This is a genomic window from Amycolatopsis sp. NPDC058278 (genome assembly GCF_042881395.1).
Taxonomy (GTDB): domain Bacteria; phylum Actinomycetota; class Actinomycetes; order Mycobacteriales; family Pseudonocardiaceae; genus Amycolatopsis.
In genome coordinates this window covers 118,732-165,965 of the sequence record NZ_JBHVXZ010000005.1, presented here as the reverse complement: position 1 = coordinate 165,965, position 47,234 = coordinate 118,732, and the positions used below count along the sequence as shown (strand labels likewise).

44 protein-coding genes are annotated in these 47,234 nt (G+C 72.6%); 24 read left to right on the top strand and 20 right to left on the bottom strand.

The window, feature by feature from the left end:
- Positions 1–21 precede the first annotated feature (21 nt).
- The 3 genes from trpD to ACFVYA_RS04305 form a co-directional block, all read right to left on the bottom strand.
- A complete protein-coding gene (gene trpD, locus ACFVYA_RS04315) occupies positions 22–1,056 on the bottom strand; it encodes an anthranilate phosphoribosyltransferase (RefSeq protein WP_387042249.1) in 1,035 nt (344 codons plus the stop codon).
- A 5-nt stretch (positions 1,057–1,061) separates the two neighbouring features.
- Entirely contained in the window at positions 1,062–1,472 is a 411-nt protein-coding gene (locus ACFVYA_RS04310) for a hypothetical protein (RefSeq protein WP_285993724.1), read from the bottom strand.
- A gap of 64 nt (positions 1,473–1,536) precedes the next feature.
- Complete coding sequence (locus ACFVYA_RS04305) at positions 1,537–1,950, bottom strand: hypothetical protein (RefSeq protein WP_387042246.1); 414 nt, start codon at positions 1,948–1,950, stop codon at positions 1,537–1,539.
- 95 nt (positions 1,951–2,045) lie between these two features.
- Here ACFVYA_RS04305 and ACFVYA_RS04300 point away from each other — a divergent pair, with 95 nt between their 5' ends.
- From ACFVYA_RS04300 to ACFVYA_RS04285, 4 genes are all read left to right on the top strand, one after another.
- Positions 2,046–2,669: a heme-copper oxidase subunit III gene (locus ACFVYA_RS04300; RefSeq protein ID WP_360275291.1), complete on the top strand. Its 624-nt coding sequence runs from the start codon at positions 2,046–2,048 to the stop codon at positions 2,667–2,669.
- Between the two features lie 63 nt (positions 2,670–2,732).
- The gene (locus ACFVYA_RS04295; RefSeq protein ID WP_191316686.1) at positions 2,733–3,551 is read left to right on the top strand and encodes a c-type cytochrome; all 819 of its coding nucleotides are present in this window, start codon (positions 2,733–2,735) and stop codon (positions 3,549–3,551) included.
- Positions 3,548–4,714 (top strand): ubiquinol-cytochrome c reductase iron-sulfur subunit, encoded by a 1,167-nt coding sequence (locus ACFVYA_RS04290; protein ID WP_285989459.1) that lies wholly within the window; start codon positions 3,548–3,550, stop codon positions 4,712–4,714. The genes ACFVYA_RS04295 and ACFVYA_RS04290 overlap by 4 nt, the downstream gene beginning before the upstream one ends.
- The gene (locus ACFVYA_RS04285) at positions 4,711–6,393 is read left to right on the top strand and encodes a cytochrome bc complex cytochrome b subunit (protein WP_387042241.1); all 1,683 of its coding nucleotides are present in this window, start codon (positions 4,711–4,713) and stop codon (positions 6,391–6,393) included. Before ACFVYA_RS04290 ends, ACFVYA_RS04285 begins: the two co-directional genes overlap by 4 nt.
- 69 nt (positions 6,394–6,462) lie before the next feature.
- On the opposite strand, the gene ACFVYA_RS04280 is transcribed toward ACFVYA_RS04285, so the two are convergent.
- Together ACFVYA_RS04280 and ACFVYA_RS04275 are read right to left on the bottom strand one after the other, a co-directional pair.
- On the bottom strand, positions 6,463–6,744 hold the full coding sequence (locus tag ACFVYA_RS04280; protein WP_387042237.1) for an Lrp/AsnC family transcriptional regulator: 282 nt from the start codon (positions 6,742–6,744) through the stop codon (positions 6,463–6,465).
- Between the two features lie 299 nt (positions 6,745–7,043).
- Positions 7,044–8,747 (bottom strand): DEDD exonuclease domain-containing protein, encoded by a 1,704-nt coding sequence (locus ACFVYA_RS04275; protein ID WP_285989462.1) that lies wholly within the window; start codon positions 8,745–8,747, stop codon positions 7,044–7,046.
- Between the two features lie 97 nt (positions 8,748–8,844).
- Here ACFVYA_RS04275 and ACFVYA_RS04270 point away from each other — a divergent pair, with 97 nt between their 5' ends.
- From ACFVYA_RS04270 to ACFVYA_RS04255, 4 genes are all read left to right on the top strand, one after another.
- A complete protein-coding gene (locus ACFVYA_RS04270; protein ID WP_285989463.1) occupies positions 8,845–10,242 on the top strand; it encodes an NYN domain-containing protein in 1,398 nt (465 codons plus the stop codon).
- 66 nt (positions 10,243–10,308) lie between these two features.
- Positions 10,309–10,566 carry a hypothetical protein gene (locus ACFVYA_RS04265; RefSeq protein ID WP_013224087.1) on the top strand — a complete coding sequence of 86 codons (258 nt, stop codon included), beginning with the start codon at positions 10,309–10,311 and terminating at the stop codon, positions 10,564–10,566.
- A 443-nt stretch (positions 10,567–11,009) separates the two neighbouring features.
- Positions 11,010–12,065: a C40 family peptidase gene (locus ACFVYA_RS04260; RefSeq protein WP_387042232.1), complete on the top strand. Its 1,056-nt coding sequence runs from the start codon at positions 11,010–11,012 to the stop codon at positions 12,063–12,065.
- Between the two features lie 77 nt (positions 12,066–12,142).
- The gene (locus ACFVYA_RS04255) at positions 12,143–13,300 is read left to right on the top strand and encodes a glycosyltransferase family 4 protein (RefSeq protein ID WP_387042229.1); all 1,158 of its coding nucleotides are present in this window, start codon (positions 12,143–12,145) and stop codon (positions 13,298–13,300) included.
- Here ACFVYA_RS04255 and ACFVYA_RS04250 read toward each other — a convergent pair.
- Positions 13,297–13,911 carry a uridine kinase gene (locus ACFVYA_RS04250; RefSeq protein ID WP_285989466.1) on the bottom strand — a complete coding sequence of 205 codons (615 nt, stop codon included), beginning with the start codon at positions 13,909–13,911 and terminating at the stop codon, positions 13,297–13,299. The genes ACFVYA_RS04255 and ACFVYA_RS04250 overlap by 4 nt on opposite strands.
- Before the next feature lie 64 nt (positions 13,912–13,975).
- Here ACFVYA_RS04250 and ACFVYA_RS04245 point away from each other — a divergent pair, with 64 nt between their 5' ends.
- The 10 genes from ACFVYA_RS04245 (at position 13,976) to ACFVYA_RS04200 (ending at position 26,111) form a co-directional block, all read left to right on the top strand.
- Positions 13,976–14,389 (top strand): SRPBCC domain-containing protein, encoded by a 414-nt coding sequence (locus ACFVYA_RS04245; protein ID WP_285989467.1) that lies wholly within the window; start codon positions 13,976–13,978, stop codon positions 14,387–14,389.
- A 23-nt stretch (positions 14,390–14,412) separates the two neighbouring features.
- The gene (locus tag ACFVYA_RS04240; protein ID WP_387042225.1) at positions 14,413–15,624 is read left to right on the top strand and encodes a cytochrome P450; all 1,212 of its coding nucleotides are present in this window, start codon (positions 14,413–14,415) and stop codon (positions 15,622–15,624) included.
- 59 nt (positions 15,625–15,683) lie between these two features.
- Positions 15,684–16,964: an adenosylmethionine--8-amino-7-oxononanoate transaminase gene (locus ACFVYA_RS04235; protein WP_387042223.1), complete on the top strand. Its 1,281-nt coding sequence runs from the start codon at positions 15,684–15,686 to the stop codon at positions 16,962–16,964.
- Positions 16,965–17,171: 207 nt separating this feature from the next.
- On the top strand, positions 17,172–19,403 hold the full coding sequence (locus ACFVYA_RS04230; protein WP_387042220.1) for a bifunctional SulP family inorganic anion transporter/carbonic anhydrase: 2,232 nt from the start codon (positions 17,172–17,174) through the stop codon (positions 19,401–19,403).
- Between the two features lie 326 nt (positions 19,404–19,729).
- Complete coding sequence (locus tag ACFVYA_RS04225; RefSeq protein WP_387042217.1) at positions 19,730–21,913, top strand: SulP family inorganic anion transporter; 2,184 nt, start codon at positions 19,730–19,732, stop codon at positions 21,911–21,913.
- A 271-nt stretch (positions 21,914–22,184) separates the two neighbouring features.
- On the top strand, positions 22,185–22,904 hold the full coding sequence (gene bioD / locus ACFVYA_RS04220) for a dethiobiotin synthase (RefSeq protein WP_285993725.1): 720 nt from the start codon (positions 22,185–22,187) through the stop codon (positions 22,902–22,904).
- Between the two features lie 165 nt (positions 22,905–23,069).
- Positions 23,070–24,059 (top strand): biotin synthase BioB, encoded by a 990-nt coding sequence (gene bioB / locus ACFVYA_RS04215; protein ID WP_387042266.1) that lies wholly within the window; start codon positions 23,070–23,072, stop codon positions 24,057–24,059.
- Positions 24,046–24,252, top strand: a complete 207-nt coding sequence (locus tag ACFVYA_RS04210; RefSeq protein ID WP_387042214.1) for a hypothetical protein — start codon at positions 24,046–24,048, stop codon at positions 24,250–24,252. The genes bioB and ACFVYA_RS04210 overlap by 14 nt, the downstream gene beginning before the upstream one ends.
- A 167-nt stretch (positions 24,253–24,419) precedes the next feature.
- Complete coding sequence (locus tag ACFVYA_RS04205) at positions 24,420–25,016, top strand: DUF2567 domain-containing protein (protein ID WP_387042211.1); 597 nt, start codon at positions 24,420–24,422, stop codon at positions 25,014–25,016.
- A gap of 48 nt (positions 25,017–25,064) precedes the next feature.
- Positions 25,065–26,111, top strand: a complete 1,047-nt coding sequence (locus ACFVYA_RS04200) for a M48 family metallopeptidase (protein ID WP_387042208.1) — start codon at positions 25,065–25,067, stop codon at positions 26,109–26,111.
- 1 nt (position 26,112) lies between these two features.
- On the opposite strand, the gene ACFVYA_RS04195 is transcribed toward ACFVYA_RS04200, so the two are convergent.
- Positions 26,113–26,829, bottom strand: coding sequence for an LON peptidase substrate-binding domain-containing protein (locus ACFVYA_RS04195; RefSeq protein ID WP_387042205.1), 717 nt, complete (start codon positions 26,827–26,829; stop codon positions 26,113–26,115).
- A 40-nt stretch (positions 26,830–26,869) separates the two neighbouring features.
- The gene (locus tag ACFVYA_RS04190; protein WP_285989476.1) at positions 26,870–27,502 is read right to left on the bottom strand and encodes an NUDIX domain-containing protein; all 633 of its coding nucleotides are present in this window, start codon (positions 27,500–27,502) and stop codon (positions 26,870–26,872) included.
- A 112-nt stretch (positions 27,503–27,614) separates the two neighbouring features.
- On the opposite strand from ACFVYA_RS04190, the gene nadA reads away from it, so the two are divergent.
- From nadA to ACFVYA_RS04170, 4 genes are all read left to right on the top strand, one after another.
- Positions 27,615–28,625, top strand: a complete 1,011-nt coding sequence (nadA, locus tag ACFVYA_RS04185) for a quinolinate synthase NadA (protein WP_013224102.1) — start codon at positions 27,615–27,617, stop codon at positions 28,623–28,625.
- On the top strand, positions 28,622–30,265 hold the full coding sequence (locus ACFVYA_RS04180; RefSeq protein WP_285989478.1) for an L-aspartate oxidase: 1,644 nt from the start codon (positions 28,622–28,624) through the stop codon (positions 30,263–30,265). Before nadA ends, ACFVYA_RS04180 begins: the two co-directional genes overlap by 4 nt.
- Positions 30,262–31,155 (top strand): carboxylating nicotinate-nucleotide diphosphorylase, encoded by an 894-nt coding sequence (nadC, locus tag ACFVYA_RS04175; protein WP_387042200.1) that lies wholly within the window; start codon positions 30,262–30,264, stop codon positions 31,153–31,155. Before ACFVYA_RS04180 ends, nadC begins: the two co-directional genes overlap by 4 nt.
- 88 nt (positions 31,156–31,243) lie before the next feature.
- Positions 31,244–32,380: a S8 family serine peptidase gene (locus tag ACFVYA_RS04170; RefSeq protein ID WP_387042263.1), complete on the top strand. Its 1,137-nt coding sequence runs from the start codon at positions 31,244–31,246 to the stop codon at positions 32,378–32,380.
- Between the two features lie 21 nt (positions 32,381–32,401).
- On the opposite strand, the gene ACFVYA_RS04165 is transcribed toward ACFVYA_RS04170, so the two are convergent.
- The 9 genes from ACFVYA_RS04165 to ACFVYA_RS04125 form a co-directional block, all read right to left on the bottom strand.
- Positions 32,402–33,790: a trehalose-6-phosphate synthase gene (locus ACFVYA_RS04165; protein WP_387042198.1), complete on the bottom strand. Its 1,389-nt coding sequence runs from the start codon at positions 33,788–33,790 to the stop codon at positions 32,402–32,404.
- Positions 33,787–35,037: an MFS transporter gene (locus ACFVYA_RS04160; RefSeq protein WP_285989481.1), complete on the bottom strand. Its 1,251-nt coding sequence runs from the start codon at positions 35,035–35,037 to the stop codon at positions 33,787–33,789. Before ACFVYA_RS04160 ends, ACFVYA_RS04165 begins: the two co-directional genes overlap by 4 nt.
- Before the next feature lie 27 nt (positions 35,038–35,064).
- On the bottom strand, positions 35,065–35,829 hold the full coding sequence (locus ACFVYA_RS04155; protein ID WP_387042196.1) for a HisA/HisF-related TIM barrel protein: 765 nt from the start codon (positions 35,827–35,829) through the stop codon (positions 35,065–35,067).
- A 196-nt stretch (positions 35,830–36,025) separates the two neighbouring features.
- A complete protein-coding gene (locus ACFVYA_RS04150; RefSeq protein WP_387042193.1) occupies positions 36,026–36,376 on the bottom strand; it encodes a hypothetical protein in 351 nt (116 codons plus the stop codon).
- A complete protein-coding gene (locus tag ACFVYA_RS04145) occupies positions 36,373–37,644 on the bottom strand; it encodes an alpha/beta hydrolase (RefSeq protein WP_387042191.1) in 1,272 nt (423 codons plus the stop codon). Before ACFVYA_RS04145 ends, ACFVYA_RS04150 begins: the two co-directional genes overlap by 4 nt.
- On the bottom strand, positions 37,644–38,954 hold the full coding sequence (locus ACFVYA_RS04140; protein WP_285989485.1) for a WXG100 family type VII secretion target: 1,311 nt from the start codon (positions 38,952–38,954) through the stop codon (positions 37,644–37,646). Before ACFVYA_RS04140 ends, ACFVYA_RS04145 begins: the two co-directional genes overlap by 1 nt.
- Positions 38,951–39,337 (bottom strand): hypothetical protein, encoded by a 387-nt coding sequence (locus ACFVYA_RS04135; RefSeq protein ID WP_285989486.1) that lies wholly within the window; start codon positions 39,335–39,337, stop codon positions 38,951–38,953. The genes ACFVYA_RS04140 and ACFVYA_RS04135 overlap by 4 nt, the downstream gene beginning before the upstream one ends.
- 105 nt (positions 39,338–39,442) lie before the next feature.
- Entirely contained in the window at positions 39,443–39,745 is a 303-nt protein-coding gene (locus tag ACFVYA_RS04130) for a hypothetical protein (protein ID WP_003057455.1), read from the bottom strand.
- A gap of 18 nt (positions 39,746–39,763) precedes the next feature.
- Positions 39,764–40,108 (bottom strand): WXG100 family type VII secretion target, encoded by a 345-nt coding sequence (locus ACFVYA_RS04125; RefSeq protein ID WP_071831485.1) that lies wholly within the window; start codon positions 40,106–40,108, stop codon positions 39,764–39,766.
- Positions 40,109–40,325: 217 nt separating this feature from the next.
- Here ACFVYA_RS04125 and ACFVYA_RS04120 point away from each other — a divergent pair, with 217 nt between their 5' ends.
- Positions 40,326–41,318, top strand: coding sequence for a hypothetical protein (locus ACFVYA_RS04120; protein ID WP_387042186.1), 993 nt, complete (start codon positions 40,326–40,328; stop codon positions 41,316–41,318).
- A gap of 31 nt (positions 41,319–41,349) precedes the next feature.
- Positions 41,350–42,762, top strand: a complete 1,413-nt coding sequence (locus tag ACFVYA_RS04115; protein ID WP_387042183.1) for a class I adenylate-forming enzyme family protein — start codon at positions 41,350–41,352, stop codon at positions 42,760–42,762.
- A gap of 178 nt (positions 42,763–42,940) precedes the next feature.
- Here ACFVYA_RS04115 and ACFVYA_RS04110 read toward each other — a convergent pair whose 3' ends face one another.
- The 3 genes from ACFVYA_RS04110 to ACFVYA_RS04100 all read right to left on the bottom strand — a co-directional run bounded on the left by ACFVYA_RS04110 (position 42,941) and on the right by ACFVYA_RS04100 (position 47,135).
- Complete coding sequence (locus tag ACFVYA_RS04110; RefSeq protein WP_387042180.1) at positions 42,941–43,645, bottom strand: S1 family peptidase; 705 nt, start codon at positions 43,643–43,645, stop codon at positions 42,941–42,943.
- Positions 43,646–43,785: 140 nt separating this feature from the next.
- The gene (locus tag ACFVYA_RS04105) at positions 43,786–45,555 is read right to left on the bottom strand and encodes an FG-GAP-like repeat-containing protein (RefSeq protein ID WP_387042178.1); all 1,770 of its coding nucleotides are present in this window, start codon (positions 45,553–45,555) and stop codon (positions 43,786–43,788) included.
- Positions 45,556–45,584: 29 nt separating this feature from the next.
- Positions 45,585–47,135, bottom strand: a complete 1,551-nt coding sequence (locus tag ACFVYA_RS04100; RefSeq protein ID WP_387042175.1) for a tachylectin-related carbohydrate-binding protein — start codon at positions 47,133–47,135, stop codon at positions 45,585–45,587.
- Positions 47,136–47,234 lie beyond the last annotated feature (99 nt).

Genomic DNA, 47,234 nt, shown 5'->3' with positions numbered 1-47,234 from the left:
GCCCCATCACGTGAGCTGAGGTCAGCTGAAGGCGATCCAGCGGTCCAGCAGTGCGGCCGCGGCGCCCGAATCGATCGCCTCGGCCGCCCGGGTCAGGCCCGCGCGGAGATCGTCCTCCAGGGACTCCGAGAAGCCCGTGAAGGCGGTCAACGCGGCCGCCGCGTTGATCAGGACGGCGTCGCGGACCGGGCTCGGCTTGCCGCCCACCAGGTCGCGGACCACCTCGGCGTTCGCCGCCGCGTCGCCGCCGCGCAGGTCCTCCGCCGTCGCCCGGGCGATGCCCACCGAAGCCGGGTCGAAGCTGCGCTCGGTGACCTCGCCGTCCGAAACCACCCAGACGGTCGACGTCGTCGTCGTGGTGATCTCGTCGAGGCCGTCGTCGCCGCGGACCACCAGGGCGCGGGTGCCGCGGCGGGCGAACGTCTCCGCCAGCACCCGGGTCTTGTCGGCGTACGCGCAGCCGATCAGCGCGGCGCCCGGCTGGGCCGGGTTCGTCAGCGGGCCGAGCAGGTTGAACGTCGTCGGGATGCCGAGCTCGCTGCGCACCGGGCCGGCGTGGCGCAGCGCCGGGTGGAACGCCGAGGCCAGGAAGAACCCGATGCCGACCTCGGTGAGGCTGCGCTGGACGTCCTCCGGCGGCAGGCTGATCCGGACGCCGAGCGCTTCGAGGACGTCCGCCGCGCCGGACTTCGACGACGCGCTGCGGTTGCCGTGCTTGGCCACCGGCGCGCCGGCCGCCGCCGTGACGATCGTCGCCATCGTGGAGATGTTCACCGAGTTGGAGCCGTCGCCGCCGGTGCCGACGATGTCGACCGCCGGACGGTCCAGCTCGACCCGCCGGGCGTGCGCCAGCATCGTGGCCGCCATGCCGGCGATCTCCTCGGGCGTCTCGCCCTTGGCGCGCAACGCCACCGCGAACCCGGCGATCCGGGCCGGGCTCGCCGCGCCGCTCATGATCTGGTCCATCGCCCACGCCGTGTCCTCCGCGGAGAGGTCGACGCCCGCGACGAGCTGCTTGAGCAGGGGTGGCCAGGTGCGGGGGACCGGAGTGGTCACCGGGCTCAGCCGTTCACGACGGGGACCCGTCGCGCGCGCAGCACGTCGGCGACGGTCTCCGCGGCGGTCAGCGGGTCCAGCGGGTGCACCAGCACGGCGTCCGCCTGCGACCAGGTGGCCAGCCACCGGTCGTCCCGCCGCCGGACCGCCACCACGATGGGCGGGCAGTCGGTGATTTCGGCCTTCAGCTGGCGGCACAGGCCGATGCCGCCGGTCGGCTGGGCCTCGCCGTCGAGGATCGCCAGGTCGACGTTCCCCGCGTCCACCTCGGACAGCACGTCGGCGATCCCGGCCGCCTCGACGTAGTCCACGCGCGCCAGATCGGCGGCGGGCCGCCGGCCGACCGCGTTCACGATCGCCTCGCGCACCTCCGCCTTGTGGCTGAACACCAGGACCCGCATCGACCGCTCGCCCATGTTGGACACGCCCTCTCTCGTCACCGCACCACTCGCGCCCCGATCGTATCGGCCGAGACCGAGATCACGCGGGCGCCTCCGGCTGGAGCGCGTCCCAGCCGAGCGCGTCACCGCCCAGCCGTTGCGCCAGGCCCGCCATCCGGGACCGTTCCTGGGCGCAGTGCAGCGCGTCGAGCACCTGGACGCGCACCGCGTGCACCCGGGCGAGATCACCGGAAAGCCCCTCTTCCCGCAGCTCGTAGCCGTCCTGTGCGAGGGTCGACGCCGCCTCGGCGAGCCGGTCCGGCGGGAGCAGCAGGTGGTGCCGCAGGACGGCCGGTGCCGTGCTGACCCAGGCGGGTGAACCGGCGAGCACGGCGGAGTCCGCGACGACCGGGTCGAAGGCCTCGGCGACGATCTTCAGATCGGCCGCGTCGGCGCTCAGACCGGGCGTTTCCCGCTTCTTGACCAGGTCAAGCAGGCGGTCGAGTAAACCCATGAGTAGCTCTCACCTTCCCGGGCATCCGGTGTGATCGGTTACGCAGACGGCTCGCCGTGGACCCACCCGGCGGAGCGGCGGTGCGAGAGGACATAATGCGACGCGTGACAACGGCAGCTCCCACCATCAGTCAGCGGGTCCACTCGCTGAACCGGCCGAACATGGTCAGTGTCGGCACCATCGTGTGGCTGTCCAGCGAGCTGATGTTCTTCGCCGGACTGTTCGCGATGTTCTTCACCGTCAAGGCGCAGAACGCGACCGGCCAGTGGCCGCCGCCGCTGCACGACGAGAAGTTCGAGCTCAACGTCGGGTACGCGATCCCGTTCACGATCATTCTCGTGCTGTCCTCGCTGACCTGCCAGTTCGGCGTGTTCGCCGCCGAGCGCGGCGACGTCTACGGGCTGCGCCGCTGGTACATCATCACGTTGATCATGGGCGCGATCTTCGTCGGTGGCCAGGCCAACGAGTACCACAACCTGGTCGAAGAGGGGATGACGATCCCGTCCGGCCCGTTCGGCACGGTCTTCTACCTCGCGACCGGTTTCCACGGCCTGCACGTCATCGGCGGGCTCATCGCCTTCGTGTACCTGCTCATCCGCACGAAACTGAGCAAGTTCACGCCCGCCCAGGCCACGTCGGCGATCGTCGTGTCCTACTACTGGCACTTCGTCGACATCGTGTGGGTCGGCCTCTTCGGTGTGATCTACCTCCTTCCGTAGGTCCCGCCTCAGCCGCCACCACCTTCACCATCGGCCTGAACTGACAGCAAGGGTTGCCGCAAGATGACCACCAGCACCAAATCGTCGGAGCGCCGCTACCGCGCGCGGTCGAAGCTGCGGAGGCGGTTCGCAGGCCTGCTCGCGCTCGGCATCGCGCTGGTGGGCGCCGGCGCCCTGTACGCCGTGTTCGCCCCGGAGCCGCAGACCGCGCAGGCCCAGGGCACGCCGGCGCAGCTGCGCCTCGGCGAGCAGGTCTACAACAACACCTGCATCGCCTGCCACGGTGCGAACCTCGAGGGCGTGCAGGACCGCGGGCCGAGCCTGATCGGCATCGGCGACGCCGCGGTGTACTTCCAGACTTCTTCGGGCCGGATGCCCGCCGCGCGCCAGGAGGCGCAGATCGAGCGGAAGCCGCCGAAGCTGACCGAGGCCGAGATCGACGCGGTCGGCGCCTACATCCAGGCGCACGGCGGCGGCGTCCAGCGTCCCGCCGAGAAGGGCGAGGCCCTGCGCGGCGACGACCCGGCCCGCGGTGGCGAGCTGTTCCGCCTCAACTGCGCGTCGTGCCACAACTTCACCGGCCGCGGTGGCGCGCTGTCCGCCGGCAAGTACGCGCCGAACCTGGACCCGGCGAGCGAAGAGCAGATCTACACCGCCATGCTCACCGGCCCGCAGAACATGCCGAAGTTCTCCGACCGGCAGCTGTCGCCGGAGGAGAAGAAGGACATCGTCGCCTACGTGAAGTCGGTGTCGGACGGCAACAATGACCCGGGTGGTAACGGCCTCGGCGGGGTCGGCCCCGCTTCGGAGGGCGTCATCGCCTTTATCGTCGGGATCGCCGCGCTGATCGGCGTGACGTTGTGGATTGGATCGAAGGCATGAGTGCCGAGGGGCCGAAGCCGCCGACGGAGGCGGAGCTGGCTGAGATGGATCGTGACCAGCTGGTCAAGCTGGGTGGGGCGCTCGACGGCGTCGAGATCGTCGAGTACCCGACTCCGTGGCCGGTGGAGGGCACCCGCGCGGAGAAGCGGGCCGAGCGCCTGGTCGCGTTCTGGTTCGCCCTGTCCGCGCTGGCCGGGATCGGGTTCGTCGTTTCGCTGATCTGGTGGCCGTGGCAGTACGAGGCGCCGGACAACGAGAGCGGCCACTTCTGGTACAGCCTCTACACCCCGATGCTCGGCCTCACGCTCGGCCTGGCCATCCTCGGCCTGGGCATCGGCGTGATCCTGTACACGAAGAAGTTCGTGCCCGCCGAGGTCGCGGTGCAGCAGCGGAGCGACTCGGGCGGCGAAGGGTCGCCCGAGGTCGACCGCGCGACCATCCTCGCGCACCTGGCCGACGCCGGGACCCGCAGCACCATCGCCCGCCGGTCGCTGGTCAAGCGCACGGCGATCGCCGGTGCGGGTGCGCTCGGCCTCGCGGCCGCGGCGCTGCCCGTCGCGTCCTTCATCAAGGACCCGTGGAAGGACACCGAGACCCGCGATTCGCTGTGGCACACCGGCTGGCAGCCGAACTTCCCCGGCGAGAAGGTCTACCTGCGCCGCAACACCGGCAAGCCGGTCGAGGTCGAGCACGGCAAGGAGACCGAGATCTCCCTGGTCAAGGCCGAGGACCTCGACGCGGGCGCGATGGAGACGGTGTTCCCCTTCCGCGAGTCCGAGCGGAACGACGCGGAGGCGCTGGCCAAGGCGCTGACGCGCGTAGACAACCCGGTCATGCTGATCCGCCTGCGCCCGACCGACGCCGCCAAGGTGGTCAAGCGGGCCGGCCAGGAGGACTACAACTTCGGCGACTACTACGCGTACACGAAGATCTGCAGCCACGTCGGCTGCCCGACCTCCCTGTACGAGCAGCGGACCAACCGCATCCTGTGCCCGTGCCACCAGTCGCAGTTCGACGCGCTCCACTACGCCAAGCCGATCTTCGGCCCGGCGACCCGTCCGCTGGCCCAGCTACCGATCACGGTGGACGAAGAGGGATACTTGATCGCGCGAGGCGATTTCAACGAGGCCATCGGTCCGGCCTTTTGGGAGCGTAAGTCATGAGTTCACTCACCACGCCGACCAAGGGGTCGAGTGCCGTGGAGCGGCACCTGGGCGAGGCCGCGAACAACGCCGACCAGCGGTACCACCTGGCCAAGGGCCTGCGGCACCAGCTGAACAAGGTGTTCCCGACCCACTGGTCGTTCCTGCTGGGCGAGATCGCGCTCTACAGCTTCATCATCCTGCTGCTCACCGGTGTGTACCTGACGCTGTTCTTCGACCCCTCCATGCAGGAGGTCGTCTACCACGGCAGCTTCAAGAACATGCAGGGCCTGGAGATGTCGCAGGCGTTCCGCACGACGCTGGACATCTCGTTCGACGTCCGCGGCGGCCTGTTCATGCGGCAGCTGCACCACTGGGCCGCGCTGATCTTCGTCGCGTCCATGGCCGTCCACATGCTCCGCATCTTCTTCACCGGCGCGTTCCGGCGGCCGCGTGAGGCGAACTGGGTGATCGGCGGCCTGCTGCTGGTCCTGGGTTGCTTCGAAGGCTTCTTCGGCTATTCGCTGCCGGACGACCTGCTCTCGGGCACCGGTATCCGCGCGACGCTGTCGGGCATCGTGCTCTCGGTGCCGGTGGCCGGCACCTGGATCCACTGGGCGCTCTTCGGCGGGGAGTTCCCCGGCGACCAGATCATCCCGCGCCTGTACACGCTGCACATCCTGCTGCTGCCGGGCATCATGCTCGCGCTGGTCGGGGCGCACCTGGCGCTGGTCTGGTACCAGAAGCACACGCAGTTCCCCGGCGTGCGCCGCAAGGAGACCAACGTCGTCGGCGTCCGGATCATGCCGTACTTCGCGCTCAAGGGCGGGGCGTTCTTCACGCTGGTCATCGGCGTGCTGGCGCTGATGTCGGGCCTGTTCCAGATCAACCCGGTGTGGAACTTCGGCCCGTACAACCCGGCGCAGGTGTCGGCGGGCTCGCAGCCCGACTGGTACATGGCCTGGGCCGACGGCATGCTCCGGATCTGGCCGGCGTGGGAGGTCTACCTCGGGAACTACACGATCCCGGCGGTGTTCTTCCCCGGCGCGGTCGGCATGCCGATCCTGATCGGGCTGCTGCTGGCCTACCCGTTCCTCGAGCGGAAGCTGTCCAAGGACACCGCGCACCACAACCTGCTCCAGCGGCCCCGGGACGTCCCGGTCCGCACGGCGCTGGGCGCGATGGCGCTGGGCTTCTTCATGGTGATCGAGCTGTCGGGCTTCAACGACATCATCGCCGACCAGTTCGACATCTCCCTGAACGCGACGACGTGGGCGGGCCGCATCGGCGTGCTCCTCGTGCCGCCGGTCGCCTACTACCTGACCTACCGGCTCTGCCTGGGTCTGCAGCGGGCCGACCGCGAGGTGCTGGAGCACGGCGTCGAGACGGGCATCATCAAGCGGCTGCCGCACGGTGAGTTCATCGAGATCCACCAGCCGCTGGCCGGCGTGGACAGCCACGGGCACGCGATCCCGCTCGAGTACCAGGGCGCGTCGGTGCCGAAGAAGATGAACAAGCTGGGTTCGGCCGGTCACGCGGTGCCGGGCACGTTCTGGTCCCCGGACCCGGCCGAGGAGACCGCGGCGCTGCAGCGGGCCAACGGCAACGGTCACGGGAACGGGCACTCGATCACCCAGGGCGAACCGGGTGAGTTCGAAAGCATCGAGACGGCCGAAGCCGCCAAGCGCTCCGAGCACTAGCCCCCCAACGTCGAAGGCCCACCTCTCGCGAGGTGGGCCTTCGGTGTTTCCGGGCTTCGGCAGGCGAGCTCAGTCCTCCACACCGATCGAGAAGGCCGATTCGGTGTCGGCGCGGCTGTAGGACCGGAACGCGATGTGCGTGACGGTGTCCAGCACGCCCGGCACCTTCCCGATCCGGCCGGGGATCAGGTCGGCCAGCTCCTCGTGCGTGGACACCTTCACGGTGGCGATGAGGTCGACGTCCCCGGCGCACGAGTAGACCTCGCCGACACCGTCGATGTCGGCGATCGCCTGCGCCGCCTCCGGGATCGCGTCCGCCTCTACCTGGATCAACACGATCGCGGTGATCACCTGGGTCCTCCAAGACTCGTCTGCGGGTGTCGCCCGCGATCCTAGCTACGCCGCGGTGGTCTGGCCGGGTGCCGCGCAACTCGGCGAAGTCCGGCTTGAGGCTCGCCGTGACGGGGTCGCAGAGCAGCTCCAGCCACTCGGTGGTCGCGTCGGTGGCGTGGTGTCGTGCAGCGGCTGGCGCAGCCAGAACCGGGCCTGCTGGGGGCCGAAGAACGTCCACGCCGGCGGTCGTCGCGGCCTCTTGGAGGTTTTCGGCGCCCTCGCCCCTCGGGCACGGGGCCGGACGGTGGAGGCGGGCGTCAGCCGACGTGTTCCAGTGAGTGGGCGTTCGCGACCAGATCGAGCCAGCCCCGCCAGCCCGCGACCGCCGCCGGCTCGGCCCAGGGGCGGGTCGTGCGGACCAGCCTCACCCCCGGGCGGGCCAGCCAGCGCAGCAGCACCCCCACCTCCTCCGGGGGCGCGCCGTGGAGCGGGCCCGGGTCCGGGAGCACCGTCTCCGCCGACGCCACCAGCGCCTCCACCACCGGCATCGGCGGCACCCCGCGCCGGGCCACGCCGGCCGAGGCCAGGCGGCCGTAGCGGATCACCGACAGCTCCCAGCCGCCCGCTCCGTCCGGGGCCGCCGCGATCAGCTCGCCGATCGACGCCAGCGATGCCTGCCGGTGGGCCCGCCCCAGCGCCCGGATCAGGCCCGCCAGCTCGTCGCGGTGGCGGGCCGCCTGCTCGTAGTGCCGGCCCGCCGCCAGGTGCTCCACGTGCGCGGCCGCCGTGTGCAGGGGACCGCCGTCCCGGCCCGCGATGAGCTCCGACACCGACTCGACCGCCGGGCCGTACTCCGCCACGCTCTGCCGTCCCGCGCACGGCGCTCCGCAGCGTCCCAGCTCCGCCAGCACGCACGGGGTCCCGTTCGCCGAGCGCGGCGAGATCCGCTGCGTGCACGTGCGCAGCCCCGACGCCCCGGCCAGGGTGTCCGCGGTCGTGCGGGCGTCCGCCTGGTTGCGGAACGGGCCCAGCACCCCCGGCCGCGGCAGCCGCACCACCGACAGCCGGGGGAACGCCTCGTCGGTCAAGCCGATCCACCAGCCCTGGTGCCGGTTCTTCGACCGCCGGTTGTACGCGGGCCGGTGCGCCGCGATCAGCCGCAGCTCCCGCACCTCCGCCTCCAGCGCGTGCGCGCACACCACGTGGTCGACGCGCTCGGCCAGCGCGACCATCTCCCGGATCCGGCTCCGCCCCTCCGAACCCGTGAAGTACGTCCGCACCCGCCGCCGCAGGTCCTTCGCCGTGCCGACGTACAGGACCTCGTCCTTCGGCCCCTTGAACAGGTAGACGCCCGGCGCGGACGGCAGGTCCGCCGCCAGGTGCCGTTTCGCCCGCTGGGCGACGGTCACCTCCGGCAGGTACCCCATCAGCTCCTCGAGCGAGTGCACGCCCAGGTTGCCGACCCGCTCCAGCAGGCCGTGCAGGACGTCCACGGTGGCCCGCGCGTCGTCCAGCGCCCGGTGCGTGGGCCGCGTCCTCGCGCCGAACAGCAACGCCAGCGCCGTCAGGTTGTAGCGCCCGACCTCGTCACGCGGCACCACCCGCCGCGCCAGCCGGACCGTGCACACCACGGTCAGCTTCGGCCACACGTACCCGTGCCCCTCGCACGCCGCCCGCATGTGCGAGGTGTCGAAGCCGGAGTTGTGCGCCACCAGCACCGCACCCCCGATGAACTCGAGGAACGCCGGCAGCACCTCCTCGATCGGCGGCGCGTCGTAGACCATGGCCTGCGTGATCCCGGTCAGTGAGACGATCTGCGGCGGGATCGGCGCGCCCGGGTTCACCAGCGTCGCGAACTCGCCCAGCACCTCGCCGCCGCGCACCTTCACCGCCCCGATCTCGGTGATCCCCGACGGCCCCGGCGGAGCCCCGGTCGTCTCGAGGTCGAAGACGACGAAAGTGGTGTCCCGCAAGGGAGTTCCGAGCTCGTCGAAGGCGAGCTGAGCCTGGACCGAACGCATGGGCGGCACTGTAGGGGTGACCACCGACAGTTTCGGCGCGCAGCCGGTCCGTGTGGTGCGCGGGGCGGGATGCGGAGGCGGGGCCTACCCTGGACCAATGCACCCGCAGCCGCTCGTGCCGGAGCCGCCCGGGGACCCGGTCGGTCCCTCGGGTGTCGCGTCGCGCCCCGAGCCGGCCGAGGAGGCCGCTGACCAGGCCGGACATCCCGATCCCGCCACCTGGCCGGCGTTGCCCGAACCGGTGCGCGACCGCATCGCCGAGCTCGCCGCGGCCGCCGTCGCCAAGCTGCCCGCCACCGACGTGCCGCGCCAGCTGCGGCCCGTCGCCAAGTTCGCCCCCGCGAAGCGCGCCAAGCTCGGCGGCGCCGCCCTGCTCGCGGCCCTCGGCGACTCCTCCCAGTTCCGGACCGCCGTCATCGAGTGGCTGCGCGAGCACCGCACCGACGCCCTCGACCCCAACGCCACCGAATCCGTCGCCGCGGCGGCGGCCGCCGTCCTGCTCGGCGAGTCCGGGGCCACCGGGCGGGTCCGGCTGGTCGCCCGGAACGCCGAGGAAAACGCCCTGCGTGCCGAACGCGACGCCGCGCTCGCCCGCACCCAGCGGCTCGAGGCCGAGCTCGCCGGAGTCCGCGCCGAACTCGCCGAGGCGAAACAAGCCGCCGAGAACGCCCGGGGCGAGCGAGAGGGCGAAGTCGAGAAGCTCCTGAAGCGCCTTCGCGAACAAGGCGTCCAGTTGCGCCAGGCCAGGGACGCGGCCGAAGTGGCCGCCGCCGACGCCGAACGCGGTTCCGCCGCCCGCGACGCCGAGATCGCCGCCCTCACCGCCCAGCTCGAGCGCGAACGCCAGCGCGTCGCCGGCGAGCGCGCCCGCGCCGAGCGCGCGGTCACCGACGCCGAGATCGCCCGCCAGTCCGCGCGCGAGGCCCGGCAGGCCGACGAGGTGCGGCTCGCCCTGCTCATCGACACCATCGACGGCGCCGTCACCGGCCTCCGCCGCGAGCTCGCCCTCGGCGCGCGCGGCGCCCGCCCGGCGGACATGGTCCGCGGCGCCCGTTCCGGCACCGGCCAGGGCGGCAAGATCGCCGACGTGTCCGCCTTGGACCGCTACCTCGCACTGCCCAACGTGCACCTGATCGTCGACGGCTACAACGTCACCAAGACCGGCTACCCGGAGCTGGCCCTCGCCGACCAGCGCGACCGGCTGATCCACCAGCTGTCCGCGCTGGCCGCGCGCACCTCCGCCGAGGTCACCGTCGTGTTCGACGGCGCCGGCGTGCTGTCTGTCCCCGCCTCGGTGCCCCGCGGGGTGCGGGTGCTGTTCTCCGACCGGGGGGTGCTGGCCGACGACGTCATCCGCAACCTCGTCGCGGCCGAGCCCGCGGGCCGTCCCATGGTCGTCGCGACGTCCGACCGCGCGGTCGCGGACTCCGTGCGCGCCCGCGGCGCCCATCCCACGCCGTCATCGGTGCTGGTCAGCCGCCTCTCCCGGGTCTGATCGCCCGAAACTGTCGGTGGTGGCCCCTACCGTGTGGAGCAGCAGTTCCCACGTGAGGAGGACCGCATGACCGGCACCCCCGAGCTGTCCGAAGTGGACGTCTCGCACATCGCCGTTTCGGACATCGAGAACCTGGTGGTCGATTGCGACCGCTGCGCCGTGCGCGGCATCTCGTGCCACGACTGCGTCGTGAGCGTGCTGCTCGGCGCGCCACCCGCCGTGGTGTGGGACGCCGACGAGCGGCGCGCGGTCGACGCGCTGGCCGAGGCCGGGATGGTGCCACACCTGCGGCTGGTCGAAGAACCGATCCGGCGCACCGCCTGATTTCCACCGTTTCGTGGCGGCGCGCCGAATGGTCGGTTGAATCGGTGAACGGTCGGTAGTCGAAAAGCGCCCTTGAGAAACCCCAGCGTGTAACGCCCATCACATGTTTCTTCCCGCCCTGGTCCGATGGTGGTCAGTGGCGTCACTCAGCGTTTTTGGCGGTGAGGTGGTGGACGTGGTGGCGCTCTTTTCGTAATCTGTCCGAGATCTCGTGGCCCCCGGCCGTCTGTGGAGGCGGCGACACGGGATCGCCGCCGGACGCAGCTTTGTCGGGAAGCTGGGAACCGGAACCACCACCGCGTGCTTCACCTGTTGCGGCTCGTGCATGGCAAAAGTGCACGGCTCGGGCGCGTGGTGGCGGGACAGCGGCGAAGAGGAACTCCCCGACCTCTTCGTGCCCCGGTCCCGTCGGCGGCCGAGACGCAAAGGAGACCCGCGCGACCGTGCAGTCGCATTCCCTCAGGCGCGTGGTTTCAGGTGCCCTGGCCGCGGCCTCGGTGATCACCCTCGTCACCGTGTCCCAGCCGATGGCCACCGCCGCCCCCGTCCCCGTTCTCCAGACCCCGCCCACCGGTTCCGACGCCCTCGCCAAGTACCGCGACCTCGCGGCCCAGGCCGAGAAGCTCAACGAAGACCTGCTTTCGGCTCAGGACGACCTGAAGAAGAAGCAGGGCGAACTCGACAAGGCCACCGGCGACGTCAACGCGGCGAAGCAGCAGGCTGCCCAGGCGTCCGAGAGCCAGAAGAAGTACCAGACCGAGGTCGACAAGTTCGCCGGCGCGTCGTTCACCAGCGGTGTCCAGCTGAACAAGCTGTCGGCGCTGCTGGCGGGCACGTCCACGCAGGACTTCCTCGACCGCTCTTCGGCCCTCGAGGTCATCGCGACCGGCAAGAACGCCGCGATGGGCAACCTCACCGGTGCCGTCCAGCAGGCCACCGACGCCGCCGCCAAGGCCAGCGACGCGGCGAAGCGCGCGCAGGACGCGCGGGACACCGCAGCGAAGCTGACCCAGGACATCCAGGCCAAGCAGAAGACCCTGCAGGACCAGATCGACCAGCTCAAGGCGGCCGACAAGAACCTCAGCACGTCCGACAAGACGGCCCAGAAGGACCGCGGCGGGACACCGCCCCCCAACATCCAGGCGCCCACGGCGGCCGCGCAGGCGGCTGTGAACGCCGCGCTGAGCAAGCTCGGCAGCGCGTACGTGTACGGGGCCACCGGTCCGGTCAACTTCGACTGCTCGGGCCTGACGTCGTGGGCGTACAAGCAGGCCGGGCTGACCATCCCGCGGACCAGCCGCGAGCAGTCGACCTTCGGCACCGCGGTGCCGCGGGACCAGCTCCAGCCGGGCGACCTCGTGTTCTTCTACTCGCCGGTTTCGCACGTCGGCATGTACATCGGCGACGGCAAGATGGTGCACGCGCCCGACACCGGTGACGTCGTGAAGATCTCGCCGCTGCAGAGCCAGTACTCGGGAGCGCGCCGCCCGACGGCGTGACCCTCGATCAGCGGCACGGAGGGGCGGTACCGCACACGCGGTGCCGCCCCTCCGGTGTGGATGGCTAGCCTTTGGGCGTGCTCAAGACCCTGCTCGTGACCAACGACTTCCCGCCCCGGCCCGGGGGGATCCAGAACTACCTGAACTCCCTCGCCACCCGGCTGCCGGCGGACGACCTGGTCGTCTACGCGCCGTCGTGGGAGTCGCGGACGGGGTCGCACGAGGAGTTCGACGCCGAGGCGCCGTTCGAGGTCGTCCGGCACCCGACGTCGCTGATGCTGCCGACGCCGGACGTGCTCCGCCGGGCGAAGCAGATCATGCGGGCGCGGGACTGCGAAGCCGTCTGGTTCGGTGCCGCGGCGCCGCTCGCGCTGCTGGGCCACCCGCTGCGCCGGTCCGGGGCGAGCCGCGTCGTCGCGTCGACGCACGGCCACGAGGTCGGCTGGTCCATGCTCCCCGGTTCGCGGCAGGCGCTGCGGCGGATCGGCGACACCGCCGACGTCGTCACCTACGTCAGCCGGTACACCCGCGGCCGCTTCGCCGCGGCGTTCGGCGCGATGGCCGGGCTGGAGCTGCTGCCCTCCGGTGTCGACACCGAGGTGTTCCGGCCGGATCCGGCCGCGCGCGCGGAGATCCGCGCCCGGCACGGGCTCGGCGACCGGCCGACCGTCGTCTGCGTGTCCCGGCTGGTCCCGCGCAAGGGCCAGGACCAGCTGATCCGCGCGCTGCCGGCGATCCGCGAGCGCGTTCCGGACGCGGCGCTGCTGCTCGTCGGCGGCGGCCCGTACCGCAAGAAGCTCACCGAACTGGTCACCGAGCTGGGCCTGGAGCGCGACGTCGTGCTCACCGGATCGGTGCCGTGGGCCGAGCTGCCGGCGCACTACACCGCCGGCGACGTCTTCGCGATGCCCGCCCGCACCCGGGGCAAGGGCCTCGACGTCGAAGGGCTCGGGATCGTCTACCTGGAGGCCTCGGCGACCGGGTTGCCGGTGGTCGCCGGCAACTCCGGCGGGGCGCCCGAAGCGGTGCTCGACGAGGTCACCGGGCACGTCGTCGAAGGCCGGGATGTCGTCCAGCTGAGTGAGACCCTGGTCAGCCTGCTCGCCGACCCGGTGCGCGCGCGCCGGATGGGGCAGGCCGGCCGGGAGTGGGTGACGGCGAACTGGCGCTGGGACGTCATGGCGCGGCGGCTGGCCGGCCTGCTGGACGGCGATCCGGTGGCCGTGGTCCGTTAAGGCGTGTAGAGCGCCGGGTGCCGGGGGTCGTCGACCCGCACCACGACGTCGGCGAGCGAGCCCGGATCGACCTCTTCCTCGTAGCGCTCGTAGGCCGGGACCGCCCAGGCGTCCGGCACGCGGCGGCGCAGGGCGGCGGGGGAGAGCCACAGGTGCACGGCCAGGTCGAAGGCCAGCCCGGCGCCGAGCAGCAGTTCGCCGTCGAGGAGCACGACCCCGCCTTCGGGCAGCGGCACCCGTTCGGCGCGGGTCGCGCGGTCGCGTCCGGCGTCCCACAGCGACGGCAGGATCGCGCCGGAACCCTTCAGCGGCTCCAGGACTTCGCGGCGGAGCGCGCCGAGGTCGAGCCAATCGGTGTAGCGGGCGTCGGGGTTCGTGCGGCCGTGCTCGAAGCGCAGGGACGCGGGGCGCAGGAAGTCGCGGGCCGACACGCGCAGCGTCGCGCGGCCGCGCAGGCGCAGCGGATCGACCAGGGCGTCGGCGAGTTCCGCGGTTCCGGTGGCGCCCGCCGCGCCGTCGACGGCCACCGCGATCCGCGGCGAGGTGAGTGCGTCGATGCGGTCGGTGAGTTCTCCGGCGAGGACGGCGGGGGAGATCGGGCGGTAGCGCACGGGTTCCCATCCTCCACCCGGACCGGCCGCCGGTTTTGTCGTACCCCGGTGCGAGGATGCGGACATGACTTCTTCAGTGGGGAAGACGGCCGATGTCGGGTGGAACATCGGCGTTTCGCGCACCTTGCCGTACCCGGCCGAGGTGGTGTGGGACTTCCTGGTCAGCCGCGAGGGCGTCGCGATCTGGCTCGGCCCCGGTGTCGAGCTGCCCAGGGAAACGGGCGCGGAGTACGAAACGGCGAACGGCACGGTCGGCGAGATCCGCGGCTTCGCCGACGGCGACCGCGTGCGGCTCACGTGGCGGCCGAGCGACTGGGACCACGACTCGACCGTGCAGGTGCGGCTGAGCGGCGCGGGCGCCAAGACGACGCTGCGGTTCCACCAGGAATGGCTCGCGGGCGCGGAAGAACGTGCGGAACAGCGGGCATACTGGCAGGACGTGACCGAGCGCGTCGTGGCGGCACTGGCCGAGCGCTGACGCGGTGAGCGATGGGGGCTGACGTGACGACCGACGAAATCGTCGAGGTGGCCGAAGACTTCGCGCAGGATGCGCACCTGTTCTCGGAGCTGCTGCGCGGCGGCGGCCCGGTGCGCCGGGTGCGGCTGCCACCGCGGGGGCTGCCGTGCTACCTGGTCACCGGGTTCGCGGAGGCCCGCGCGCTGCTGGCCGATCCGCGGCTGCGCAAGCACAGCCAGGGCATCCGCGAGCTGTTCGAAGCGAAGCTGCCGCCGGAAGCCCGGATGACCGCGTTCGGGCAGGACCTCAGCCAGCACATGCTCAACTCGGACCCGCCGGACCACACGCGGCTGCGGAAGCTGGTGAACAAGGCGTTCACCGCGCGGACGGTGGCGCGGCTCCGGCCGCGGGTCGAGGAGATCACCGCGGAGCTGCTCGACGCGCTGGCCGGGCAGGAGCGGGCCGACCTGGTGGCGTCGTTCGCCGCGCCGCTGCCGATCACGGTGATCTGCGAGCTGCTCGGCGTGCGCGAGGAGGACCGCACGGAGTTCTCCGGCTGGTCCAAGACCCTGCTGAGCGCGGCGGCCCGCCCGGAAGAGATGCAGGCCGCGGCGGGGAGCATGTTCGCCTACCTGACGGACTTGATCGCCCAGAAGCGCGCCGAGCCGGCCGAAGACCTGCTGTCGGACCTCGTGCACGCGAGCGACGACGGGGATTCGCTGTCCGAGCCCGAGCTGGTGTCGATGGCGTTCCTGCTGCTGGTCGCCGGGCACGAGACCACGGTCAACCTGATCGCCAACGGCGTGCTGGCGCTGCTGCGCGAGCCGGAGCAGCTGGCCCGGCTGCGCGCGGAGCCGGCGCTGCTGCCCGGCGCGGTGGAGGAGTTCCTGCGCTTCGACGGCCCGATCCACCTGGCGACGCTGCGGTTCACGGCGGAGCCGGTGGAGGTGGGCGGGGTGACGATCCCGGAGGGCGAGTTCGTCCTGGTCTCCCTGCTGGGCGCCAACCGCGACGCGGAGCGGTACCCGGAGCCGGACAAGCTGGACATCACCCGCGCGGCCGGGGGACACCTGGCGTTCGGGCACGGGATCCACTACTGCGTGGGGGCGCCGCTGGCCCGGCTGGAGGCGGAGATCGCGCTCGGCGGGTTGCTGGAGCGGTTCCCCGGGCTGACGCTGGATGCGAAGGCGGACGAGCTGGTTTACCGGCCGAGTTCGCTGGTGCACGGGCTGGAGGCGCTGCCGGTCCGGTTGTGAGGCGGTGCGGCCCGTCCGGGCGCGGCAACCGGGCCGGGCTCGTGTCGTAGGGTCGGCGGATGGACTCCGCCGACCTGCTCGCCCTCGATGCCCAGCACGTCTGGCACCCCTACGCGCCCATGCCGGCGAAGGTGCCGTCAATGCTGGTCACCGAGGCGAGCGGCGTCCGGCTGCAGCTCGCGGACGGCCGGGAGCTCGTCGACGGCATGTCCTCGTGGTGGTCCGCCATCCACGGCTACCGGCACCCCGTCCTCGACGCCGCTCTCGCCGCTCAAGCCGGGCGGATGAGCCACGTCATGTTCGGGGGCCTCACCCACGAACCCGCCATCACCCTCGCCAAGACCCTGGCCGACCTCAGCCCCGACGGCCTCGAGCACGTCTTCCTCTGCGACTCCGGCTCGGTCTCGGTCGAAGTCGCCGTCAAGATGTGCCTGCAGTACCAGCGTTCCCGCGGCCGGACCGGGAAACAGAAGCTGCTCACCTGGCGGGGCGGCTACCACGGGGACACCTTCACGCCGATGAGCGTCTGCGACCCCGACGGCGGCATGCACTCCCTGTGGCGCGGTGTCCTGCCCGAACAGGTCTTCGTGCCCGCGCCGCCGTCCGGCTTCGACACCCCGCCCGATCAGTCCTATGTGGACCTCCTGGCCGCGGAAATCGAGCGGCACCAGGCCGAACTCGCCGCGGTGATCGTCGAACCCGTGGTGCAGGGCGCCGGCGGGATGCGGTTCCACCACCCCGCTTACCTGCGTGCCCTCAGGGAAATCACCGAAGCGCACGACGTGCTGCTGATCTTCGACGAGATCGCGACCGGCTTCGGCCGCACCGGCGCGCTGTTCGCCGCCGGGCACGCCGGTGTCACGCCCGACGTCATGTGCGTCGGCAAGGCGCTCACCGGGGGCTACCTGAGCATGGCCGCCGCCCTGTGCACCCCGGAGGTCGCCGCCGGTATCGCACGCGGCGAACTGCCCGTCCTCGCGCACGGCCCGACCTTCATGGGCAACCCGCTCGCCTCGGCCGTCGCCAACGCCTCCCTCGGCCTGCTCGCCGACGGCGGCTGGCGAACCGACGTCACCCGGCTCGAAAAAGCCCTGCTCGACGGCCTGGCCCCGGCGCGCGACCTGGCGGCCGTCACCGACGTGCGGGTGCTGGGCGGGATCGGCGTGCTGCAGCTCGACCACCCCGTCGACATGGCCGTCGCCACGGACGTCGTCACCGCGCACGGTGCCTGGCTGCGGCCGTTCCGGGACCTCGTCTACGCCATGCCGCCGTACGTTTCGACTGACGACGACCTCGCCGTGATCACCCGCGCGATGCTCGCGGTCGCGGAAAAGGCCTGAATTCAGCACATCGGGTGTGACCACCGGCACACCGAGACCCGAAGGTGCCTCACCGTCGCGCTGCGTGGCAGACCATGATCGAAACCACGCGAACGGCGGAGAGGCAAGTGTGACAAGACGGCTCCCGCCGGTCCACCCTGTGCCCGGGCGAACGCGAGAAATGCTTGCGTAGCGGACTTTTCGCGCGGTTTCGGCGATCCTGCCCCCATGATCGAGATCGTTCGTGGCGAGCACGACACCGGACCCCCGAAGCACTCCGAACACCTGGAGAACCTCAAGCACGATTTCCTCGCGTCGATAGTCGTCTTCCTCGTCGCCGTCCCCCTGTCCCTCGGCGTGGCCTTCGCCGCCGGGGCGCCGCTGCTCTCCGGCCTGATCTCCGCCGTGGTCGGCGGGCTGGTCGCGAGCCTCTTCGGCGGATCGCCGCTGCAGGTCAGCGGCCCCTCCGCCGCGCTCACCGTGGTGCTGGCCGACACGATCGCCACCCACGGCTGGCCGGTCACCTGCGCGATCACCGTCGCCGCGGGCCTGCTCCAGATCCTCTTCGGCCTCACCCGGGCCGCCCGCGCCGCGCTCGCCGTGTCCCCGGCGATCGTGCACGGCCTGCTCGCCGGCATCGGCGTCACGCTCGTGCTCGGCCAGCTGCACGTCGTCCTCGGCGGCTCGGCCCAGGGTTCCGCGCTGGCCAACGTCCTGGCGCTGCCGGGGCAGGTCGCCGCGCACCACGACCAGGCCGTGCTGATCGGCGTCGTGACCCTCGGCGTCCTGCTGGCCTGGCCGCGGCTGCCGAACGCCGTCCGCCGGGTGCCCGCGCCGCTGGCCGCCGTCGCGCTGGCCACCGGCCTTTCCCTCGCGACCGGCATGACCCTGCCGCGCGTCGACCTCCCCGGCGGGCTGCCCCCGCTGCACCTCGTGCCGCGGCTGCCGGACGGCGGCTGGAGCGGCTTCGCCGTCGCCGCGGTCACCATCGCGCTCATCGCCGGACTGGAGAGCCTGCTGTCCGCGGTCTCGGTGGACAAGCTCCGCGGCGGCCCGCGCACCGACCTCGACCGCGAACTCATCGGGCAGGGCGCGGCGAACGTCGCCGCCGGCGCGCTCGGCGGCTTCCCCGTCACCGGCGTCATCGTGCGCAGCATGACCAACTTCGAGGCCGGCGCGCGCACCCGGGCGTCGGCGATCCTGCACTGCTGCTGGATCCTGGCCGCCTGCCTGCTGCTGACCGGCGTGCTGCGGCTGATCCCGCTGGCGGCGCTGGCCGCGCTGCTGGTGTACGTCGGGACGAAGCTGGTGAACCTGCACGGGCTCAAGGAAGTGCGGCGCCACGGCGACCTGCCGGTGTACGCCGTCACCCTGGCCGGTGCGGTGGCCGTCAACCTGCTCACCGGCGTCGCGGCGGGGGTCCTGCTGGCCCTGGCGATGATGCTGCGGCGGATGATCTTCTCGGGAATTCACGTCGACCGCGACGGTGACCGTCACCGCGTGGTCATCGAAGGTGCGCTGACGTTCCTGTCCGTGCCGCGGCTGACCCGGGTGCTCGCCGAGGTGCCCCCGCACGCCGAGGTCACCCTCGAGCTGCTCGTCGACTACCTCGACCACGCCGCGTTCGACTGCCTGCGCGGCTGGCAGCAGGCGCACGCCGGGCCGGTCACGGTCGACGAGATCGGGCACCCGTGGTTCGAACGCGGCCGCTCGGGGGAGCCGACCGTGCGCCGCAGCGTCGCCGCGCGCGTCGTGCCGCGGTGGCTCGCGCCGTGGTCGGAGTGGCAGGCCGAGCACGTCGTGCTGCCCGCCCAGCGCACCGCCAGTTCCCTGCTGTGCCGCGGTGCTTCGGAGTTCCAGCGCCGCACGGCGCCGCTGCTGCGCGACACGTGGAGCGGGCTGGCACACGGCCAGCAGCCGCACACGTTGTTCATCACCTGCGGCGACGCGCGGATCGTGCCGAACCTGATCACCACCAGCGGGCCGGGTGACCTGTTCACCGTGCGGAACATCGGCAACCTCGTGCCGCCGGCCGACGGCACGGATTCGTCGGTCGGCGCGGCGATCGAGTACGCGGTCGGCGTGCTCGAGGTCGCCGAAATCGTGGTGTGCGGCCATTCCGGCTGCGGCGCGATGAAGGCGCTGCTCGGCCGGCCCCCGGCCGGGCTCGACCAGCTCGGCAGCTGGCTGCGCCACGGCGAAGCGACGCTCCGGCGCCGCAGCCGCGAGGCGCCGCTGCTGCTCGGCGGCGAGCGGCCGGCCGCCGAGGCCGACCAGCTGGCCCTGCAGAACGTGGTGCAGCAGCTGGAAATGCTGCGTGGCTACCCGGTCGTCGCGGCGGCCCTGGAGCGGGGCGCACTGCGGCTCACCGGGATGTACTTCGACGTCGGCGCCGCCCAGGTGTCCCTTTTGGACGATGCCGTGCGCGGGTTCGTCCCGGCGGGTGCGCTGGAGCACTGATCGCGGACCGAAGGCCGCTTCCGGGCACTCCCGTGCTCCGGAGGCGGCCTTCGCCGTACCCGGGGAAGCGCTTTCAGCCGGACGAGAGCCAGATCACGCTCCGCATCCGACCGGCTACCGCGGTCCCTCGGCGGGCCGCCGTCGGCGTCCGCGGCCGAGGCCGACAACCCTTATATCGTCCCGGATTCAACTGTCACGTGACAGGCTGGCCGGGTGTTACCGCCGTGTTAACGACCTGTCCGATTTATGACAAAAGGGTGAAATATCGCCAGGCGTTCACTCGATCGGGTGGAACATAGCGGACATTTCACTCGATTTCCGGTTGCATGGTGATCATGAGACCCCTCGCCGTGCTCCGACACGACCTGCCGGCCTCACTGGTCGTCTTCCTCGTAGCCGTCCCCCTGTCCCTCGGCATCGCCCTCGCTTCGGGCGCCCCGGTCGCCGCCGGGCTCGTGGCCGCCGTCGTCGGCGGCGTCGTCGCCGGCGCGCTCGGCGGCTCCGTGCTGCAAGTCAGCGGGCCCGCCGCCGGCCTGACCGTGGTCATGGCCGAAACCATCCAGACGTTCGGGTGGGCCGTCACCTGCGCGATCACCGTCGCCGCCGGTGCGTGCCAGATCCTGCTCGGGCTGAGCCGCGTCGCGCGCGCCGCGCTGGCCATCTCGCCGGCCATCGTGCACGGCATGCTGGCCGGCATCGGTGTCACGATCGTGCTCGGCCAGCTGCACGTCATCCTCGGCGGCAAGGCCCAGAGCTCGGCCGTGGAGAACGTCGCCGAGCTGCCCGCGCAGATCGTCGCCCACCACGACTCCGCCACCATCGTCGGCCTGCTCACCATCGGCCTGCTGCTGCTCTGGCCGAAGCTGCCGGCGGCGGTCCGCAAGGTGCCGGGGCCGCTCGCCGCGATCGCGGTGGCCACGGTGGTGTCGGTCGCGTTCGGGATGACGCTCCCGCGCGTCGAACTGCCCGGTGACCTGCTGAACATCCACCTCGTCCCGCAACTGCCCGACGGCGGCTGGAGCGGGTTCGCCCTCGCCGTCGTCACGATCGCGCTGATCGCCAGCGTGGAGAGCCTGCTCTCGGCGGTCGCGGTCGACCGCATGCACACCGGGCCGCGCGCCAACCTCGACCGCGAACTGGTCGGCCAGGGCGCGGCCAACATGCTCTCCGGAGCGCTGGGCGGCCTGCCCGTCACCGGCGTCATCGTCCGCAGCTCCACCAACGTCACCGCCGGGGCGAAGTCCCGGGCGTCGGCGGTGCTGCACGGCGTCTGGGTGCTGCTGTTCGTCGTCCTGCTCGCCGGGCTGATCCAGAGCATCCCCCTGGCCGCGCTGGCCGGGCTGCTCGTGCACGTCGGCGCGAAGCTGGTCAACCCCGGGCACATGAAGACCGTGCTGGCCCACGGCGACCTGCCGGTGTACCTGCTCACCCTCGCCGGTGTCGTCGTGTTCGACCTGCTCACCGGCGTGCTGGCGGGCATCGGGCTGGCGGTGGTGCTGATGCTGCGCCGGACGGTCTGGTCCGGCATTCACATCGAACGGGAAGGCGACGACTGGCGCGTCGTCGTCGAAGGCGTCCTGACGTTCCTGTCGGTGCCGCGGCTGTCGAAGGTGCTCGGGACCGTCCCGGGCGGGGTCACCGTGCGGCTGGAGCTGGTCGTCGACTACCTCGACCACGCCGCGTTCGAGAGCCTGCACACCTGGCAGCAGGCGCACGAGCGCGCCGGCGGCACGGTGGAGGTCGACGAGGTCGGCCACCCGTGGTTCGGCGAGGGCAAGGCGGGCCGCCCGACGCGGTCCCGGGTCGCCGCGAGCCGGGCGGTGCCGCGCTGGCTCGCGCCGTGGTCGGAGTGGCAGGCGGCGGAGGGGGTCGACATCCCGGCCCAGCAGACCCGCCGTGGCGCCACGGAGTTCCACCGCCGCGCGGCCCCGCTGCTGCGTGACACGCTCTCAGGACTCGCCGACGGCCAGCGGCCGCGCACCCTGTTCATCACCTGCGGCGATTCCCGGATCGTGCCGAACCTGATCACGACGAGCGGGCCGGGTGACCTGTTCACCATCCGCAACATCGGCAACCTGGTCCCGCCGGGGCAGGCGGACCCGTCGATGAACGCGTCGATCGAGTACGCGGTGGGCGTCCTCGGGGTCGAGGAGATCGTGGTGTGCGGGCACTCTTCGTGCGGGGCCATGGCGGCGCTCGCCGACGGCCCGCCCCCGGGGCCGCTGTCGGCCTGGCTGCACCACGCGGAACCGAGCGCGCACCGGCTGGGCTCGGCCACCCTCGACGGCGGAGTCCCGGACCGGGAGGGCGATCGGCTGGCCCTGCACAACGTGCTCCAGCAGCTGGAGCACCTGCGCGAGTACCCGTCGGTGGCGGCGGCCGAGTCGGCCGGGAAGCTCCAGCTGACGGGGATGTACTTCCACGTCGGCGACGCCCAGGTGTACCTGTTCGACGCGGCCGAGCGGACGTTCCGCCCGGCCGGGGCGCCGGTGGTGGTGCCGGGCGCCTGACCCGCCGGTCGTGCTGTCCGAGGTTCGAGCCGGGTCCGCTTCTCGCGGGCCCGGCTCGCTCGGCGGGTGGCCTGCGTCTCGACGGGCGGCCCGCGTGCGCGCCCGGCCGGCGTGCGGGGCCGGGGCGGGCGGTGCTCTCGCGGGGCCGTGGCCGCTCGGAGCGGCCGCTTCCACCGCGACGGCCGCCGCCCCGGCACGGGCCGCCGGGCGCCCTGACCACGGCCCGCGTGCGCGCCCGGGCCCGGAGTCACTATGTTGATGGCCCGTGACCATGCTGGTGATGACGGGGACCGGGACCGGGGTCGGCAAGACGATCACCACGGCGGCGATCGCGGCCGTGGCGGTGGCCGGGGGACAGCGGGTGGCCGTGCTGAAGCCGGCCCAGACCGGGGTGCGGCCGGATGAGCCCGGTGACCTGCAGGACGTCGTCCGCCTCGCCGGGCCGGACGTCACCACGCGCGAACTGCGCCGCTACCCGGATCCGCTGTCACCGGAGGCCGCCGCCCGGCGCAGCGGGCTGCCGGCGCTCGATCCCGGCGAAATCGCCCAGGCCGCCTCCGACCTCGACACCGCGCACGACCTCACCCTCATCGAGGGCGCCGGCGGGCTGCTCGTGCGCTTCGACCGCACCGGCGCGAGCCTCGCCGACGTCGCCTGGTCGCTCGGCTCGCTCGTGATCATCGTGGCCGAGGCCGGTCTCGGCACGCTCAACGCCACCGCGCTCACCGCCGAGGTCGCCGGCAAGCGCGGGCTGACCGTCGCCGGCGTGATCATCGGCGCGTGGCCGGCCGAACCGGACCTCGCGGCGCTGTCCAACCTCGAAGACCTGCCGGTCGCGGCGGGGGCGCCCCTGCTCGGCGTGCTGCCCGCCGACATCGGCCGGTCCTCCCGCGAGGACTTCCTGGCCGCGGCGCGGGCCGGGCTCTCGCCGTGGTTCGGCGGCGAATTCGACCCGGAGCTTTTCGCCGGTTGCGCTTCCGCCGGGAAGTGACGCGCATCGCTGTCACCTCGACGCACCTTCGTGCACGATGAGGGACGCTTTCCGCACCACCTCGATCAAGGAGCCACCGTGACCGCAGTCCCGGACACCGATGTCAGTGACAACCGGGGCTCCGCCCCGGGCCGGGGGCTCCGCCACCCGGAGCCCCCGAAGGACCTGCTCGCCCTCGCGCGCGAGCAGGTCCTCGAAAATGGCATCGGCCTCGGTGAAGAGCAGGTCCTCGACGTGCTCCGGCTGCCCGACGACCGGCTGCCCGAGCTCCTCGCCCTGGCGCACGAGGTGCGGATGCGCTGGTGCGGGCCGGAGGTCGAGGTCGAGGGCATCATCAGCCTCAAGACCGGCGGCTGCCCCGAGGACTGCCACTTCTGCTCGCAGTCCGGCCGCTTCCCGACGCCGGTGCGCTCGGCGTGGCTCGACATCCCGAACCTGGTCAAGGCCGCCCGGCAGACCGCCGAAACCGGCGCGACGGAGTTCTGCATCGTCGCCGCCGTCCGCGGGCCGGACCAGCGGCTGCTCTCACAGGTCCGCGAGGGCGTGAAGGCGATCCGCGCGGACGGGAACGACATCCAGATCGCCTGCTCCCTCGGCATGCTCACGCAGGAGCAGGTCGACGAGCTCGTCGACATGGGCGTCCACCGCTACAACCACAACCTCGAGACGGCGCGCTCGCACTTCCCGTCGGTGGTCACCACGCACACGTGGGAAGAGCGCTGGGACACCCTGCGCATGGTCGCCGACGCGGGCATGGAGGTCTGCTGCGGCGGGATCATCGGCATGGGGGAGACGGTCGAGCAGCGCGCGGAGTTCGCCGTGCAGCTGGCCGAGCTGAACCCGCACGAGGTGCCGATGAACTTCCTCATCCCGCAGCCCGGCACGCCGTACGAGCACTACGAGATCGTCGAGGGCAAGGACGCCCTGCGGACGGTCGCGGCGTTCCGGCTCGCGATGCCGCGCACGATGCTGCGCTTCGCCGGCGGCCGTGAGCTGACGCTGGGCGACCTCGGCGCGGAGCAGGGCATGCTCGGCGGGATCAACGCGATCATCGTCGGCAACTACCTGACCAACCTGGGCCGGCCGGCTTCGGCGGACCTGGAGATGCTGGACGAGCTCAAGATGCCCATCAAGGCCCTCAGTGACAGCCTCTGACGCACCCGCGTTCTGCGTCCACTGTGGACAGCAGGCGCCGGGTGGGGCGGACCACCCGGCGTGCCACAACCCCCGGACGGCGCTGGAACCGCCGCGGTACTGCACGTTCTGCGCGCGCCGCCTGGTGGTCCAGGTCAGCCCGCTCGGCTGGACGGCCCGCTGCAGCCGCCACGGCGAGACCGCGAGCGGCTGACGGCGGAGTGGGGTGACCAACCGGATCGTTCATCGAGCCGGCCGGCGCGGCGCGGTGACGGACCGGATCGTGCACCACGGCCCGCGCAGGCGACACGGCCGGCGGCTCACCGCGCCCACGCATCGACCGGTTACGCTCGGTGGCACTGATCGCAGGAGGGAGTCCGGGTGAGTGAGTTGTCGGGGCCCGCGCACCGGCCGTCGGCCGTCGCCGGCCCGTGGTCGGTGCCCGTGCTGTTCCGGGAGCGGCGGCCGCGCGTCGTCGTGAAGGGCGACCTGCTGTCCGCCGTCAGCGTGCTCGGCACCCTGAGCCTGCTGAGCTTCCCGCTCGCCTTCGCGTGGTCGCGGCTCGCGCCGCCGGAGCGGGTGCGCATCGTCGCCGCCGACGGCACCCAGGGCGCCCTGGAGCTGGAGAGCTGGCACCGCTTCGACGACCTGGCCGTCTTCGGGTTCCTCACGCTCGGGCTGGGGATCGTCGTCGGCGTCGTCGTCTGGCTGCTGCGCGAACGGCGCGGGCCGGTGGTGTTCCTCGCCGCGGTGCTCGGCGTCGCGCTCGCCGGCGCGCTCGCGATGCTGCTCGGCGTCGGCTGGGCGAACAGCCACTACGCCATCTCCAGCCCGCCCGCGCTGGGGGCGGTGATCGAGCTGGCGCCGCGCCTGGAGTCGTGGTGGGTGCTGCTGACCGGCCCGCTCGGCGTGTCGATCGCCTACAGCCTGCTGGCCACCTGGAACGGGCGCGACGACCTGGGCCGCCGCCTCGGCTGATCGCTTTCCCCTAAGGTGGTGTCCGTCACCTACAGGGGGGATCCAGCAGTGACCGAGGACATCGAGGTTTCGCGGCACAACGCCGTCCGCTTTCCCGGCATCAGCCCGCGCGCGTACGAGCACCCGGTGGACCGCGGCGCGCTCGCCACGCTGCGCGCGGTGCCCGGCTTCGCCCAGGTCGTCAAGGCCGTTTCGGGCTTCTACAACGAGCGCGGCGAGCGGCTGATGGCGCTCGCCTCGTCGATCCGCGTCGGCACGAAGCAGTACCCGGAGCTCGACCGGCTGCGCCACGAATGCGCCGAGACGCTGGACCTGCCCGCGGTGCCGAACCTGTTCGTCTTCCAGGACCCGCGGATCCGCGCGGAGGCGGTCGGGATGGACGAGCCGTTCATCCGCGTCAGCACCGGGCTCGTCGAGCTGATGAACCAGGAGTCCCTGCGGTTCGTGCTCGGCCACGAGATGGGGCACGTGCTGTCCGGGCACGCGGTCTACCGCACGATCATGGTGCGCCTGATCAGCCTGCAGCTGGCCATGTCGTGGACGCCGGTCAGCGCGCTCGGCATCCGCGCGATGATCGCGGCGCTGCGCGAGTGGTTCCGCAAGGCCGAGCTGTCGTGCGACCGCGCCGGCCTGCTGTGCAGCCAGGACCCGACGGCGGCGCTGCGCGCCCAGATCCAGGTGGCGGGCGGCGTCGACCCGGCGCGCATCGACGTCCCGTCGTTCCTGCAGCAGGCCGCGGAGTACGAGTCGGTCGAGGACATCCGCGACAGCTTCCTCAAGCTGAAGTCGGTCGAGACGGAGTCGCACCCGTTCGCGGTGGTCCGCGCGGCGCAGCTGCAGAAGTGGGCGGCATCGGAGAACTACCGCGCGATCCTGGCGGGCGACTACGCGCGCCGGGACTCCGACAGCCCGTCGTCGGACTGGAAGGACGACCTGAAGTCGGCGGCCCAGTCGTACAAGGAGTCGTGGAACTCCTCGACGGACCCGCTGACGAAGGTGTTCAGCGACGTCGGCGAGGCGGTTTCGGGCGCGGCGGGCAAGGTGTGGAACAAGTTCGGCAACGGGAACGGCAACGGCAACGGCGCCGCGGACTGAGTCAGTTCAAGCTGGACGGACGGCTCAGATCGGTCAGCTCGCCCGGGGGCAGCGGCACCGCGCCCAGCGTGTTCAGGAAGCCCGCCTCTCGCGTGAGCAGGCGGCAGGCGATGCGGAGCCGGCGCAGGGGGTGGCGTTCCTCCAGCAACCGCTGGCGGTCCTCCAGCGGCAGCAGGCAGTCCGCTGCCAGCGCGTAGGCCAGCTCGGTGATCGTCGTGTCCGGGTCCGGGGTGTGCCAGTCGTCGCTGCGCCACGCCGTTTCGCAGTACCGCTGGTGTGCGGCCCGGGCGACCGTCGCGAGGCGCTCGGCCATGCCGCCGGACGGGGTCACCGGGTCGTCGTCGACCCACTCCACCGAGGCGATCAGGTACGGCGCCGAAACGCAGTCCAGGTCGCGCAGGCGGAAGCGGCGCTGGGCCTGCGTCACCACGTCGAACCGGCCGTCCGGCAGGCGTTTCGCCTCGCGCAGCACCGTGCTGCAGCCGATCTCGTACAATTGGTCCAGACCACGAACCTCGCGGGTCAGCGACGACCGCAGGGCGACCACGCCGAACTCGCGGCCCGGCACCGTGCCGCCCACCAGGTCCGCCATCAGCTGCCGGTACCGCGGTTCGAAGATGTGCAGCGGGAGATTGGTGCCGGGCAGCAGCACGGTCTGGAGCGGGAACAACGGCAGGATCGTCGTCGTCGCGGCACTTTCCGATTCCGGCTCGGTCACGCGTCAACGGTACGGGCATAACGCCTTCGCCGCAGGATGGTCACCGGTTGGGTGGTTTGAACACCGCAAAGGGGTCGGTGATCTGCATGCCCTTGCCGGCGAAGGAGAACAACGCCGCGGGACGGCCGCCCGCGCGGCCCGGCGCGGCCGTGTGGCCGGTCGGCACCAGCAGCCCGCGGCGGGACAGCACCCGCTGCAGGTTGGTCGCCGAGACGCGGTAGCCCAGCGCCGCCGAATACAGGCCGCGCAGCGCCGAAATCGTGAAGTCGTCCGGCGCCAGTGCGAAGCCGAGGTTCGTGTACGAAAGCTTCGACCGCAGCCGGTCGCGGGCGCGCAGCACGATCGCCTCGTGGTCGAACGCCGTGCGCGGCAGCTTCGCGACGTCGTGCCACTCGGTGTCCTCGGGCACCTCGGGGTCGACATCGGACGGAACCAGGCCGAGGAACGCCGTCGCCACCACCCGGGGCCCCGGAACGCGGTCCGGGTCGCTGAACACCGCGAGCTGCTCGACGTGCTTGAGCTGGCGGACGTCCACCTTCTCGGCGAGCTGGCGCCGGATCGACGTCTCGACGTCCTCGTCGGGCCGCAGCCGGCCGCCCGGCAGCGACCAGCGGCCGAGGTGCGGGTCGAGCGCGCGCCGCCACAACAGCACCCGCAGTGTGTCCGAGCGCACTTGAAGGACCGCGCCCAAAACCTCGTGGGCCAAGGGGGCCTGGGTGTTAAGATGACTTCGCACGGTTTTCGATTGTAAGGCGAAAACCGGAGACAGGTCCAGGAGGGCCAACATGACTTCGACGCTCGAACAAGACCTCACCCCCTACGGCGGGGTCGAGGCGAACGCGGCCTGGGCGGAGGAGGTGCGGCGCCTGGCGAAGCAGCGCGACGCGGTCCTGCTCGCGCACAACTACCAGGTCCCGGAGATCCAGGACATCGCCGACCACACCGGCGACTCCCTCGCGCTCAGCCGCATCGCGGCGAGCAGTGACGCGTCCACCATCGTCTTCTGCGGCGTGCACTTCATGGCCGAGACCGCGAAGATCCTGGCGCCCGAAAAGACGGTCCTGATCCCGGACGCGCGGGCCGGCTGCTCGCTGGCCGACTCCATCACCGGCGCCGAGCTGCGCGCCTGGAAGGCCGAGCACCCGGGCGCGGTGGTCGTCTCCTACGTGAACACCACGGCCGAGGTCAAGGCCGAGACCGACATCTGCTGCACGTCCTCGAACGCCGTCGACGTCGTTGCCTCCATCCCCGCTGACCAGGAGGTTCTCTTCCTCCCGGACCAGTTCCTCGGTGCCCACGTCAAGCGCGTCACCGGCCGGGAGAACGTGCACGTCTGGGCCGGGGAGTGCCACGTCCACGCGGGCATCAACGGTGCCGAGCTGGCCGAGCGCGCGGCCGCGGAGCCGGACGCCGACCTGTTCATCCACCCGGAGTGCGGCTGCGCGACGTCGGCGCTCTACCTGGCCGGCGAGGGTGCCGTGGCGCCGGAGCGGGTCAAGATCCTCTCCACCGGCGACATGGTCCACGAAGCTCGTGACACGAAGGCCAAGACCGTGCTGGTGGCCACCGAGATCGGCATGATCCACCAGCTCCGCAAGGCGGCGCCGGGCATCGACTTCCGCGCGGTGAACGACCGCGCGTCCTGCCGGTACATGAAGATGATCACGCCCGCCGCGCTGCTGCGCTGCCTGCGTGACGGCCTCGACGAGGTCCACGTCGACGTCGAGACGGCCGCCCGCGCGCGGGCTTCGGTGCAGCGGATGATCGAGATCGGGCAGCCCGGCGGCGGCGAATGACCCCGCCGGTTAATGACCCACGGGCGAAAACCCCCGTGTGGGAAGCCCGCGCCGACCTGGTCGTGATCGGCAGCGGCGTCGCGGGGTTGACCGCGGCGCTGCGGGCGCAGGCCCTCGGGCTGCACGTCCTGGTGATCACCAAGGCCGCCGTCGCGGACGGCAACACGCGCTGGGCCCAGGGCGGCGTCGCCGTGGTCCTGGAAGACCAGCACGACCTCGACGACTCCGTCGCCAAGCACGCCGAGGACACGCTCACCGCGGGTGCCGGCCTGTGCGACGAGCCGGCGGTGCGCGCGATCCTCGACGGCGGCCCCGCCGCGGTCGCCCGGCTGCGGGCCGACGGCGCGCGGTTCGACGCTTCCGGGAACGGCCTGCTCGCGCGGGCCCGCGAGGGCGGGCACAGCGCGTTCCGCGTGATCCACGCGGGCGGTGACGCGACCGGCGCCGAAGTCGAACGCGCCCTGGTCGCGCAGGCCGGGCAGGCGGGGGTGCCGGTGCTGGAGCACCACATCGCCGTCGACGCGCTGCTCACCCCCGGCGGGCGGGTCGCCGGTGTGACGGTGCTCGACCGCCACGGTGTGCCCGGCGCGGTCCGCGCATCGGCCGTGCTGGTGGCCAGCGGCGGGCTCGGGCAGCTCTACCAGGCGACGTCGAACCCGGAGATCGCCACCGGCGACGGCCTCGCGCTCGCGCTGCGGGCCGGCGCGACCGTGGCGGACATCGAGTTCGTGCAGTTCCACCCGACCGTGCTCTACACCCCGGGCGCGCGCGGCCGCTGCCCGCTGGTCACCGAGGCGGTGCGCGGGGAGGGCGCGACGCTGGTCGACGGCGCCGGCCTGCCGGTGATGCGGGGCGTGCACCCGCTCGGCGACCTCGCGCCGCGCGACGTCGTCTCGGCGGCGATCACGCGGCGGATGGGGACCGCGCCGGGCGGGGTCGACGACCACGTCTTCCTCGACGCGACTTCGATCGCGGGGTTCGCGCAGCGGTTCCCGACGGTCTTCGCGGCGTGCGCGGCGCTGGGCCTCGACCCCGCGGTGGACCCGATCCCGGTGACCCCGGCGGCGCACTTCTCGTGCGGCGGCGTGGTGACCACTGTGGACGGACGTTCGTCGGTGGCCGGGCTGTACGCGGCCGGCGAGGTCGCGCGGACCGGGCTGCACGGCGCGAACCGGCTGGCGTCCAACAGCTTGCTCGAAGGCCTGGTCGTCGGGCAGCGCGTGGCGGAGGCCGTCGCGGCGGACCTCGCGGCCGGGTTGCTGGCCGATCCGGCGCGCGGGCGGCTGCCGTCGCGAACCACCGCGCCGGCGGCGGAACGCGACTCCCTGCAGCGCGTGATGAGCCGGTACGCGGCGATCGGCCGGGACGCCGACGGGCTGGCGGCGGCCGGTTCCGTGCTCGATCTGTCGGTTTCGGACACTCCCTTGTGGACGCACGCGGCGGTCGAGGACGCGGCGTTGACGGTGGTGGCGCAGGCGTTGCTGGCCGCGGCCGTCCGGCGCACCGAGTCGCGGGGCTGTCACGTGCGGTCCGACTTCCCGGCGCGCGACGACGGCTGGCGGCGCAGCCAGCACATCCGGCTCAGCCCGTCCGGCCAGCCCGTGCTGGCCGACCCGATCACCCTGGAGGGCGTGGCATGACGTTCCCCATCTCCGAAGCCGTCCGCCGGCTGATCGCGGCGGCGGGCCTCGACGTCGACGACGTCACGCGCGTGGTCACCACGGCGCTCGGCGAGGACCTGCGGTACGGGCCGGACGCGACGACGGCGTCGACGGTGCCGGCCGACGCGACCGCGGTCGCCGAGCTGACCCCGCGGGTCGACGGCGTGGTCGCCGGCCTGCCGGTCGCGCTCGCGGTGTTCGACATGGTGCTGGGCGACGGCTACGAGGTGCTGGCCCGGCGCGAGGACGGCGACCGGCTGGTCGCGGGGGAGCCCGCGCTGGTGCTGGCCGGCCCGGTGCGCGGGTTGCTCACGGCCGAGCGCACGGCGCTGAACCTGCTGTGCCACCTCTCCGGCGTCGCCACCGCGACCGCCGCCTGGGTGTCCGAAGTGGACGGTACCGGGTGCGCGATCCGTGACTCCCGCAAGACGTTGCCGGGGCTGCGGCTGCTGCAGAAGTACGCCGTCCGCTGCGGTGGCGGCGTCAACCACCGGCTGGGCCTCGGCGACGCGGTGCTGATCAAGGACAACCACGTCGTCGCCGCCGGTTCGGTGACGGCGGCGCTGGCCGCGGCCCGGGCGCACGCGCCGGAACTGGCCTGCGAGATCGAGGTCGACACCCTGGACCAGCTCGAGGAAGCGCTGGCCGCCGGGGCCGACGAGGTGCTGCTGGACAACTTCACGCCGGAGGAGTGCCGCCGGGCGGTGGCGCGCCGCGACGAAGTCTCCCCGAAGACGCGGCTGGAATCCTCTGGTGGGCTCACCCTCGACCGTGGTAAGGCCTACGCGCGGTCCGGTGTGGACTATCTTTCGGTGGGCGGGCTGACTCATTCCTCGCCCGCATTGGACCTCGGCATGGACCTTCGCTGAGAGGGCGTTCCGGGCTAGACTGACGGTGGCGGAATTCCTTGTCCGCCACCGTCTTTCGGCTTCGGGGGTGCGGGTGCGGTTACCGGCGGTGCTCGCGGTGGCGGGCCTCGTGGCGACCTCGGGCGCCGGTGGTGCGCCGGCCGCTTCGGCGCAAGGCTGCGCGAACCCGTCCGGCACCTACACCGGCGAGGTCCCGTGGGGCCAGCGCCTGGTCGACCCGGCGCGGCTGTGGCCGCTGACGCGCGGCGGCGGCCAGCTGGTGGCCGTGGTCGGCACCGGGGTCGACGCGCAGAACACGCAGTTCGCCCCCGGCCAGCTCGACAGCGGCGCCGGCACCGAGCGCACGGACTGCGACGGCCGCGGCACGATCGCGGCCGGGATCGTCGGCGCCCAGCCGGATCCGTCCACGACGTTCGCCGGCGTCGCGCCCGGCGCACGGCTGCTGCCGATCCGGTACACCACCGGCGACGGCGGTGATCCGGGCGAGCTCGCTGGGGCGATCGACCGGGCGGCGGACCGCCGGGCGGGCGTCATCCTGATCGCCGTGCCCGCGGCGGCCGACAGCCCGGCGTTGTCGGCGGCGGTTTCGCGGGCGCGTGCGAAGGGTGCGGTGATCGTCTCGGCGGCGTCGGCGACCCAGCAGGGCGCGCGGACGTACCCGACGGCGACGTCCGGCGTCCTGGCCGTCGGCTCGGTGAACGCCGCGGGCGAGCCGGTGCAGACGGAAGCGGGGGACCACGTCGGCGTCGCGGCCCCGGGCGCGGAGCTGGTGAGCACGTCGGCGGGGGCGGGCGGCGCGGTGGCGCACCGCTGGCCGGTGACCGACCCGAGCCTCGCGGCGGCGTACGTCGCCGGGGTCGCGGCCCTGGTGCGGGCCTACCACCCGGCGCTTTCCGGCGACCAGGTCGTCACGCGCTTGACGTTGACGGCCCACCGCCCGCCGTCCGGCGGCCACGACCCGCGTCTGGGCTGGGGAGTCCTGGACGCCTACGCGGCGGTGTCGTCGACCCTGCCGGCCGACGTCCCGCCGCCCGGTGCCCTTCCCCCGGCCGCTTCTTCGCCGATGGTGGTCCCGGCCACGGCCCCGCCACCCCGCCGCTCCGACGTCCCGGCGGGCACGATCGCCCTGGCCGGCGTCGCCTTGGCCGCGGCCGCCGGCGTGACGATGGCGGCGGTCCGCCGCGCCCGCCGCCGAGGGTGGCGCGCGTCCCGGTTCACCCCGTAGCCCGCAGCGACCGGTAGGGGGTCAGAGCCGGAAGACCTCCTCCAGCCAGCCGGACACCGTCTCGCCGCGCAGCATCGAGCGGCGTTCCTCCCGCGACGACGTCCCCGGCCCGGTCAGCGCCGCCTCCATCGCCTCGCTGGTCGCGGCCAGGTCGAACGGGTCGACCGGGACCGCGAACCGGCTCAGGTTTTCCAGCACGCCCGCGTTCTCCGAAATCAGCAAGGACGCGTTGTCCGGCAGCACGTACGCGGCTTCCTTGGCGAACAGGTTCAAGCCGTCGTAGGTGGAGTTGACCACCGCCGCGTCGCTCATGCTCAGCCCCGCGAGCACGCAGTGGCGAGAGTCGTCGTCGGCGGCCGGGCGGACGAGGGAGACCGCTTCGGTGCCGTCGACGGCGAACCGCTCGTTGATCCGCCGCACGACTTCCTCGGTCGCTTCCGCGTACGCCAGGTGGCGGCCCGTCGCCCGGCTCGGGGTGGTCACCACCGCCGCGAACCAGCACTCCGCGGCCAGCTCGGGACGGCGTTCGAGGAGCATCTCGTAGGCGCGGAACCCGCGAGGCAGGTTCTTCCACAGGTCCAGGCGGTCGGCGCGCAGCATGATCCGCCGCCCCCGCGCCGCCTGCGCCAGCCGGCCCCGCCACTTCTCCATCGGCGGCTCCGCCACCATCTTGTCGATCGTGCCGGTGTCGAGCGGGAACGGCGTCGCGACGAGATCGGTGCGGTGCCCGGCGTGGTGCACCGTCCGCCCGTCGATCACCGCGCCCGGCAGCTCGCGGGCGCAGCAGCCCAGGAACGCGTCGGCCCAGCGGGACGCGTGGAAGCCGACGACGTCGCACCGCAGCAGGCTGGTCAGGAGCCGAACGCGGATCGGCCGCGGGACGAGGGAGAAGTAGTCCGGTTCGCACCACGGCGTGCCGAGGAAGTAGGCCAGCCGCCGCCGTCCCGGCCGTTCCGCGGCGAAGAACTCCGGGACCAGCATCAGGTGCGGGTCGTTGAGGAGGACGAGCTCCTCGTCCCCGCCGCCGGACACCTCGGCGAGGCGCTTGGCGTAACGGCGGTTCACCTCTTCGTAGCCGGCCCAGGCGGCCCACATCCGGTCGTCGAACACCGGCTGCTCCGAGGTGTCGTGCAGATAGTGCAGCACACCGAGGATCAGCCGGATCGACACCTCGTCGTAGTGCTGCCGGCGCAGCTCCTCACCGGGCTCGATCGGGTGCAGGACGACGTCATCGCCGATCCGCACGGTCTCCGGGGTGCCCGGCCGGTCGGGGGGCACGGTGAAGATCCAGTCGCCCCCGTGCTGGTCGAGCAGGGCGATGACCATCGGCACCAGGCCACCCGGCGAACGCGGGGAGATCTTCCCGGCTTCCCAGCGCGGGCAGCTGTTGCTACAGGTCAGGATTTTCATGGCAGGCGCCTCCGGAGGCGAGAGCAGACGACGGCCAGGCCGGCCGCGGAGAAGACAGCGAGCGTGGCGGCCAGGCCCTGGTAGCCGCCGAGCACCGAAACGAGGCCGGCCAGCGGAGCGGCCACCCCGGCCGCCACGCCCATCGCCGCCTCGCCGATGCCTTCCAGACGGGTGCGCAGCTCCGGCGACGCGGTCCGGCCGAGCAGCGCGCTACCGCCCACCACTCCGCCGTTCCAGCCGAGGCCGACGAGGACCAGGTGGCCGGTCATCAGCACCGGGTCGTGCCCGCCGGCCAGCACCCCGAGCAAGCCGCCCGCCAGGAGCACGACGCCGCCGGCCGCGATGAGGTACCCGGGGTGGTACCGGTCGGCGAGGGCCCCGGTGACCAGCGAGGGGCAGAACATGAACACCACGTGCAGGGCGACCACGACCCCGACGACCGTCAGCCCGTCGCCGCCGACGTCGAGGTGGACCGGGGCCACGGTCATGAAGCCGACCATCGCGAAGTTCGTCACCGCGAGCGCGGCGACCGCGGGCAGGGCGCGGGAAGACCGCAAGGCCTTCAGCGTCCCGCCCGCTGGGCTCTCCTCCGGCAGGCCGGAGGAGAGCGAAGCCGCGCTCGCACCGAAGCGCGACAATGCCCCGAACATCAGCGCCGCGGCGCCGAACGCCAGGATCGCCACCAGGTACGCCCCGGCCGGGCGGAGCAGGCCCGCGCCGGCCGCCACCGCGCCGCCCGGGCTCAGCAGCATCGGGCTGGCGATCGCGCCGGCGGCCGTGGCGAACAGCACGCGGCCGAGGGCGCGCCCGCGGCGGTCCGGGGGTACCGCGGCCGCCGCGGCGTACCGCGCCAGGAAGACCGCCGCGTTCGCCGCCCCGAGCAGCACGCTGCCCAGCAGGACCAGGGGAAAGCTGCCCAGCGTTGCGGCCAGGACGACCAGTGCGGCGCCGCCCGCGCCCGCGGCGAACCCGAGCGCCAGGCCCGGGCCGCGCCGGCCGAGGGCGGCCAGCCGGGACAGCACGAGCGCCGCTCCCGCCTGACCCGCCAGGTTCATCGCGACGGGGACACCGGCCAACGCCGCCGAGCCGGTCATCGCCGTGGCCACCAGCGGCCCCGCCGTCCCGCCCGCGGCCAGGCCGGTGCTGCCGACCGCGGTCGCGACCGCCACCAGGCCAGGGACGATCGAACGGGCGGGCGGTGGGGGACCGGCCGACCGGTGCGGGCGCACCGGGACTCCGGACGACACCTCTTCGCTCCTTCCCCCGGCCACGCCTCAGGCAGCCAGTTCCGACATCGGGCCGGACTCGTGCGACAGCAACCCGGCCAGCGCCGCGTGCCGCATGGCCGCGGCCATCTTCAGCGGTTCCCGGGCGCGCACGAGCGCCGTGTTCACCAGCGTGGCCGCCGCGCCCAGCTCCATCGCCTGTGCGACGTGCCGGGCGCTGCCGATGCCGCCCTCGACGATCACCGGGATCCCTGCCTGGGCGATCACCGCTTCGATCGGGCGGGGATCGACGATGCCCCGGCCGGAGGCCACCGGCGCCGCCATCACCCGCAGCGCCGCGCACCCGGCGTCTTCGAGCTCTCTCGCCGTCTTCAGGTCGGGCAGGATGAACGGCAGCAGCTCCATGCCCTCGGCCCGCAGCTCCCGGGCGGCTTCCACGGTGCCTGCGTTGTCGGGCACGTTGTCCTCGCCGCGCACGTCCAGCTTGAGGATGTCGATCCCCAGCGAGTCGCGCAGGATGCGCGCGCTGCGCAGCGCGCTCTCCTTCGACCGGGCGAACGACGTCGTGCCGATCCAGGTGAACCGGTCGAGCGGCAGTTCGCTCTCGAGGTCCATCAGGAGCAGGCTCGACCGGCGGTTGTCCGGGTCCACCGTCGTGATGAACACGTCCGCGCCGGCGGCGGTGAGCACGTCCCGCACGAGCGGAACCGAGTCGTACTGCTCGATGCCGACGACGACCCGCGAGCGGAACTCCCGGGTGCCGATCTTCAACCAGGCCTGTTCAGTCGCCGGGCCGAGGTTCGAAATAGTCACGATCCGTCCGTCCTTTCCCACCGTTCACCTGTCCGGATTCCGGAATCGGCAACGATTCTCTGCCCGCCTGAATGACGCATCGGTGCCAGTGTCCTGGGATCGGAAAATCATGACAATGCGAAGGCGGAGATCGAGCACTACAGGAACAAAGCGCGGCCGCGTCGCCGGAATGCCGGCCGGGGCGGGCCGGACCCCGTCAGGCGGGGACGGGGCGGGTCGAGCCGATGATCGTCACGGCGCGGGCGACGTGGATCGTGAAGTCCGCGCCGTCGCGGGTGAAGCGGGTGATGTGCTCGGCGGGGGTGCTGCGGTCTTGGGACTGCCAGCCGTCGCCGTGCAACGCCGGGAGGAGGGACGTCAGGCGGGTTTCCGGCTCGGCCGGGTGCTCCACGCGGACGCCGTACTGCCAGCACAGCAGGTGGCCCGGGGTGGTCGGGTCGCAGTCCAGCTCGCCGTCCAGAGTCCGGTCCGCCGGGCCGAAGGCCGCCGCGACGTCGTCGATCACCGAGGTCAGCTCGTCCGCCAAGCCGCGGAGTTCCGGGGTCACGGGGCCACGCTCCCACCACCGGTGAGGACGCGGTAGATGTTCGTCCAAGAATCGGACCCCGGCTTCAGCACGTCGTTGTGCGACGACACGCCCCACAGCGGCGAGCCGTCGGCCTCGTCCCCGGTGCCCAGCTCGGTGACGCCGGGGAAGACGTCCGGGTCCGCGCCGTGGCCGATGCCGGTCCACTCCAGGCCCCACGCGGCGCCCTGCGCGAGCACGATCGGGTCGAGCGGTGCCGTCATCGAGAACCGCTGGACGCCCGCTTGGCTCGGCGGCAGGTCGGCCGGCGACCACACGCCGTGGCCCATGCCGGCCGACTCGACGTGCAGGACGCGGTCGACGTCGAGGCCGTGCGTCTCGGCGAGCCCGACCGTCGCCCCGCCGTAGCTGTGCCCGATCGCGGTCAGCGTGACGTCGGAACCCGCGTGGCTCGCGATCTCGCCGCGCAGGTCGTCGGCGAAGTGCTTGAGGTCCGGCGCCATCACCTGCGCATACCCCGCGTCCGGCCCCTGCGCCACCGGGCCCTGCGGGAACACCCCGTCGGCCCAGACGACGACCGCGGTGCGTCCGGCCGGGTCCGCCGCCACCAGGCTGCGGCCGAGGCCGGCGTAGGCGTCGAAGTTCGCCATCTGCGTGTTGACGCCGGGCACGAACAGCCCGACGTTCCGCGTTCCCGGCTCGATGTGCCCGACGAGCTCGGCGATCCGGCCGTTGCCCGAGGGGTCGAACCGGAGGATCTGGCGGTCGTGAGCGAGAATGTCCTCGTAAAGCTTGATCCGCGCCTGCGACCGCGCGATTCCCCCGGCGTCGGTCAACGCGGCCAGCCGTGCACGCTCGGCGGTCAGCGCGTCGGCGACCTTCACACGATTGTCCGCGATCGCGTGCGCCCACGCCCCGGTGTCGGCCGAGCCGCCGATCCCGGCGGGATTTCCCGCACGGGGCAACGGCTCCTCGGGCAGCAGTGCCCGGTACATCGCGGCGACCTGCGCGTCCGCCCGCCGGTACCCCGCGGCCGACGCGGTGAGTCCACTTTGGATCGTCCGCAGCCGCGCCACGTGCGAACCGAGCTTCCCGCCCAGCTCCGTCATGGTCTTCTCGAACGTCTTCGCCGCGGCGGCGGACTCGCTCACCCGGCCGAACGCGGTGGCGGGCACCTGCTCGCCCGCCACCGCCGACTGCGCCGCCGAAAGCGCCTCGGCGCGGGAGCCGGACTCGCCGGCCACCGCGTCGAGGCGGGCCGGGGTCACGCGATAGCCCGCCGCCGTCATCAGGAGGCGTCTTCGCCGATGACCGGCGGCGCGACCGGGGCCGACTGGCCCCAGACGTTCTCCGTCTCCACCAGCCACGCCGGGATCCGCCGCCCGGACCCCATGTCACCGCCGCCGCCCATGCCCATCGGCATCATGGGCATCATCGGCATCGCGCCCTTGGCGGCCGCCGCGCCCACGGCCCCGGCCGCGCCGCCGGCGAGCCCGCTCAGCGCGTTGCCCGCGCCGCCGTCGCCGGCCAGGCCGGAATGCGCCGCCGGGACGTCGCCGGGGCCGGTGAGCCCACCGCCGCCGACCGGGACACCGGCGCCGCCGCCGCCGAGCGAAGGCGCGTCACCCCCGCCGATCGGGATACCGCCACCGGAGCCGCCTTCGACGCCGGCGCCGCCCCCGCCGAGCTTCGTGCCCGGCGGTTCTTCCTTGTCGTCCTTGGGATCCTTGCCGGTCGCCCACGACGGCACCTTCGGCATGATCGAGCCGAACCGGCCGAACGCGGCGGCCGAAGCCGCGGCGAGCCCGGCGGTGAACATGTCGCCGAACAGCGGGTTCGACGTCGGCACGGTCGTCCCCGGCGACAGCGTCGTCCCGCCGCCACCACCGGGCAGCGGGTGCCCGTCCGTGGGGGTGACGACGACACCGGGACCGCTCAAGCCGTTGCCGACCAGCCCCGGCGACCCGGCGCTGCCCGCACCCCCACCGGCGGGCGGGGTGGTGGGCGTCGGCACGGCGTTCGGCGAAGCCGGGATCGACTCCTCGGCGACGGTGTACTCCCCGGCGAGCTGGGTCATCACGACGATGGCTTTGCCGTGCGCGGACCCCGCGGCGTTCGCGGCGGCCTGCTGCGCTTCGACGTTCGCGATCGCCTGCTGACGTTGTTGCGCCGCGGCCTGCACGACGGCGGGTGAGGCGTCCGGCGGCAGCAGCGGCGGGTTCACCGCGAGCGCGACGTCGGCGGGAGCGACGTCCGGCACCGCGACCGGCGGCGGCATTTCCTTCTTGGCCTTCACCAGCGCGTCGGCGGCGTCGCCGAGCGTCACGTTCATCGCCTCCGCGGTCTGCGCCACCTTCGAGATGCCGTTCGCGAGGTCGATGATCATCCGCTGGTACTGGTCGGCCGCGCCGCCGGTCCACTGGTCCTTGAACTCGGTGAGCTCCGAGTTGAGGTTGTGCGCCTGCTCGTGCAGGTGCAGCGCGGCGGACTTCCACTTGTCGGCGGCGTGCCGCGCGCTGTTCGGGTCGCCGGCCTGCAGCATCGCGTACAGCTGCTGGTGGCTGTACGCGGCGAAGTTCGTGTGCGCGGTGTTCGTCATCCCTTGCGGCTCCCGTCCGTGTCTCCGCCGCCCAGCAGGCCCAGCACCGGGTCGAGCAGGCCGGTGACGGCGCCCGACGCGTGCAGGTCCCCGGCCACCGACTGGTCGGCGTTGGAGTAACCGTCGGCGACCGTGGTGGTGACGTCCTGGGCGAACCCGATCGCGCTGCGGACCTGGTCGAGCAGGCCCTGCATCTCCGAGACGGCGGCGCGGTGGGCGTCGGCCAGCGACCCGGCTTCGCCGAACTCGCCGAACAGCAGTGGCTCCTCGCCGAGGGTGAGCAGGAAGTCGTTCGGTTTCGACATCGCGTGGATCTGGGTTTCCAGTTCCCGCACGAAGTCCTTCAGCGATTCCAGGTGGACGTAGTACGACTGGTCTGGCATCGGTCCCGGCTCTCTGGGCGCGACTTGCGGACAGGAGGAAAGCCGGTCGGCCGGTGCGAGCGGGGGGTTTCCCGCACCGGCCGACCGACGTCTGGGGGGCGCGGATCAGCCCGCGAACAGTCCCTGGTTGCGGTTCTCCAGCGACTGCTGGAGGTCGTGCGCCTCGCCGACCTTCCCGCCGAACTGCGCGATGATCGCGACGATGTCCGCGGTGGCCTGGCGCAGGCGCGTCTCGGCCTGGCGGGCGGCGTCACCGGCGGAGCTGCCGGAGGCGTACCAGGTCGCGGTGATCGGCTGCAGGTTCTGGTGCAGCTGCTCCAGCTGCGAGGTGAGCGCCTTGGCCTTGGCGGCCAGGGATGCCGAGCTGTGCTGCAGCGCGGCGAAGTTGATTTCGACGACGTCGGCCATGGTGGGCGTCCTCTCGGGTCAGGGGTTGAGGCGGGGGAGCACGCCCGAGCCCTCGAGGGTGTGGCCGACCCCCTGGAAGCTCTGGTGGACGTCGGCGTCGCCGCGGCCGTAGTTCGCGTGGCTGGTGTGCACGAGCTGCGACATCGTGTCGAGCTCCTTCACCGCGGCGGTCATCTTCTCCTGCAGTCGCCGCTGGAGGTCCCAGAAGGCCACGGCCTGGTCACCCTTGTAGTTGCGCAGGGCCTCGGTCAGCTCGGACTCCAAGCTGGCCATCGTGGACTTGGCGTTCGTCGCGGTTTCCTCGAAACCCTGGACGGCGCGCGTCATGGCAGCGGAATCTGCCTGGAATCCCGGACTGGACATCGACGGGCCACCTCCTTCCTGAAGCGAATTCCCCTGGCGCGGTGGTCCGCGCGGTGTGAAAGTCACGCTAGGAAAGAGGCCAGTGTGGTCAAACGGCACAACTGCCGGTCGCACTGACGGCACTATTACCCACGCGAGCGGTGGTAGGGCCTTCCCCACCGCGGCACGGTGGTGCGCTCCAGTGACCCCGCGCCGTCCCCGCGCCAGGCTTGAAGCCATGGCAGACAAGGGAAATCCGCTGGTCACGCTCCGCGCGTGGCACCGCCCGCTGGTGGTGCTCGCCGGAGCCATGGGGGTGCTGTGCGCGGTCTCGCTGCTCGGACTCCTCTTCGATGATCGCACGCTGGTCAACGCGCCGATCTGGCTCAAGCCGTTCAAGTTCTCCGTGTCGATCGAGCTGTACGCGCTGACGCTGGCGTGGCTGCTGACGCACGTGCGCCGCGGCCGCCGTGCCGGCTGGTGGTTCGGGACGCTCTTCGCCGCGGGCATCGGCCTGGACTTCACGCTGCTGGCGTGGCAGATCATCGTCCGCGGCCGGACACTGCACTTCAACCAGTCGACGCCGGCGGACGCCATGATCAACAACCTGGTTGCCGGCGGGGCGTACACGGCGTGGCTGATGACCGCCGCCGTCGCCGTCCTGCTGCTGTTCCAGCGCATCCCGGACCGGGCCCTGCGGTCGGCGTTGCGCTGGGGTGCCGCCCTCGCCGTGGTGGGGATGTACGTCGCGACGCTGATGTTCTCGCCCACCCCGGCGCAGCAGGCGGTGCTCGAGGCGAACGGCAAGCCCTCGACGTTCGGGGCGCACTCGGTCGGCGTCGAGGACGGCGGCCCCGGGCTGCCGGTGGTCGGCTGGAGCACGGTCGGCGGGGACCTGCGGATCCCGCACTTCGTCGGCATCCACGCCCTGCAGGTGCTGCCGCTGGTGGCGTTCGGGCTGCTCCTGCTGGCCCGCCGCTACCGGGCGCTCGAGTCCGACGTCGTCCGCCGCCGGCTGGTCCGGACCACGGGCGCCGGCTACGCGGGGCTGATCGCGCTGCTCACCTGGCAGGCCGAGCGCGGCCAGTCCATCGTGCACCCGGACTTCTGGACGCTCGCCGCCGCCACCGGCCTGATCGCGGCGCTCGCCGTCGCGGGCACGCTGTCGCTGCGATCGCTCCCGCGGAGGGAGCAGGTCGTTTCTGCCGAAATTCTGAGATCCGCCCGGTAGACCGGACGCCCCCGGGCGAGAGGCGGTCACGATGGTCCACCCGCAGGCACTCCTGGACGAGCTGGAACGCGCTCCGGAAGTCCCCGCGTTCGAACACGGCGCCCGGGTGACCACCCGCGGCGACCTGCGGGAGCTGATCGGCCGGTTCACCGCGGGCCTGCGGGCGGTCGGGCTCGGGCCGGGCGACGGCGTCGGGCTGGCCACCGCCGTCACGCCGGAGGGGTTCGCCGCGCTCGTCGCGGTGCACGTGCTCGGCGCCCGCGCGGTCGCGGTGCGGCCCGGGCTGCCCGAGGCGCAGCTGCGGCACATCCTCCGCGACGTCGACGCCCTGGTCACCGATGCGGAACAACCGGTGGACGCGGGAGTGCCGGTGCTGCGGGTGGGGCCGTCCCTGCTCGCCCGCCACACCGAGCCGGTGCCGCAGGGACGGCTCGACGACATCGCGACGGTCGTGTTCACCAGCGGCAGCACCGGTGTCCCGAAGGGCGTGGCGTACCGCTACCGCGCGCTGACCGAAGGCCGGGTCTGGCGGCCGCCGGTGTCGGGCTCGGCGCACGAGCGGCTGGGCGCGGGATTCAGTCGGTACCTGCTGTTCGGCTCCCTGGCCAGCGCGGTGATGGTCGAGCAGCTGGGGGTGTGCCTGTTCGCGGGCGGCACGGCGGTGATCCCCGAGGGACCGCCGGACTTCCCGGGCGTGCTGCCGCGGCTGGGCATCACGGCGGCGCTCACCACGGTGCCGCGGCTGCACCAGATGCTCGACGTGCTGCGCGGCTCGGACGTCGACCTGAGCTGCCTGCGGAGGCTGATCGTGGCCGGTTCGCCGGTGCCGCCGCACAAGCTCGCCGAGGCGGCCGAGCGGATCGGGCCCGCGATGCACCACGCGTACGGGCAGACCGAGACGGGGATGCTGACGATCTGCCGCGCCGACGAGGGGCTCGGCTCGGTCGGGAAGGCGTGCGACACGGTGGAAATCGCGGTGCGTGACGGTGAAGTGTGGGTGCGCACGCCGTCGGCGTTCGCCGGCTACTGGCGTGACGAGGCCACCACGGCCGAGGTGCTGCGCGACGGCTGGGTGCGCACCCAGGACCTCGGGCACCTCGACCCGGCGGGCTACCTGCACCTGTCCGGCCGCGCGCGCGACGTCGTGATCGTGAACGCGATCATCCACTACACCGGCCCGATCGAGCGGGCGATCGCCGCGTGCCCGGACGTCGACCAGGCCTACGTCGTGGCTGTTCCGGACGCGCGGACGGGCGAGGCGGCGCACGCGTTCGTGGTCCCGGTGCCGGGCCGCGAGCCGGACCTGGGTGAGGTGCGCAAGGCGGTGGCGGCCGAACTGGGGGAGGCGGCGGTCCCGGCGCGGTTCAGTTTCGTGGCGTCGGTTCCGGTGGCGCCGTCGGGGAAACCGGACAAGGCGGCGCTGCGGGCGTCCCTTGTGGACTGACTACTACTTCCCGGCCCGCAGGTCGGTGAGCACCTTGGCGACACGCCGCTGCCGGTTCTCGGCGCTGAGCGGTACCAGGAACTGCCCGCCGCGGCTCGCGACCGTCGTGCGGAATTTCATGCCGCGAGTATGCCGCGTGCCGGCCGCCCGGGGGGGAGGCCGGCACGCGGTCCGGTGCTCAGACGCCGGTCGTGGTGCGGATCCAGCTGCGGCTGGAGGCGATGCTCGCGTAGTTCTGCGTGCCCTGCGGGTTCGAGCCGGAGTTGCTGCCCGTCGAGCAGACCCCGACCTGGACGCCGTTGGACAGCTGCGGGCCGCCCGAGTCGCCGTGCCACGCCGAGCCGTTGATGCCCTGGCTGGCGATCGCCGTGCCGCCGTAGGCGTCCGAGCTCAGGCCCGTCACGCGCACGTTGGCCGTCTTCAGGGTGCTCGACGGCGGGCTGCTGCCCTGGGTGCGGCCCCAGCCGTAGATCTGGTTGGTCGACCCGGTCGGCGGGTTGCCCGTGCCGAGCTTCATGTACGTTGTGTTGACCGCCGTCGTCAGGTGCAGCAGGGCGATGTCCCCGTTCGGGGAGGCCTTCTGCTGGTCGACGCCTGCGTTGGTGCCCTGCTGCAGCGTCACGCTGCCGACCTTGACGTGCATGCCCGGCGAGTTCAGGCAGTGCCGGGCGGTGAGCACCCACTGCGGGGCGATGATCGTCCCCGAGCACTCGAAACCGCCGTACGTCGTCACGTTGTTCCAGTAGATCTGGGCGCCCCACGGCGCGGAGGAGACCGTGCTCCCGCCGATGATGTCCTGCTGGGCGTCCGCCACCCCCGCTGAGACCAGACTCAGCGCCGCGGCGGCCGCACCCACCGCGGCTACAGCCCTCGACATTCGCATGAAAATGCCCTTCGGCCCAGGTGATCCGGATATCCGTCCCGAACGGGACGACCAGCCCAACGTAAAAGCCGTGAAGGATTTTCGGAACCTACCGAAGTCGGTAACCCGCCCCCGGGACGCGGTCCCGGGGGCGGGCACGCTCACAGGACCGTGATCGCCCGCGGGACGGGAACTTCGCTGTTGTAGGCGAAGTTGTCGTGCCACTTGGCGCTGGTGCCGAACTTGGTTCCGTCGGAGAGCGCGACGAACACGTCGGCCGCGGAGCCGCGGACGAACAGGGCGATGTCGTCCTTGCCGTCGCCGTTGAAGTCGCCGACGGCGGGGACTTCGTTCTGGATGCCGAAGTAGTCGTGCCACTTGACGCTGGTGCCGGTGAACTTGGTTCCGTCGGAGAGGGCGGCGAACACATCGCCGCTCGTGCCGCGGGCGAAGACGGCGATGTCGTCCTTGCCGTCGCCGTTGAAGTCCCCGACGGCGGGCTGCTCGTCGTTGAAGCCGAAGTTGCCGTGCCAGAGCGTGGAGGTGCCGAACTTGGTTCCGTCGGAGAGGGCGACGTAGACGTCGCCGGCGGTGCCGCGGACGAACAGGGCGATGTCGTCCTTGCCGTCGCCGTTGAAGTCGCCCACGGCGGGGACTTCGGCCTGGATGCCGAAGTAGTCGTGCCAGAGCGCCGGCGTGCCGAACTTGGTGCCGTCGGACAGGGCGACCACGACGTCGCCGCTCGTGCCGCGCTTGAAGACGATCGCGTCCACCTTGCCGTCGCCGTTGAAGTCGCCGCTCAGCGGGATTTCGGTGTCGAACGCGAGGTTGTCGTTCCACTGCTGGGTGGTGCCGACGAACTTGGTGCCGTCCGAGGCCGCGGCGAAGGCGTCCCCGGCGGTCCCGCGGGTGAAGGTGGCGATGTCGTCCTTGCCGTCGCCGGTGAAGTCGCCGGCCGACCGGGCCGTCGTCGTGGCCGAGACGGTGGCGCTCGGTTCGCTCGAGCTCCCCCGGGACGGGCGCGCGGTGACCCGGTAGTACCAGGTCTGCTTCGCGGGCAACGACGTGTGGACGTACGAGGTCGCCGTGGTCTCGCCGAGCAGGTGCGCCGCGTCGGTCGGCACCTGCGGGTCGGTGCTGCCGTAGACGGTGTAGGTGGCCTGGTCCTCCAGGCGCAGCGGTGACCACGAGACGGTGACGCTGTGGTTGCCGCCCCTGGCGGTCGGCGCGAGGACCTGCCCGCGGATCCACCGGTAGAGGTCGTCGATGCGCTGGGCGGTGGTGCCTTGGCGCGTCTCGGTTTCGCCGAAACAACCGTGCTGCCACGACGTCGAGGCCACCGCGAACAGCTCGGTGACGCCGCCGATCTCGCGGATGACCGGGCCGCCGGCGTCGCCCTTGCACGCGTCCGCGCCGTTCGCGCCGGTCAGCGTGAGCGTGCCGGTGGCCCCCGCCGCGCTGGTGAAGACCGCGGAGTGCGGCTGGTCCGGCACCCACTCGGTCGACGTGCGGCCGTAGCCGATGAGCCGCAGCGGCTCCCCGACCACCAGTGACGTCGCAGGCAGCGCCACCGCCGGGACGTCGGTGAACGTGGTGTCGAGGCGGGCCAGCGCGACCCCGCGATCGGCGCGGACGACGACGTCGGTCACCTTCGCGGTGCGGCCCGGGCGGCCCACGAGCGCCGTCGTGGCCTTGGCGGGGACGCCGCCCTGCGGGTTCTCCGGGAAGCAGCTCGCCGCGGTGAGCAGCCAGCCGGGTGCGACCAGCGCGCCGCTGCAAGCCCGGCCCTCGGCGGTCAGTCTGGCCGCGAAACCGTAGGCGTCGGTCCCGGTTCCGCCGGAGACGGCCGACGCGGGGACGATGCCGGCCGCGGTGGCGGCCAGCAGGGCGGCCGAAACCGCCGTGAGTCTCGACGGGGTGCGCGAACGCATCGAATCTCTCCTCGATGTGGGGGCCGGGGTCAGCCGCTCAGGCGGCAGGAGTCCGGTGCGGCGGTCACGTGGATCTCGGTGTTCCAGCCCGAGCCGATCGTGACGCCCATGTGGTCCGGGCCCGACGGGGCCCACGTGTCGGTGTTGTCGTAGTAGCGGTACCAGCGCAGCACCGGGCCGGTCTGGCCGTCGAAGGGGCTGGTGCCGGTGCTGCCGCGGCCGTAGAGGATGTCGCCGCCCGGCGAGAAGATCTCGCTGAACATCTGCCAGCCGGCGCCGGCCGGCTTGTCACGCTGGGTCCACGCCGACGCGGCGAAGTCGTACTTGAAGCGGAACAGTTCGCCGCCCGGCTTGCGCGCGTACAGCACGCCGTCGCCGGCCGCGGTGATCGAGTCGAAGCGGGACCAGCCGGTGTCGAGGACGTCGCCGGCGCCGTTGACCCACCAGCCCGTCGCGTCGTCCCAGAGGTAGTACTTCAGCCGGCCCTGGTCGTCGATCATGAAGATGCGGTTCTTCTCGTCGACGGTGATCCGGTTCTTGTACTCGTTCGTCAGGTAGCGGTCCCAGCCGCTGCCGACCTGGCCACCGCCGCCCAAGCCGCTGCCGGTCGAGTAGACCCACCGCTTCAAGGTGCCGTCCGGGTACGGGTCGCCCGCGCTGTTGTGGCGGTGGATGTCCCAGATCACGCCGTCCTTGCCGGCCAGCACGCGGCCGGTCCAGCCCGAGCCGTCCGGGGCGCTCGCCTGCGTCCAGCTGACCGCGCCGTCGGCCGGACCGAGGTGGACGTAGCGCCAGAGGCCGCCGTCGGCGCGGGCGGCCCAGATCGGCGCGCCGGCCGGGCACGACACCGGCGTCGGCACGATCTGCTTCCGGATCCAGTCGCCGAGGTCGTCGACGCGGGTTTCCGTGCCGCCCTGGCGGGTTTCGGTGACGTCGAGGCAGCCGTGCTGCCACGACGTGCTGCTCAGGGCCACCAGCTGGGCGGTGCCGCCCGACACGCGGAACGCGGGACCGCCCGCGTCGCCCTTGCAGGCGTCGGTGCCGTTCGCCGAGGAGACCGACACGGTGGAGCCGTTGACGCCCGAGACGGTGAACGGCGCGACGCGCGGCCGCGCCGGCACCCATTCGGTGGTGGTCCGGCCGAACCCGGCCACCTGCAGGGTTTCCCCGGCCTGCGGCGCGGTGGTACCCAGCGGAATCTGCGGGACACCGGTCGCCGGCTTGTCCAGCTTCGCCAGGACGACGTCCCGGTCCGTGCGGCGCACGACCTTCGTCAGCTTCGCGGTGAAGCCCGCGCCGGTGCTCACGTCGACGTCGCCGACCGCGACGGTCGCGGCCTCGACGGGAGCGCCGGAGTCCGTCGCCGGCAGGCAGGTCGCCGAGGTGAGGATCCAGGACGGGTCGACCAGGGCGCCCGAGCACGCCTTCGTCGGCGTGGCGATCCGGGCGAGGAACGGGTGGGTGCCGACGGGCACCACCGTGCCACCGGACAGTGCCTCGGCGGGGGTCGCGGTCAGCAGACCGCCCGCGAGCAGGGTGACGGAAAGAGCGGTGAGCCTCGTTCGGCCGCGTGGGTGCATCGGTTTCCCCTCGGTGGATCGGTGGTGGCGCCCCCCCGGCGCGCCCCCCCCCCCCGGCGACAAGATACAACAAAAGGGGGGGTTGAAAGATCCCTATGT

What these genes read in the sequence shown, in the direction of transcription:
- ACFVYA_RS04110 (WP_387042180.1), bottom strand. Translation starts at nt 43,645, where the DNA reads ATGCGAATGTCGAGGGCTGTAGCCGCGGTGGGTGCGGCCGCCGCGGCG.
- ACFVYA_RS04115 (WP_387042183.1), top strand. Translation starts at nt 41,350, where the DNA reads ATGGTCCACCCGCAGGCACTCCTGGACGAGCTGGAACGCGCTCCGGAA.
- ACFVYA_RS04265 (WP_013224087.1), top strand. Translation starts at nt 10,309, where the DNA reads ATGACCGGCACCCCCGAGCTGTCCGAAGTGGACGTCTCGCACATCGCC.
- ACFVYA_RS04130 (WP_003057455.1), bottom strand. Translation starts at nt 39,745, where the DNA reads ATGGCCGACGTCGTCGAAATCAACTTCGCCGCGCTGCAGCACAGCTCG.
- ACFVYA_RS04100 (WP_387042175.1), bottom strand. Translation starts at nt 47,135, where the DNA reads ATGCACCCACGCGGCCGAACGAGGCTCACCGCTCTTTCCGTCACCCTG.
- ACFVYA_RS04275 (WP_285989462.1), bottom strand. Translation starts at nt 8,747, where the DNA reads ATGCGTTCGGTCCAGGCTCAGCTCGCCTTCGACGAGCTCGGAACTCCC.
- nadC (WP_387042200.1), top strand. Translation starts at nt 30,262, where the DNA reads ATGACGTTCCCCATCTCCGAAGCCGTCCGCCGGCTGATCGCGGCGGCG.
- ACFVYA_RS04165 (WP_387042198.1), bottom strand. Translation starts at nt 33,790, where the DNA reads ATGAAAATCCTGACCTGTAGCAACAGCTGCCCGCGCTGGGAAGCCGGG.
- ACFVYA_RS04310 (WP_285993724.1), bottom strand. Translation starts at nt 1,472, where the DNA reads ATGGGCGAGCGGTCGATGCGGGTCCTGGTGTTCAGCCACAAGGCGGAG.
- bioD (WP_285993725.1), top strand. Translation starts at nt 22,185, where the DNA reads ATGCTGGTGATGACGGGGACCGGGACCGGGGTCGGCAAGACGATCACC.
- ACFVYA_RS04285 (WP_387042241.1), top strand. Translation starts at nt 4,711, where the DNA reads ATGAGTTCACTCACCACGCCGACCAAGGGGTCGAGTGCCGTGGAGCGG.
- ACFVYA_RS04305 (WP_387042246.1), bottom strand. Translation starts at nt 1,950, where the DNA reads ATGGGTTTACTCGACCGCCTGCTTGACCTGGTCAAGAAGCGGGAAACG.
- ACFVYA_RS04145 (WP_387042191.1), bottom strand. Translation starts at nt 37,644, where the DNA reads ATGACGGCGGCGGGCTATCGCGTGACCCCGGCCCGCCTCGACGCGGTG.
- ACFVYA_RS04300 (WP_360275291.1), top strand. Translation starts at nt 2,046, where the DNA reads ATGCGACGCGTGACAACGGCAGCTCCCACCATCAGTCAGCGGGTCCAC.
- ACFVYA_RS04135 (WP_285989486.1), bottom strand. Translation starts at nt 39,337, where the DNA reads ATGCCAGACCAGTCGTACTACGTCCACCTGGAATCGCTGAAGGACTTC.
- ACFVYA_RS04290 (WP_285989459.1), top strand. Translation starts at nt 3,548, where the DNA reads ATGAGTGCCGAGGGGCCGAAGCCGCCGACGGAGGCGGAGCTGGCTGAG.
- ACFVYA_RS04230 (WP_387042220.1), top strand. Translation starts at nt 17,172, where the DNA reads ATGATCGAGATCGTTCGTGGCGAGCACGACACCGGACCCCCGAAGCAC.
- ACFVYA_RS04270 (WP_285989463.1), top strand. Translation starts at nt 8,845, where the DNA reads ATGCACCCGCAGCCGCTCGTGCCGGAGCCGCCCGGGGACCCGGTCGGT.
- ACFVYA_RS04140 (WP_285989485.1), bottom strand. Translation starts at nt 38,954, where the DNA reads ATGACGAACACCGCGCACACGAACTTCGCCGCGTACAGCCACCAGCAG.
- ACFVYA_RS04225 (WP_387042217.1), top strand. Translation starts at nt 19,730, where the DNA reads ATGGTGATCATGAGACCCCTCGCCGTGCTCCGACACGACCTGCCGGCC.
- ACFVYA_RS04105 (WP_387042178.1), bottom strand. Translation starts at nt 45,555, where the DNA reads ATGCGTTCGCGCACCCCGTCGAGACTCACGGCGGTTTCGGCCGCCCTG.
- ACFVYA_RS04245 (WP_285989467.1), top strand. Translation starts at nt 13,976, where the DNA reads ATGACTTCTTCAGTGGGGAAGACGGCCGATGTCGGGTGGAACATCGGC.
- ACFVYA_RS04235 (WP_387042223.1), top strand. Translation starts at nt 15,684, where the DNA reads ATGGACTCCGCCGACCTGCTCGCCCTCGATGCCCAGCACGTCTGGCAC.
- ACFVYA_RS04125 (WP_071831485.1), bottom strand. Translation starts at nt 40,108, where the DNA reads ATGTCCAGTCCGGGATTCCAGGCAGATTCCGCTGCCATGACGCGCGCC.
- ACFVYA_RS04295 (WP_191316686.1), top strand. Translation starts at nt 2,733, where the DNA reads ATGACCACCAGCACCAAATCGTCGGAGCGCCGCTACCGCGCGCGGTCG.
- nadA (WP_013224102.1), top strand. Translation starts at nt 27,615, where the DNA reads ATGACTTCGACGCTCGAACAAGACCTCACCCCCTACGGCGGGGTCGAG.
- ACFVYA_RS04120 (WP_387042186.1), top strand. Translation starts at nt 40,326, where the DNA reads ATGGCAGACAAGGGAAATCCGCTGGTCACGCTCCGCGCGTGGCACCGC.
- ACFVYA_RS04180 (WP_285989478.1), top strand. Translation starts at nt 28,622, where the DNA reads ATGACCCCGCCGGTTAATGACCCACGGGCGAAAACCCCCGTGTGGGAA.